The organism is Clostridium sp. KLE 1755 (assembly GCF_000466465.2).
Lineage (GTDB): Bacteria > Bacillota > Clostridia > Lachnospirales > Lachnospiraceae > Eisenbergiella > Eisenbergiella porci.
Window position 1 is genome coordinate 1 of record NZ_KE992738.1, and the last position, 57,671, is coordinate 57,671.

General features: G+C 49.6%; 45 protein-coding genes, 1 pseudogene and 1 riboswitch (1 of these 47 running past the window's edge). Of the genes and pseudogenes, 38 read left to right on the plus strand and 8 right to left on the minus strand.

Going from position 1 to position 57,671, the window contains the following annotated elements; genetic code table 11:
- The 11 genes and pseudogenes from HMPREF1548_RS30090 to HMPREF1548_RS19250 form a co-directional block, all read left to right on the plus strand.
- Window positions 1-535: pseudogene (locus HMPREF1548_RS30090) on the plus strand (hypothetical protein); the annotation flags it as partial.
- Between the two features lie 244 nt (window positions 536-779).
- Complete coding sequence (glnA, locus tag HMPREF1548_RS19205) at window positions 780-2,123, plus strand: type I glutamate--ammonia ligase (protein WP_035322982.1); 1,344 nt, start codon at window positions 780-782, stop codon at window positions 2,121-2,123.
- 147 nt (window positions 2,124-2,270) lie between these two features.
- Window positions 2,271-2,816 carry an ANTAR domain-containing response regulator gene (locus HMPREF1548_RS19210; RefSeq protein ID WP_035322985.1) on the plus strand — a complete coding sequence of 182 codons (546 nt, stop codon included), beginning with the start codon at window positions 2,271-2,273 and terminating at the stop codon, window positions 2,814-2,816.
- A 63-nt stretch (window positions 2,817-2,879) separates the two neighbouring features.
- Window positions 2,880-3,719: a diaminopimelate epimerase gene (gene dapF / locus HMPREF1548_RS19215; protein WP_353612057.1), complete on the plus strand. Its 840-nt coding sequence runs from the start codon at window positions 2,880-2,882 to the stop codon at window positions 3,717-3,719.
- Between the two features lie 16 nt (window positions 3,720-3,735).
- On the plus strand, window positions 3,736-4,950 hold the full coding sequence (locus HMPREF1548_RS19220) for an LL-diaminopimelate aminotransferase (RefSeq protein ID WP_021638144.1): 1,215 nt from the start codon (window positions 3,736-3,738) through the stop codon (window positions 4,948-4,950).
- A 517-nt stretch (window positions 4,951-5,467) separates the two neighbouring features.
- Complete coding sequence (gene aspS / locus HMPREF1548_RS19225; protein WP_035322986.1) at window positions 5,468-6,799, plus strand: aspartate--tRNA(Asn) ligase; 1,332 nt, start codon at window positions 5,468-5,470, stop codon at window positions 6,797-6,799.
- Between the two features lie 185 nt (window positions 6,800-6,984).
- Entirely contained in the window at window positions 6,985-7,278 is a 294-nt protein-coding gene (gene gatC, locus HMPREF1548_RS19230; protein WP_021638147.1) for an Asp-tRNA(Asn)/Glu-tRNA(Gln) amidotransferase subunit GatC, read from the plus strand.
- 100 nt (window positions 7,279-7,378) lie between these two features.
- Complete coding sequence (gene gatA / locus HMPREF1548_RS19235; protein WP_021638148.1) at window positions 7,379-8,947, plus strand: Asp-tRNA(Asn)/Glu-tRNA(Gln) amidotransferase subunit GatA; 1,569 nt, start codon at window positions 7,379-7,381, stop codon at window positions 8,945-8,947.
- A complete protein-coding gene (gene gatB / locus HMPREF1548_RS19240; protein WP_021638149.1) occupies window positions 8,948-10,384 on the plus strand; it encodes an Asp-tRNA(Asn)/Glu-tRNA(Gln) amidotransferase subunit GatB in 1,437 nt (478 codons plus the stop codon).
- A gap of 314 nt (window positions 10,385-10,698) precedes the next feature.
- Window positions 10,699-11,781, plus strand: coding sequence for a GGDEF domain-containing protein (locus tag HMPREF1548_RS19245; protein ID WP_021638150.1), 1,083 nt, complete (start codon window positions 10,699-10,701; stop codon window positions 11,779-11,781).
- Window positions 11,782-11,799: 18 nt separating this feature from the next.
- Window positions 11,800-13,062 carry an AfsR/SARP family transcriptional regulator gene (locus tag HMPREF1548_RS19250; protein ID WP_021638151.1) on the plus strand — a complete coding sequence of 421 codons (1,263 nt, stop codon included), beginning with the start codon at window positions 11,800-11,802 and terminating at the stop codon, window positions 13,060-13,062.
- A gap of 36 nt (window positions 13,063-13,098) precedes the next feature.
- On the opposite strand, the gene HMPREF1548_RS19255 is transcribed toward HMPREF1548_RS19250, so the two are convergent.
- The 3 genes from HMPREF1548_RS19255 to HMPREF1548_RS19265 are packed head-to-tail and all read right to left on the minus strand — an operon-like array spanning window position 13,099 to window position 17,919.
- Window positions 13,099-15,024: an ATP-binding protein gene (locus HMPREF1548_RS19255; RefSeq protein WP_021638152.1), complete on the minus strand. Its 1,926-nt coding sequence runs from the start codon at window positions 15,022-15,024 to the stop codon at window positions 13,099-13,101.
- Entirely contained in the window at window positions 15,017-17,155 is a 2,139-nt protein-coding gene (locus tag HMPREF1548_RS19260; RefSeq protein WP_021638153.1) for a hypothetical protein, read from the minus strand. The genes HMPREF1548_RS19255 and HMPREF1548_RS19260 overlap by 8 nt, the downstream gene beginning before the upstream one ends.
- Window positions 17,156-17,202: 47 nt before the next feature.
- Window positions 17,203-17,919: a LytR/AlgR family response regulator transcription factor gene (locus HMPREF1548_RS19265; protein WP_021638154.1), complete on the minus strand. Its 717-nt coding sequence runs from the start codon at window positions 17,917-17,919 to the stop codon at window positions 17,203-17,205.
- Window positions 17,920-18,214: 295 nt separating this feature from the next.
- On the opposite strand from HMPREF1548_RS19265, the gene HMPREF1548_RS19270 reads away from it, so the two are divergent.
- Window positions 18,215-18,667 (plus strand): response regulator, encoded by a 453-nt coding sequence (locus HMPREF1548_RS19270; RefSeq protein ID WP_035322989.1) that lies wholly within the window; start codon window positions 18,215-18,217, stop codon window positions 18,665-18,667.
- A complete protein-coding gene (locus HMPREF1548_RS19275) occupies window positions 18,645-19,016 on the plus strand; it encodes a hypothetical protein (RefSeq protein WP_021638156.1) in 372 nt (123 codons plus the stop codon). Before HMPREF1548_RS19270 ends, HMPREF1548_RS19275 begins: the two co-directional genes overlap by 23 nt.
- Window positions 19,017-19,043: 27 nt before the next feature.
- On the opposite strand, the gene HMPREF1548_RS19280 is transcribed toward HMPREF1548_RS19275, so the two are convergent.
- A complete protein-coding gene (locus HMPREF1548_RS19280; RefSeq protein ID WP_146045283.1) occupies window positions 19,044-19,730 on the minus strand; it encodes a hypothetical protein in 687 nt (228 codons plus the stop codon).
- Window positions 19,731-20,119: 389 nt separating this feature from the next.
- Between HMPREF1548_RS19280 and HMPREF1548_RS19285 the strand changes: the two genes are divergently transcribed.
- The 9 genes from HMPREF1548_RS19285 (at window position 20,120) to HMPREF1548_RS19325 (ending at window position 30,586) form a co-directional block, all read left to right on the plus strand.
- The gene (locus tag HMPREF1548_RS19285; protein WP_021638158.1) at window positions 20,120-20,614 is read left to right on the plus strand and encodes a DUF6106 family protein; all 495 of its coding nucleotides are present in this window, start codon (window positions 20,120-20,122) and stop codon (window positions 20,612-20,614) included.
- A gap of 280 nt (window positions 20,615-20,894) precedes the next feature.
- Window positions 20,895-22,349: an IMP dehydrogenase gene (guaB, locus tag HMPREF1548_RS19290; protein ID WP_025488777.1), complete on the plus strand. Its 1,455-nt coding sequence runs from the start codon at window positions 20,895-20,897 to the stop codon at window positions 22,347-22,349.
- Window positions 22,350-22,921: 572 nt separating this feature from the next.
- Window positions 22,922-23,533 carry a sugar O-acetyltransferase gene (locus HMPREF1548_RS19295; RefSeq protein ID WP_035323032.1) on the plus strand — a complete coding sequence of 204 codons (612 nt, stop codon included), beginning with the start codon at window positions 22,922-22,924 and terminating at the stop codon, window positions 23,531-23,533.
- A gap of 290 nt (window positions 23,534-23,823) precedes the next feature.
- Window positions 23,824-24,426, plus strand: a complete 603-nt coding sequence (locus tag HMPREF1548_RS19300) for a TetR/AcrR family transcriptional regulator (protein WP_021638163.1) — start codon at window positions 23,824-23,826, stop codon at window positions 24,424-24,426.
- Between the two features lie 129 nt (window positions 24,427-24,555).
- Complete coding sequence (locus tag HMPREF1548_RS19305) at window positions 24,556-25,305, plus strand: biosynthetic peptidoglycan transglycosylase (RefSeq protein WP_102288583.1); 750 nt, start codon at window positions 24,556-24,558, stop codon at window positions 25,303-25,305.
- A gap of 31 nt (window positions 25,306-25,336) precedes the next feature.
- Window positions 25,337-26,032, plus strand: coding sequence for a response regulator transcription factor (locus HMPREF1548_RS19310; protein WP_035323035.1), 696 nt, complete (start codon window positions 25,337-25,339; stop codon window positions 26,030-26,032).
- A gap of 213 nt (window positions 26,033-26,245) precedes the next feature.
- Complete coding sequence (locus tag HMPREF1548_RS19315) at window positions 26,246-27,343, plus strand: sensor histidine kinase (RefSeq protein WP_035323038.1); 1,098 nt, start codon at window positions 26,246-26,248, stop codon at window positions 27,341-27,343.
- A gap of 130 nt (window positions 27,344-27,473) precedes the next feature.
- Window positions 27,474-28,157, plus strand: coding sequence for an ABC transporter ATP-binding protein (locus tag HMPREF1548_RS19320; RefSeq protein WP_025488782.1), 684 nt, complete (start codon window positions 27,474-27,476; stop codon window positions 28,155-28,157).
- Window positions 28,157-30,586, plus strand: a complete 2,430-nt coding sequence (locus HMPREF1548_RS19325; protein WP_021638168.1) for an ABC transporter permease — start codon at window positions 28,157-28,159, stop codon at window positions 30,584-30,586. The genes HMPREF1548_RS19320 and HMPREF1548_RS19325 overlap by 1 nt, the downstream gene beginning before the upstream one ends.
- A gap of 103 nt (window positions 30,587-30,689) precedes the next feature.
- Here HMPREF1548_RS19325 and HMPREF1548_RS19330 read toward each other — a convergent pair whose 3' ends face one another.
- Window positions 30,690-32,120, minus strand: a complete 1,431-nt coding sequence (locus HMPREF1548_RS19330; RefSeq protein ID WP_021638169.1) for a glycosyltransferase family protein — start codon at window positions 32,118-32,120, stop codon at window positions 30,690-30,692.
- A gap of 167 nt (window positions 32,121-32,287) precedes the next feature.
- A riboswitch (ZMP/ZTP riboswitch) is annotated at window positions 32,288-32,366 on the plus strand.
- A 125-nt stretch (window positions 32,367-32,491) separates the two neighbouring features.
- On the opposite strand from HMPREF1548_RS19330, the gene HMPREF1548_RS19335 reads away from it, so the two are divergent.
- A complete protein-coding gene (locus HMPREF1548_RS19335; RefSeq protein ID WP_025488787.1) occupies window positions 32,492-33,205 on the plus strand; it encodes an IMP cyclohydrolase in 714 nt (237 codons plus the stop codon).
- 15 nt (window positions 33,206-33,220) lie between these two features.
- Complete coding sequence (locus HMPREF1548_RS19340; RefSeq protein WP_021638171.1) at window positions 33,221-34,399, plus strand: phosphoribosylaminoimidazolecarboxamide formyltransferase; 1,179 nt, start codon at window positions 33,221-33,223, stop codon at window positions 34,397-34,399.
- Between the two features lie 153 nt (window positions 34,400-34,552).
- Here the strand turns inward: HMPREF1548_RS19340 and HMPREF1548_RS19345 are convergent, their stop codons facing one another.
- The 3 genes from HMPREF1548_RS19345 to HMPREF1548_RS19355 all read right to left on the minus strand — a co-directional run bounded on the left by HMPREF1548_RS19345 (window position 34,553) and on the right by HMPREF1548_RS19355 (window position 37,388).
- The gene (locus HMPREF1548_RS19345) at window positions 34,553-35,374 is read right to left on the minus strand and encodes an Rpn family recombination-promoting nuclease/putative transposase (RefSeq protein WP_021638172.1); all 822 of its coding nucleotides are present in this window, start codon (window positions 35,372-35,374) and stop codon (window positions 34,553-34,555) included.
- Window positions 35,375-35,682: 308 nt separating this feature from the next.
- On the minus strand, window positions 35,683-36,255 hold the full coding sequence (locus HMPREF1548_RS19350; protein ID WP_147332344.1) for a hypothetical protein: 573 nt from the start codon (window positions 36,253-36,255) through the stop codon (window positions 35,683-35,685).
- 128 nt (window positions 36,256-36,383) lie between these two features.
- Entirely contained in the window at window positions 36,384-37,388 is a 1,005-nt protein-coding gene (locus tag HMPREF1548_RS19355; RefSeq protein ID WP_021638175.1) for a DUF975 family protein, read from the minus strand.
- A 501-nt stretch (window positions 37,389-37,889) separates the two neighbouring features.
- Here HMPREF1548_RS19355 and HMPREF1548_RS19360 point away from each other — a divergent pair.
- The 14 genes from HMPREF1548_RS19360 to HMPREF1548_RS19430 all read left to right on the plus strand — a co-directional run.
- The gene (locus HMPREF1548_RS19360; RefSeq protein ID WP_502690640.1) at window positions 37,890-39,572 is read left to right on the plus strand and encodes a glutamine--tRNA ligase/YqeY domain fusion protein; all 1,683 of its coding nucleotides are present in this window, start codon (window positions 37,890-37,892) and stop codon (window positions 39,570-39,572) included.
- Between the two features lie 74 nt (window positions 39,573-39,646).
- Window positions 39,647-41,062 (plus strand): MocR-like pyridoxine biosynthesis transcription factor PdxR, encoded by a 1,416-nt coding sequence (gene pdxR / locus HMPREF1548_RS19365; protein ID WP_021638179.1) that lies wholly within the window; start codon window positions 39,647-39,649, stop codon window positions 41,060-41,062.
- A gap of 24 nt (window positions 41,063-41,086) precedes the next feature.
- Window positions 41,087-42,499 (plus strand): aldehyde dehydrogenase, encoded by a 1,413-nt coding sequence (locus tag HMPREF1548_RS19370; protein WP_276946249.1) that lies wholly within the window; start codon window positions 41,087-41,089, stop codon window positions 42,497-42,499.
- A gap of 94 nt (window positions 42,500-42,593) precedes the next feature.
- Complete coding sequence (locus HMPREF1548_RS19375) at window positions 42,594-42,971, plus strand: DUF3783 domain-containing protein (protein ID WP_025488793.1); 378 nt, start codon at window positions 42,594-42,596, stop codon at window positions 42,969-42,971.
- Between the two features lie 148 nt (window positions 42,972-43,119).
- Window positions 43,120-44,895: a sensor histidine kinase gene (locus HMPREF1548_RS19380; RefSeq protein WP_021638182.1), complete on the plus strand. Its 1,776-nt coding sequence runs from the start codon at window positions 43,120-43,122 to the stop codon at window positions 44,893-44,895.
- Complete coding sequence (locus HMPREF1548_RS19385; RefSeq protein ID WP_021638183.1) at window positions 44,873-46,495, plus strand: response regulator transcription factor; 1,623 nt, start codon at window positions 44,873-44,875, stop codon at window positions 46,493-46,495. The genes HMPREF1548_RS19380 and HMPREF1548_RS19385 overlap by 23 nt, the downstream gene beginning before the upstream one ends.
- Before the next feature lie 277 nt (window positions 46,496-46,772).
- The gene (locus HMPREF1548_RS19390; protein ID WP_025488796.1) at window positions 46,773-47,702 is read left to right on the plus strand and encodes an ABC transporter permease; all 930 of its coding nucleotides are present in this window, start codon (window positions 46,773-46,775) and stop codon (window positions 47,700-47,702) included.
- A 15-nt stretch (window positions 47,703-47,717) separates the two neighbouring features.
- Window positions 47,718-48,614, plus strand: a complete 897-nt coding sequence (locus HMPREF1548_RS19395) for a carbohydrate ABC transporter permease (protein ID WP_021638186.1) — start codon at window positions 47,718-47,720, stop codon at window positions 48,612-48,614.
- A gap of 163 nt (window positions 48,615-48,777) precedes the next feature.
- Entirely contained in the window at window positions 48,778-50,325 is a 1,548-nt protein-coding gene (locus HMPREF1548_RS19400) for an ABC transporter substrate-binding protein (protein ID WP_021638187.1), read from the plus strand.
- A 127-nt stretch (window positions 50,326-50,452) separates the two neighbouring features.
- Window positions 50,453-51,937: a sulfatase gene (locus HMPREF1548_RS19405; protein WP_021638189.1), complete on the plus strand. Its 1,485-nt coding sequence runs from the start codon at window positions 50,453-50,455 to the stop codon at window positions 51,935-51,937.
- Window positions 51,938-52,797: 860 nt separating this feature from the next.
- A complete protein-coding gene (locus tag HMPREF1548_RS19415) occupies window positions 52,798-53,781 on the plus strand; it encodes a LacI family DNA-binding transcriptional regulator (RefSeq protein WP_021638192.1) in 984 nt (327 codons plus the stop codon).
- A 664-nt stretch (window positions 53,782-54,445) separates the two neighbouring features.
- The gene (locus HMPREF1548_RS19420; protein ID WP_021638195.1) at window positions 54,446-55,798 is read left to right on the plus strand and encodes an ABC transporter substrate-binding protein; all 1,353 of its coding nucleotides are present in this window, start codon (window positions 54,446-54,448) and stop codon (window positions 55,796-55,798) included.
- Between the two features lie 180 nt (window positions 55,799-55,978).
- Window positions 55,979-56,863, plus strand: a complete 885-nt coding sequence (locus tag HMPREF1548_RS19425) for a carbohydrate ABC transporter permease (protein WP_021638196.1) — start codon at window positions 55,979-55,981, stop codon at window positions 56,861-56,863.
- On the plus strand, window positions 56,863-57,671 hold the 5' portion of the coding sequence (locus HMPREF1548_RS19430; protein WP_021638197.1) for a carbohydrate ABC transporter permease. The gene runs 52 nt beyond the window's last position; only the first 809 of its 861 coding nucleotides appear in the window; its start codon is at window positions 56,863-56,865; the stop codon falls past the right edge of the window. Before HMPREF1548_RS19425 ends, HMPREF1548_RS19430 begins: the two co-directional genes overlap by 1 nt.

Below are 57,671 nucleotides of genomic sequence, written 5' to 3' on the forward strand. Positions count from 1 at the left end.
GCTTCTTTTGCAGACGTTGTTGGGGGCTTTGACGGAATATGGTGTTTTTGGGCTGGGGATTACGATTGTGTGTGCGGTGCGCAGGGAGAGTTTTCGCAGCTTTGGGCTGAAATGGGAGAAGCTGGGGGTGACGGTTTTGCTGTCGGCGTTGGCTTGTGCGCCGGCTTTTGTAAGTATGTTGTTCCGGAATGAGGTTCACAGTTATCTGCCTTTTCAGACGGTAAATTTTACGAAGCAGGTGCTGGAAGCGGGGTTTCCGGTCAGTTTGGTTGGAATGGTTATTATTGCGGCGAGCTGGGGCTTTTTTGAAGGGTTTTCTTATGTGGTGATCGCGGAACGGGTGAACCGGCTGTTTCCGGTCAGGCGTGTTTGGCTGAATGCGGGGCGGCGGCCGGCGGGGCGATATGTCTTGTGGTACATACGGTTTTGGGGCTGGCGCCGGAAACGTTTGTTGTGGGGCTGTGCGATTTCATTATTATTTATGGGATGCTGGCGGTCCGGGATTATACAGGGAATGCCTGGGGCTGTGTGCTGATTTATTTTTTCTTCTGGAATGCGTTAGCTTAGCGGTGAAACACGGCTGCGGAGAGTAAAAAAATGTTGACAAATCCGGGGATCTGCTGTTAGTATATGGAAGTAGGGCAACGGCGTTCTTACCAGTGGGGTAGGAGCGCCTTTTTTCGTTTGATGGGATATATGCAATAGTTCAAAAGGCTGAACTGTTACGAAGTGTTATCAATAAGCAAGGGGATTATTTTGCAGGGAAAGGAATGGTAGCTATGCAGTTAGCGGGAAAGAAGTATACGAAAGAAGATATCCTGAGGCTGGTGGAGGAGGAAGATGTGGAGTTTATCCGTTTGCAGTTTACGGATATGTTCGGCTGTCTGAAAAATATGGCCATTACCTCCAGCCAGCTGGAAAAGGCGCTGGATAACCGGTGTATGTTTGACGGTTCGGCGATAGATGGTTTTGTGAAAATAGAGGAATCGGATTTATTTCTGCATCCGGATTTGGATACGTTTGAGATTTTTCCGTGGAGGCCGCAGCAGGGGAAGGTGGCGCGGCTGATTTGTGATGTGTACCGGCCGGGAGATAAGCCTTTTGAGGGGGATCCCAGATATATTCTGAAGACAGCGCTGAAGGAAGCGGAGGAAATGGGATATACGTTTTATGTGGGGCCGGAATGTGAATTTTTTCTGTTCCATATGGATGAAAACGCCATGCCTACGACGATTACCCATGAACAGGCGGGGTATTTTGATCTGGGGCCGGTGGATCGGGGGGAAAATGCGAGAAGGGATATGGTGCTGACGCTTGAGGATATGGGGTTTGTTGTGGAAACCTCCCATCATGAGGCGGCCCCGGCACAGCATGAAATTGATTTTGAATATGATGAAGCGCTGGCGACTGCCGATAATATTATGACCTTTAAGCTTACGGTGAAAACCATTGCAAAAAGGCATGGGCTGCATGCTACCTTTATGCCGAAGCCGAAAGCGGAGGTGAACGGTTCCGGTATGCATATCAATATGTCTCTGTCCAGGGACGGAAGGAATATTTTTCAGGACGCCGGGGATGAAAACGGACTGAGCAGGGAAGCCTATTATTTTATCGGAGGAATCCTGAAGCATATCAGGGCAATTACGGCGATTACGAATCCGCTTGTGAATTCTTATAAAAGGCTGGTTCCGGGATTTGAGGCGCCGGTTTACATCGCGTGGAGCACGGCTAACAGAAGCCCTCTGCTGCGGATTCCGGCGGCGGGAAGCGAGAAAACCAGGATTGAACTGAGAAGTCCTGATCCGGCGGCCAATCCCTATCTGGCGCTGGCGGTATGTCTGCGGGCCGGATTGGAAGGTATCCGGGAAAAAACGGAGCCGCCAAAGAGCGTGAACTGCAATATTTTTGCCATGACAGAGGATGAGAAAAAACTGATGGGGATAGAGCGTCTTCCGGGTACCTTGATAGAGGCGGTTGAAGAGCTGGAGAAGGACGAATTTATCAGGGAAACATTGGGCGAGCATGTGGCGAACAAATATATTGAGGCCAAAAAGGAAGAGTGGAACAGGTACCGTGCGCAGGTAACGGACTGGGAGATTAATGAGTATTTGAACCGATTCTGAGTGAAGCTGCTTCATGGCCATACGGGCCATGTGCCGTAACGGGCGCTGCTTTATGGCCGTACGGGCCGTGTGCTGTAACGGGCGCTGCTTTATGGCCGTATGGGTCGTGTGCCGTATCGGGAGCTGCTTACAGATGGAGGTACTCATGTGACAAATATCATTGTGGTTTTACCGAAAATAGAGGATGCCAAAAGCATAAAGAATGTTCTTGTGCGCAGCGGCTTTTCAGTGATGGCGGCCTGCAGTACCGGCGCCCAGGCGCTGGGGGCTGCGGATGCTTTATCCGGCGGTATTGTTATCTGCAGCTATAAGCTGATAGATATGGCGTATTCGGAGCTATATGATTATCTTCCCCCGGGAATGGATATGCTCCTCCTGGCCTCCCCGGGATATTTAAGCGAGGTCAGCGTGAAGGATATTGTATGTCTTTCCATGCCCTTGAAGGTGCAGGAGCTGGTCAGCACGGTGGATATGATGTGTCAGTCCAGGGAAAGGCGGAGGAGAAGGCAGCGGCTTGCGCCCAGGGAACGGAGCAAGGAGGAGGAGGCGATTATCAAAGAGGCCAAGGCTTTGCTGATGGAGCGGAACCGGATGACGGAAGAGGAAGCGCACAGGTACATACAAAAGTGCAGTATGGACAGCGGCACCAACATGGTGGAGATGGCGAAAATGGTGCTGGTAACAAGGAATTGACAGGAGTGGCTGCAAAGGGACAGGGCAGTTATTTTTCAGGAAAGAAGGAAAAGATACATGAAGATAAATTTTACAAAAATGCAGGGCTGCGGAAATGATTATGTGTATATTAATGGTTTTACGGAAAAAATCCCGTTGGAAAAGAAGCCTGATTTTGTCAGGCGGATGAGCGACCGGCATTTCGGGATCGGAGGAGACGGCGTGATTTTTGTGAATCCGTCCAGTCTGGCGGATTTTGAAATGGAGATGTACAATTCGGACGGGACGCGGGCGGAGATGTGCGGGAACGGCATCCGGTGCGTGGCGAAGTTTGTGTATGACAAAGGGCTGACGGATAAGACGGAAATTACTGTTGAGAGCTTCGGACAGGTGAAGTATCTGCGGCTTTTTACGGAGAATGGCAGGGTGAAGCAGGTGCGTGTGGATATGGGGGAGCCTGTGCTAAGGGCAGAGGAGATCCCTGTTGTATGCGACGGTGAGCAGGCGGTGGCTGAAGCGATTGAGGTGGAGGGCAGGAGTTATGAAATGACCTGTGTTTCCATGGGAAATCCTCATGCGGTGGTGTACATGGAGGATGTGGCAGGTCTGGAAATTGAAAAGACAGGGCCTTTTTTTGAAAATCATCCCAGGTTCCCCAGAAGGGTGAATACGGAATTCGTGAAGGTTTTGGACAGGAATACGGTGGAAATGCGTGTCTGGGAGCGCGGCTCCGGGGAGACGCTGGCCTGCGGGACGGGCTGTTGCGCTGTGGCTGTGGCCTGCGTGTTAAATGGGCTGACGGAGAGACGGGTGACGGTTAAGGTCCTGGGAGGGAAACTGGAAATCGAGTGGGATGAAAAGAACAACCGGGTTTATATGACAGGGCCTGCGGAGACGGTGTTTGACGGCTGTGTGGAGGATTGAGAGGAGAAATTTTGATATGTACAGGATAAATGAAAATTATCTGAAGCTTCCGGGAAGTTATCTTTTTTCAACAATTGGAAAAAAGGTGAGTGCGTTTTCTGCGGCAAATCCGGACAAGAGGATCATCCGCTTAGGGATCGGGGATGTGACGCAGCCGCTGCCGGGCGCAGTGGTGGAGGCTTTGCACAGGGCTGTGGATGAGATGGCGGATGCGGATACGTTTCATGGGTATGCCCCGGATTTGGGGTATGAGTTTCTGCGGAAGGCCATTGCGGAAAATGATTTTCAGGCAAGGGGCTGCGCGGTTGAACCGGATGAGATTTTTGTTTCTGACGGGGCGAAGTCGGATTCTGCCAATATTCAGGAAATTTTTGCGGCGGACAGTAAAATTGCGGTGTGTGATCCGGTGTATCCTGTGTATGTGGATTCTAATGTGATGGCGGGCAGGACAGGGAGCTATGATAAGGAGTCGGAGGTCTGGAGCGATGTGATTTATATGCCGTGTACGGCGGAGAACGGGTTTGTCCCTGAGCTGCCGGAAAAGACGCCGGATTTGATTTATTTATGTTTCCCGAATAATCCTACGGGCTGTACGGTGACGAAGGATCAGCTGCAGGTATGGGTGGATTATGCGAACCGGGTGGGGGCGGTGATTATTTTTGACGCCGCTTATGAAGCGTATATTTCCCAGGAGGATGTGCCTCACAGTATTTATGAGTGTGAGGGGGCGAGGGGCTGTGCCATTGAGCTGCGTTCTTTTTCCAAGAATGCGGGCTTTACCGGCCTGCGCCTGGCTTATACGGTAGTGCCTAAGGATATGGTGTGCGGCGGGGTGTCTTTGCATTCGCTCTGGGCCAGGAGGCATGGGACGAAGTACAACGGCGCGCCTTATATCGTGCAGAGGGCCGGGGAGGCTGTTTATTCGGAGGAAGGGAAGGCGCAGATCCGCAGCATGGTGGACAGGTATATGAAAAATGCGCGTTATATTCTGGAGGGGCTGAAGAGCGCCGGGTATGAGGTGTACGGCGGGGTGAATTCTCCTTATGTGTGGATGAAGACGCCGGGGCAGATGGGGAGCTGGGAGTTTTTTGATTATTTGCTGGAACGGGCGAATGTGGTCGGGACGCCGGGAGCGGGGTTCGGGCCGAGCGGGGAAGGGTATTTCAGGCTGACGGCGTTTGGGTCGTATGAGAATACGGTGGAGGCTGTGGAGAGGATTAAAGAGATATAAAGAGGGATTAAGGAAAGTATTGATTTTGGGGATGGGTTGTGGTATGATGTGAAACAATTTATAGTAATGGCATTGAACGGGACTCTTGTCAGGGGAAGCGACAGGAATGCGGCGTCACCGACTGAGAGCGCTGCTTGTGTAAGCTGACAAAGGGAACACCCGGGAGCCGGTTATTTGAAATTTCGTGAGAAACGTAGGGTAATCCGTGTAACACGCGTTAAGTGTAAGAGTGGGTAAGGCGGTAAAACACTTTGTTGGAAGTGGCGTCTTATCAATGCGGGTGGTACCGCGGATCCGTTTGGAGTCCGTCCCGGAATGCAGATTGTATGCATTCCGGGATTTTTTTATTCCCGCGAGCAACGAGCCAAGTAGCCATGCTTGCATGGATATTTAGCGACTGCCAGGAGGGAGTTGAAGGCAGAGAGACTCAGGAAATAAAAGGTTACGGGTTTCTTTAAAATGGTTCCGCCCCGCAGTGGAACTTGCAGACCAGCCACAGAAAAAGGAGACCAAAGTTATGGAATTTTTGACAGGAGTGAAGCAGAAAGAGGTATTGGAAATCGGAGATCTTCTCTTACCGGAGATGGTGGGAAGGGAGGTAAAGGTGAATGGGGCTGTCCATGCCATACGTGATATGGGGACGATAGCCTTTGTCGTCCTTCGGAAAAGGGAAGGGCTGGTGCAGTGTGTGTATGAACCGGGTAAGGCGGATTTTTCCTTAAAGGAGCTGAGAGAGGGCGGCGCGGTGGAGGTTTCAGGCGTCCTGGCGGCTTCGGAAAAGGCTCCGGGCGGTGTGGAAATCAGGATGAGGGCGGTGGTTATCCTTTCGGAGCCTGTGCAGGCGATGCCGATTCCCATTTCCAAGTGGAAAATGAATATTTCCCTGGAAACCAGCCTGGATCTGCGTCCTGTCTCTTTGAGGAATATCCGGGAACGGGCGAAATTCCGTATTCAGGATGGGATTGTGAGGGGCTTTCGTGATTTCCTTGTCACACAGGGATTTACGGAAATCCACACTCCTAAAATCGGAGCCAGGGGCGCTGAGGGAGGAGCAAATATTTTCCGCCTGGATTATTTCCACAGGCCGGCGGTGCTCGCCCAGAGCCCTCAGTTTTATAAACAGATGATGGTGGGCGTATTTGACAGGGTTTTTGAGACCGCTCCGGTGTTCCGGGCAGAGAAGCATAACACAAAGCGTCATTTGAATGAATACACCTCCCTGGATTTTGAAATGGGCTACATTGACGGTTTTGAAGATATTATGGCTATGGAAACCGGGGTCCTGCAGAACATTATGGGGCTTTTGAAAAAGGAATACGGCAGGGAGCTGGCCATTTTGGATATCGAACTCCCGGACACTGAGAAAATCCCCTGCGTCCGGTTTGACGAAGCAAAAAGGCTTGCGAGTGAAAAATACGGCAGGCCCATCCGCAACCCGTACGATCTGGAGCCGGAGGAGGAATCGCTTATCGGCAGGTATTTTAAAGAGGAGTATGGAAGCGATTTCGTATTTGTCACCCATTATCCCAGCAAAAAGCGTCCCTTTTACGCGATGGATGATCCCGGGGATCCTGCTTTTACGCTGAGCTTTGACTGCCTGTTTAAAGGGATGGAGATTACCACCGGAGGGCAGCGGATCCATGATTACCATATGCTGCTTGAAAAAATGGCGAAACGGGGCATGACGGAGGAGGGAATGGAGCACTATCTGATGGCCTTCAAATATGGAATGCCGCCCCACGGCGGCCTGGGAATCGGCCTGGAAAGGCTCACCATGAAGCTCGTGGGAGAAGACAACGTCCGCGAAACCACACTGTTTCCCCGTGATTTGAGCCGTTTGGAACCTTAGGGCAGTGAAGAAGTAAAATCGGCTCAAATCACGTGGGATTCTGAGCCGCTTGGAACCGTGAGGCAGTGAAGAAGTAAAATCGACCCAAATCACGTGGGATTCTGAGCCGCTTGGAACCATAAGAAACTGTCCGGCAGGCCTGCACATTTACTGCGCAGGCCATACAAAAAAAGGAGGAGAACAACATGGCAAACGTAATAACAGATGCCACCATCGACTACGTAGGCATTCTGGCAAAGCTGGAGCTTACAGGGGAAGAGAAGGAACAGGCCAAGGCCGACATGGGCCGGATGCTGGATTATATAGATAAACTGAATGAACTGGACACGGAAGGCGTGGAGCCCATGAGCCATATATCTGCCGCTGCCAATGTATTCCGGGAGGATGTGGTAACAAACGGCGACGACAGGGAACAGATACTGAAAAATGCGCCGGGATGCAAAGACGGGATGTTTAAGGTCCCCCGTACGGTGGATTAGTTCATAAACGAAACCATGCGTCATGCAGGAAGCCCTGAGTCAGGCGGAAAGAGGTAACCGTTTGGCCGAAGGCTGAACTGTTGCGGAAAGAGAGGCAATTATGAGTCTTATGGAATTTTCGGCCGTACAGCTGGCCGGTAAAATAAAGAAAAAAGAATGTACCTGCCGGGAAGCCGTGAAAGAAGCATTCCGGCAGATAGAAGAAAAGGAGGCAAAGTTTCATTGCTATATCAGCCTGGATAAGGAACGTGCCCTGAAGCGGGCGGAACAGGTGCAGGCAGCAATTGATGCCGGGGAGCTGGCCGGGCCGCTGGCAGGCGTGCCGATAGCCGTCAAGGATAACATCTGCACAAAGGATGTTAAAACAACCTGTGCATCCCGCATCCTTTCCAATTTTGTCCCGTCCTACAGCGCAGAAGCTGTGGTGAGGCTGGAGCGGGCAGGGGCTATTATCCTGGGAAAAACCAACATGGATGAATTCGCCATGGGCTCCACAACGGAAACCTCCGCCTTCGGAGTGACCGGGAATCCGTGGAACCCGGGGCATGTGCCAGGAGGCTCCTCAGGCGGTTCCGCGGCTGCGGTAGCGGCGGGAGAATGCTTTGCCGCACTGGGCAGCGACACCGGAGGCTCCATCCGCCAGCCGGCCGGTTTCTGCGGCGTGGTGGGAATGAAGCCCACCTACGGAACTGTTTCCCGTTACGGACTGGTTGCCTATGGCTCTTCGCTTGATCAGATAGGGCCGCTGTGCAGGGATGTGGCGGACTGCGCGGCAATACTGGAGGTGATCGCAGGACATGACAGCAAGGATTCCACCTCCGTGGATTTTGCTGCCGCAGGGGAAAAAACGGATTTTACCTCCGCGCTGAAGGACAACGTGAGTGGAATGCGAATCGGCATTCCCCGGGATTATTTCGGAGAAGGGCTGCATCCGGAGGTACGGAAGGCCGTCCTGGAGGCAGCGGAGCTTTTGAAGGATAAAGGGGCCGAAGTGGAGGAATTTGATCTTCCTTTGGTGGAATACGCAATTCCCGCTTATTATACTATCGCTTCCGCGGAGGCCAGCTCTAACCTGGAACGTTTTGACGGTATTAAATACGGATACCGCGCCAGTGAATACGAAGGACTGCATCAGATGTATAAAAGAACCCGCTCTGAAGGCTTCGGCCCGGAGGTGAAGCGCCGTATCATGCTTGGCTCCTTTGTATTAAGCTCCGGCTATTATGATGCTTATTATCTGAAAGCCCTCCGTGTCAAAGCGCTGATAAAAAAAGCCTTTGACGAAGCCTTTGCCCGTTATGACTGCCTGTTGGGACCGGTGGCTCCCACGACAGCGCCGGGGTTGGGAGAGAGCCTGACGGATCCGATACGGATGTATCTGGGAGATATCTATACGATTTCCGCCAATCTGGCGGGACTTCCCGGAATCTGCCTGCCCTGCGGCCTGGACAGCCGGGGGCTTCCCATCGGCCTGCAGCTGGTTGGTGACTGCTTCCAGGAGAAAAAACTGATTCAGGCGGCCTTTTCCTATGAGCAGGCCAGAGGCCGTTTCCCGGACTGTCCGTGCCGGGCAGAAGAGACGGCAGTACCAGAACCAGCAGTGCCAGAACCAGCGGCAGCTGGCAGCAAAGCCGGCGGAACGGATTCTGATGAAAGGAGGCGCGGATAAATGGCAAAGCAATACGAAACAGTAATCGGCCTTGAGGTTCATGTAGAACTGGCAACCCGGACCAAAATCTTCTGCGGCTGCTCCACTGCTTTCGGCGGAGCGCCCAATACCCATACCTGTCCCGTCTGTACCGGAATGCCGGGCTCCCTTCCCGTACTGAATAAGCAGGTGGTGGAATATGCCATGGCTGTTGGCCTTGCTACCGGCTGTTCCATTACCAGGTTCTGCAGATTTGACCGGAAGAACTATTTTTACCCCGACAATCCGCAGAACTATCAGATTTCCCAGCTCTACCTCCCCATCTGCCAGAACGGCTGCGTGGAAATCGAAACGCCTGCCGGGAGGAAGAAAATAGGAATTCATGAAATCCACATGGAGGAGGATGCGGGAAAGCTGATACATGATGAATGGGAGGATATTTCCCTGGTGGATTATAACAGATCCGGCGTCCCACTGATTGAAATCGTATCCGAGCCGGATATGCGAAGCGCCGATGAGGTGATTGCTTATCTGGAAAAGCTGAGGCTCATTATTCAGTACCTTGGTGCCTCAGACTGCAAGCTGCAGGAGGGCAGTATGCGCGCCGATGTCAACCTTTCCGTGAGGGAAGCGGGCGTACGGCAGCTGGGGATCCGGACGGAGATGAAGAACCTGAACTCCTTCAAAGCCATTTCCCGCGCAATAGAAGGGGAACGGCAGCGCCAGATCGAACTGCTGGAGGAGGGAAAAAAGGTAATCCAGGAAACCAGACGGTGGGATGACAACAAGGAAGCTTCCCATGCCATGCGTTCCAAAGAGGATGCCCGGGATTACCGCTATTTTCCGGATCCGGATCTCCCGCCCATATATATCGGGGAGGATTGGCTGGAGGCTGTCCGCCGGAAGCTGCCAGAATTCCGGACGGAAAAAATGAGCCGCTACAGGCAGGAATATGAGCTGCCTGATTATGATATCGAAATTATCACAGGATCCAAACCGCTGGCGGATCTTTTTGAAGAAACCACGAAGCTGTGCGGACAGCCCAAAAAGGTGAGCAACTGGATTATGGGGGAAACACTGCGGCTGCTTAAGGAAAAAGGTGAGGAGCCGGAGGATATCCGTTTTTCCCCGGCTAATCTGGCGAAGCTGATAGAGCTGACGGAAAGGAAGGAAATCAACGGCAGCGTGGCGAAGAAGATTTTTTCTGTGATGTTTGAAGAGGACGTGGAGCCGGAAGCTTATGCCCTGCGTCACGGATTAAAAACGGTGAATGACGAAGGCCTGCTGCGCAGCACAATTGAAAGCGTCATTGCAGACAACCCGCAGTCGGCTGCGGACTTCCGAAACGGCAGGAAAAAGGCGGCCGGCTTCCTGGTAGGACAGACGATGAAAGCCATGAAGGGCAAAGCTGACCCGGCTTTGGTAAATGAAATGGTAAGGGAAATTCTGCAGGGTTAAAAACCATTTTTTTCAGAATGAACCAATATTTTATCAGATAAAAATATGACCGGATGGAACCTGAGTTCTATCCGGTCATACAGATCTTTCCCCGTATTTTGCAGGGAAAGCCAGGCGGTCCGGAAGTTTTAAACGTTACAAACAGAGAAAAAATGTTTTAAAAAGCGTGCAAGCGTTATATTGTTTTTGCCATTTAGACACAAAAATTGCCGTTCGCGCACCAAAACTTGATTTATTGCAACTACTGTGATATTTTTAAATTAACCAGTTTTTGATGGCCGGGATATGTCTTTTCGGCATGAAGGAGGAACCTTATGGGTATTGGCCTGATGGAAAAGGAAATACTGGAGCTTCAGGAAGAAAACTCCCGGCTGAAAATGTTGAGTGAGGCCGACGGCCTGACCGGACTGTACAATCGAACAACTGCTGAAAATATCATTATTGAACGGCTGAAAAAAAATGAGGGCGGCAATTTGATGGTGGTGGATGTAGACGGTTTTAAAAGGATCAATGACAGGTACGGTCATCTGTTCGGAGACGAAGTATTGAAGGGCCTGACGGCTTTGATGAAGGAGATATTTCCGCCGGAGAATGTGGTGGGAAGGTTCGGCGGAGACGAGTTCATTATTTTTACGGCAAGGGAATGCACGCTGCAGGAGGCAATGCAAAAGGGCAAAGAATTAATCCGGCGAATGCAGCTGATGGGTGATAAAATGGGAGTGGAGGGGCGGCTTTCCGCCACCATTGGCGTTGTCGGCTGCAGGCAGAAGGATAACTACACCTCTGCTTTTGACCATGCAGATTATGCCTTGTTCCAGGGAAAGAAGAAGGGTAAGGCAGCGGTATGCAGTTATGATGAGGAGCATGGAAAACCGGAAATCATTTCCGCAGCGGTAAAGAACCATACGGAGGATACCGGAATTGATCTTGATATGGAGTTGATCTGGATGGAACTGAGAGAAAAGACGTCGCCGCAGGGCGCGTATTGCCAGGATTTTGCAACCTTTAAGCAGCTGTACCGTTTTGTGGAAAGAGGTTTGATGCGTCTGCCCATCAGTGCCTATACAGTTCTGCTGACGCTGGTGGATGACAGGAAGCAGTTCGTTACACTGCAGGATCGGGAATACCTGATGGAAAAGCTGGGGGGGACAATCTGCGCCTCACTGCGCAGCGGAGATGTCTACACCCGGTACAGCAGCTGCCAGTACCTGCTCATGGTAATAGGGGCCAGCCTGGAAAACGCCTGGAAGGTGGTGGAGCGCATCAGGAGTAACTATGACTGCATTACAGAAAAGTACTCCGTGTATATTGGAGCCAATGTCAGGCCCCTGCTGTGTGCGGGCAGAGGAATTACGGAAATGCAGCGGAAAAGAAATGAAAAGCAAACAGGAGAATGAATGGGGTAAAACAGAGAAATGAACAGAAAATCGGTTGATAAGACAATTTTACAGGTAAATATGCTGGGCGGCTTCTCTCTGGTTTACGGGAAAAAGCCGTTGCCTAATAATTATTCCGGAACATCCAAAATGATGCAGCTGTTTCAGATTCTTTTGTATGCTGGCAGAGAAGGAATTCCCCGGGCGGAGCTGATTGAAAGGCTGTACGGCAGGGAGGAGCTGGAGGATGCCGGAGCTACGCTGCGTGTGAATATTTACCGTCTGCGTAAATATATCCAGAAGCTGAACTGCTTTGAGAATACGGATTGTATCTGGTTCCAGGAAGGGTTATACCGCTGGAATTACTGCGCGGTTCCGCTGGAACGGGATACGGACAGGTTCCGCCTTACAGCTGAAGAAGCGCTTCAGGAGACGGATCCTGACAAGAAAGCGGAGCTGCTTAAGGAAGCCTGCAGAATGTACCGGGGGGAATTCCTTCCGGAGCTGGCCGGCGAGGAGTGGGTTGCCATCGAAAGCTGCAAGTACCAGAAGCTGTACGTGGACTGCATCAATGAGGCTTCCGCTCTGCTGCGGGAAAGACAGGAGTACGAAGAACTTCTGGAACTTAGTGCTCAGGCCTGCGGAATTTACTTTTTCGAGGAATATTATCTGATGCAGATAGACTGTCTGATGGCTCTGGGAAGATATAAGGAGGCCATGGAAATCTATGAGACGGCGGCGGCCTTCTACTTTGAGGAGCTGGGGCTGGAGCCTTCGGAGGAAATGCTGGAAAGATTCCGGCAGATGCGGGAGAAGATTCATTACAATGCTTCGGTAATTACCGATATCAAGCAGGGACTTCAGGAAAGTGAAGAGAAAAACGGCGCTTACTTCTGCAGCTATCCTGGTTTTGTGGACTGCTACCATATTGTTTGCCGTATGGCGGAAAGAAGCGGGCAGCCGGCTTTCCTGATGCTCTGTACCCTGGTGGACGGGGAAGGCATGCCGCTGACAGAGGATGCCAGGCTGGACAGATATATGGATAAGCTGAAAAGCGCGATCCGCTCTGCACTGCGCAGGGGAGATTCCTTTACCCGCTACGGAAACAACCAGTTTCTCGTTCTTCTTGTGGGAATCAGGCAGGAGAACTGCGAGATTACCCAGAGCCGTGTTTCCAACTGCTTTTTAAGCTATGGGTTTAGAGGAAAAATATCCATCCGCTATGAGGTGTACCCGGCGGCAGAGGAGAATGAAACGGCCGGAGAGCTGCTGTTTGGCCAGTCTCCGGACTGGCAGCAATGATTCCTGCCGGGGCGGATAAGGGCCGCAGCGGCCGTTTCAGGTAGACTGTGCGTTTCCGGCGGGCAGAGGCAGGATGACGGATACACGGAAGCTCTGATCTGTTTGGTCGAATTCCACCAGCCCGTCATACTGGCTGACAACATTCCGCACGGACTGTGTTCCAAGACCGTATTTTCCGTTTTTTGAAGAAATAAATTTTCCTTTTTTAATCAGAGGAGGGCTGGTGCAGCTGTTTTCCAGTTGCACATACAGCTTTCCTTTTTTATATTTTCCACGTACAGTGATGTACTGATTTGTTTTTTCCCGGCAGCAGGCCTCCCAGGCATTTTCCAGCAGATTGCCGAAGAGGATGGAAAGCTCGGTGTCTGAAACCGGCAGATCCGGAGGAAGCTCCATCTTAGCCTCAAAAGCGATTCCCTGGCGGTCGCAAAGGTTTTTATAGTACTGCAGAATAGCGTCAATGACCAGGTTGGAGCAGAGGATGGCGCGTTCCTGCCCCATGGTGGTAAGGATATAAGTCTCCAGATAGTCCATGGCTTTCCGGGTTTCGCCCGCACTTAAAAAAGAATACAGCGTGCGGAGATGGTGACGTTGATCATGACGCTGCTTGGCGGATTCCTCGATTTTTTCAGTCAGCTCCAGATAGTGCGCCTTCTGTATGGCAACCTGTTTTGTGAGCTGGCGCTTTTCTTCCGCAAAGGTGAGGCGGAACTGATAGGAGAGCGTGAAATCCTTCCACAGCGTATAGCCTATGGCGCCTACCAGAATCAGGCCTCCGTATTCGGGAAACCATTTTCCCAGGATTGGTTCATAATAGGGCATCAGCAGGTCAGAGAGCAGGGAAGCGGCGAAAATGGTGGTACAGGTCAGAAGCAGCCAGGAATCTGTTTCTCCGTAATATACTGTGGAGGCCGCATGCCACAGCAGATACAGTGCGGTCAGGATTTTGACGGCAAAGGACACCCGGGAAAAAATTATATGAAGTATTTCCTGATGGGGCGGAAACAGGCAGTAAAGAATGACCGCAGCGCAGAACAGGGAAAGCAGTAGCAGCATGGCGGAGTAAAGGCGGGGCTTTTTCCCCGGCAGATATCGCTGCAGGATGATAATCAGCAGATACATGCCGTAGATGCACAGAAGCTCCAGCATATACCAGGGCTGGAGGCTTATGGTGAAATAGGTATAAAGCAGGGGATAGCTGGTATACCCGGCCAGACACAGGCACAGAAGCGCGAAAATAACCGTGATGGACTGCTTTGCCATCAGGCTGAAGTACAGGGAAAGCAGCCCGCACAAAACCGTGCAGATCAGGGCGGACAGAGCGATGAGCAGCCGGATATTCAACAGCCGGCTCACCGCATAGGGCTCTCCCAACAACGGAGGATAGGTCAGTCCGCTGTAAAAATGGGAGTAGTTGGTAACCTGCAGCAGCAGCTCCGTAACTCCTGATGCAGTGAAGGAAACAGTACGGTTTCCGATACGGGCAAGATAATTATCCGGATCCGGATCCCCAAGCTGGAGTATTTTTTCTCCCCCAATATAAAGGGAATAAGAAGAAAAAATTTCAGGAAGCGCCAGCGTATAGGAACGGGGCGTACCGGGCAGCGACAGGAGCAGGCGGTAGGTAGCGCTGCCTCTGGTGCTGCGTGCAGGGTTATCCATGCTGAAGTTATTGTATTCGCCGATGGTTATGTAGCGCATATAAATATCCGGCGTTTTTCCTTTAAAATCCTCGGGGGTCAGCAGCACATCAGGATAAAACTGCCACTGCCTGGTAAGAAAATATAGCTGTCTTCCGGCCAGATCCTCTTCGGAAAGACAGAGCATCCCGCTGACAGGCTGCAGCCCTTTGGCCGTATATTTATTATCATACCAGTAAAGGAAGTGAAGGCAGACAAAAAAGCAGGCCAGTGTAATCATAATCAGAGAAGCTATTTTCAGAAGTTTTCCGGAATTACTCATATCTGCCGCCCCCCTTTTTACGTACTATAAAAGTGACCGCGGCTAACAGGAACAGGACTGCGGCAGCGATGAAAAGAAGTCGGATAAATACAGCCCGGCGTGACGGTTCCTCTGATTCTTCGCGGACAGGAACGTCTTCTTTTTCAAGTCTGTAATCACCTGTTTTGGTGACAGTGAAGGAGAGAAATCCGTCCTTTGCGGCAAGCCCTTCGCTGACGCAGCCGGTTTCATGCATAAGCCTGTAGGAAGAAACCGTGTCTTCTATCGGCAGCATGATATGGGAAGCGGGAAGCTCTGTCAGCTCTTTCCCGTCCACGGACAGAACAATACGGAAGGTTTCCTCCGAAGGCCGGAGTAAGGTTACCGAAAACAGGGAATCATCTTCAGGGATTTGTTCTTCCAGCCAGCTGGAAGGGAGCCGCAGAAGTATGCCGTTATGTTCAAAGGGAATGAAGTCGGGATAGGATCCGGACAGGATTTTCAGCCTGGCTGCGGAGAGGACAGTGGTATCCCTGGTAACGGTTTCCCGGATTTCCTGGCGGGAGTTATTTTCCGATGGAGACTCCGTTTCCTGTTGGAAGGCGGAATCATGAGGGGAGACGGAGGGTTCATTTTTATCTGAAGACGGTTGTCCGGAGGAAATAGAAGCATTCGCTGGCCGTCCCTCAGGGCTTTCCGTCTCTACAGGCAGTTCTGTGGCAGGCTCCTGTATATCCTGAGGGGCCATGAAGAAAGGCTCTGTCTCAGGAACAGCGGCGGAACCGGAGGCGGTATCCTGAGCGGGCGGAGTGTCCGGTATATCTGGAGCCGGCTGGGTAATAGGCGGCTTTGTCTGCTGTTCGCTGTCTCCGCCGTCACGGTTCCCGTCCACATAGGTGACAGTAGGAGATTCGCCGTCATCAAGGATATGCAGGATATTGGATTCCCGGCCTTTGTAGTATATCTTAAAGTAATAATGAGTGTATGGATCCAAAGCATCCCGGTACACACAGAAATGAGAGGGGAAAAAGTCAAACAGGCTGTTGTCCGTACAGGGAATAAAGTGGGAATTTTCCAGCTCCGTATCCGTCAGCTCTTTTTCACTTGTCAGATAATAGGGAATGATGGAGGCCTCTTCCAGCGGCTCAAGCCAGTCTCCGGCAAAGCGGATATCAATGTATTGGACATACAGGCACAAAGTCCCCGGGGCCCTTACATAAATGGTTTTGCTGCAGGTCTCCAGGGAGGGATCCAGGCTGTACTCCTGTTGATATGTTTCCGGAAGGGTGAGCTGGACATGCGCCGTATAGGTTCCGGGCCGGCTGATATCTACCGCGCTGTAGTCCCAATGGGTATCCAGCATGACAGCAGAAGAATAATCTTCGGTAAATGTCAGCGCATATTCCGGAAGGCTTTCCAGGTCATACGAATAATAAGAGGAATTCACTTCATAAAGGGCGGGCTGCAGATAATAGGAAAAATCAGCATCGTTAAGCCTAGTGAGCAGCTTCTTTTCCCCATTTTCCAGGATAGATATGGGAATGACGGGGACAGGCGGAATAAAGCCGTCTTTCCATTGGCAGCCATTTGGGAGGATCAAAGTTCCCTTTACCTGATAAGTACCCGGTACGGTGCTGTCAAGGCTTTCCGGTGAAAGCGGCATTCCGCCATCGCCATCCTGTGCTGTGCCGGTATATACGGTCCACTCTGCATAGAGGGAAAACGATTTATAGATATTAAACGGCTCGGTCCATCCGATATAGAACGTAAAATTCTTAATGGTATCAATCAGTTCGGAGGTATCCTCCCCATAGTTCAGGGTGTAGGCGGCAAAGGAATCATAATTTCCGCCGGAATCATAGGAGCATAAAATTTTCCCGTCCAGGCCATCCAGTCCATCCAGGCCGCAGGCAGTTTCGGTTTCCGGCGGTTGTGTATCGGGTTCCTGGAAAATTGCCATATTTTTCGGAGGCGGAACTGTTTCGGCAGTTTCCGGCTCAGATTCGGACTCATCCTCCTGCATTACTGAATTTTCGGAAATCTGTTTGCTGTATCCGTCAGCAGGAGCAGACGGTTCCGAAGCATGGATATGCAGTGAAAAAAGAAGAATGAAAATAAATGCCGCCATAGCAGGCATGAAATATTTTTTCATAAATAAAGTCTCCCTGATTTGAGCAGTTCCGCCCTCGCGCTGGCCTGTTACAATTCCTGAAAGGAAAATTCAAGATATCTTCTGCGGGCCTGTGTATATTCTCTGCGGCTGATGGGAACCTTTTCGTCATTGTCCATAAGGAAACCATCCTCCAGCAGCCTGTCAACATGCTCCATATTTACGATCAGCCCGCGGCTGCAGCTTAAAAAACGCCTGTCCGAAAGGAGAGGCTCCATTGTCTGGGAAAAGGAAACATGGGAGGAAAGCGTCAGTGTTGTACCTGTCAGATGAAGTATGGTATTTCGGCCCGACGTCATGGCATATATAATCTGGGAAAAAGGAAGCTCCAGGTCATTCCTGTCAATACGGACACAAAGACGTTTGTGGGATTGCTCCGCCTTTTGCACACATTCGGGAAGGACTGAAAACAGGGTCGCCCTGTTCAGCGGCTTCAGCAGGTACTGATATGCATGTACTTCATAGCCTTTTATAGCAAAGTCAGGGCTGGTAGTGAGAAAAATCACCATACAGTCAGGGGCTGTCCGGTACAGTATCCGGGCGGCATCCATTCCGTTCATGCCTTCCATAAAAATATCCAGAAACACCAGATCATAGGCATCCGGCTTCAATGTCTTCAAAAAGTCCCCGGCACAGCAGAATTCGTCATATTCAGTCTTAAAATCATACCTGTCGAAAAACTGCCGGAGCAGGTCAAGAAGTAAATTCCGATCCTCTTTCAAATCGTCCACAACCGCAATTTTCATCAAAGCCTCCTGATTGAAATATTGTCGATGATAACAGACCGTCCCCCGGTAAATTTCCCGGAATTCAGATAGAGTATCCGGACGCGGGATTCCTTCAGCAACGACGGGGGGATTGTTATGGTAATATTATAACATGCCGGAATAAGGGGAGGGAATACCGATTGCGCACATTATTAACCGTTTATGCACCAATAATTGTTTTTTACAGGGGTATATGTTACCCTTGTTTCATAAAATGTGTTACTGCTCAGCTATACAGAAATCGAGGTTCGGGCCGGCCGGCAACGGAAATGGAATGTCATGGGTTGCGCCGGACACAGCTGTTTTTATCGGAATCCGGGATAAGGAGGTGTACGAATTGCGTATTGTGCTGTGTGTGCCTTTAACGGAAAAGGAAGAGCTGGAAGCAGCTCTCAGGGATGCCTATGGGGCGGGGGATGAGCAGGGAGTTCTGGTAGTTTTTACGGACAAGGATGCATTTATCAGGGATATCAGGGAGCATGCCTGCGATACGGTAATCGTTTCATGGAATGGAGCGGAAGGGATGGAAATGATAAGAAGCATACGGGAATATAACGATGAGGTTCCGGTGGTATGGATGTCGGAGGATAAGGATTTTGCCTGCACAGGCTACCGGTTCCATATTGCGTCATTTGTGAAGAAGCCCGCATCGGCAGAGGAGATCCGGGCTATTCCCCAATGGTGCCTGGAATGGAGAAGGCAAAATGGAAGTGGTAATATTTTATGATAAGGAAGCTGAGTGGTATAAGCAATGCATGAGTGAGCCGGAAACGGACTGCCGGCTTTATTTCCGGCCGTGGGAAAAGGTATATGAAAATGAATGGCTGGAGGAAGGCGGTCCGTCCCTTGCCGCGGTGGTGGTAAACGGCGCTGCCGGAATGAACTGCTGCCATGAAATACGAAAAAGAAGCAGAGGGCTTCCGGTATTATGGGTCAGTGATCAGGAAGGGTTCCTTGCGGAAAGCAGAAGGATCCCCGTGCAGGAATTCTGGACACAGCCGGTTTCCTGCCGCCTGCTGAAACGGATTATACAATGTATGCTTGCGGAATATAGAAAAAGCAGGCCGTCCGGGTGATGATCGGACAGTCTGCCTTTTTTCATTTTATTCCATATCCAGATATTCCAGGAATTTCACCGCATTATCAACATGCTCCGAATTGACAACGATTCCGAACAGCGCGTCATTGGTAACGGCATATGCCTGTGTCCTGACAACTCCCGGCGCATCAGCAAGCTGGATGCCGATGGGGATTTCCCCCTGCTCATCATCGGGCACATCATAATAGAAGAAACGGTCCTGGTATTTATCAACCAGCTCCTTTGGAAGAACCTCGTTCAGATTGGAGAAATATCCCGGATCCGCATAATTGGTAAAGGTCTTGGTATCCGCCATAATGACATCAATTTCCTTGGCGGCGACAAGCGCCATAAGCTTCTGTACATTGGCCATGGTATACTGATCCATAGCCTCCTCCTGGATGGTGAAATTCATCTCCAGGGAAGTGGTGTATTCCTTGGTGTCAATTCCCGCATATTCATTAAAGCCGTTCATAAAGGCCTCGGTATCCATCTCCGAATATCCGTTGATGAACAGAGCGGATAATACGCTGTCTTTAGCTGTTGCAATGGTGTAAATCAGGTTCCCGGCAAAAGCGATGACAAGTATAGTCACCAGTGCGGGTATCCTGTAATATTCCCAGAAATAGAGAAGCTTTTCTTTCGGTGTTTTTCCCGCAAGCTTTTTGCGCTGGGCTTTGATTTCATCTGAAACGGAATTTCCTTCTGCCATAATCATCCTCACTTCCGCTGCCGCGGCAGCTCTTTTGTCGTACAGCTCAGCCAGGCGAACTGTTGTAGGCATCCGGCTGTAAAAAATACTGCGTGATGGGCCGGACGCCAGCTGCCACCGCGTATTCGCACAGACAGCGCAGTTAATGCGCAGGCCTGTCGGAACTGTTGCTTTTTGTTTCCTTATATATGATAGTCGGTTGTTCAAATGATGTCAATGAAGCGTTTTGCCTAACCTCTAAAATTTTTCTAAAATCCCTGTGAATTTTTAGCGAAACCAGGCGGAAAAAGGGATTCTTGCTTGCATGTTACAGCATTTTGTAATATCATATTACCTGAAGATAAAAATGCCGGAAGGGCATTGCAGAATAATAAAGGGTGGTATGTGTAATGGAGACTTACGTAGAATGCATGGTGAAGAAAAAGGCGAACGGATTAATGTCGGCATTGAAGGTTCTGCTGATCGGGATCGCCGTAATCACAGGGCTTCTTGGCTTTATGGGACTGATTGTTTTCCTTATTATAGCGGTAGTGGCCGGAGTGGGGGCTTATTTTGTCAGCCTGAATGCGAATCTTGAATATGAGTATCTGTACGTGGACAAGCAGCTCACCGTGGACAAGATCATGGCGAGAACCAGAAGGAAAAAAGTGGAGACCTTTGACCTGGAAAGAATGGAAATTCTGGCGCCTATCAAGTCCTGGCATCTGGATGATTACAAGAACAGGCAGCTGAAGGTCGTGGATTACAGCAGCGGCGTGGAGCAGCAGCCCGACATCCGCTACAGTATGATATATAATGGAGAAAAGAGGGTAATTTTCGAGCCCAACGCCGAAATGGTAGCGGCTATTAAATCAATTGCACCGAGAAAAGTTTTTACCGATTGACAATCGTCCGCAAGTTTGGTACACTTTTCAAAACACAAAACTGTCAGTAATTTACTGGCAGTTTTATATTCACAATTTTTAAGGTTTTATCCGTTCCGCAGTTCCCATTGCGCTTCGGGTAAGGCGGTTCTGCGTCCCCTTTTTTCAGGCAGCCCCCTGCGGCCAGGCAGTGCTTTCTGAAAAAGGGGATGCAGAACCGCCTTACCCGAAGCGCAATGGGAACCGCGGAACGGATAAAACCGTCAAATCCAATTCAAATGAAAAAACAGGAGGAGAAGAAATGGGTCAGATTATAGGTGACGGCATTACCTTTGACGATGTGCTGCTTGTCCCGGCATATTCCCAGGTAATTCCGAATCAGGTTGATTTGACAACCTGGCTGACAAAGAAGATCAAACTGAACATTCCGATGATGAGTGCAGGAATGGATACCGTTACTGAACACAGAATGGCAATTGCCATGGCAAGGCAGGGCGGCATTGGTATTATCCACAAAAACATGTCTATTGAAGCGCAGGCAGAGGAAGTTGATAAAGTAAAACGTTCAGAAAATGGAGTCATCACCGACCCGTTCTCGCTTTCCCCGGAGCATACACTGGAGGATGCGGACAACCTGATGGCAAAATTCCGCATTTCCGGCGTGCCTATCACCGAGGGACGCAGGCTCGTTGGTATCATTACCAACCGTGATCTTAAATTCGAAACCGATTTTTCAAAGAAAATCAAAGAATCCATGACCTCCGAAGGCCTGATTACAGCCAAAGAAGGAATCACCCTGGATGAGGCTAAGAAAATTCTTGCCAAAGCCAGAAAAGAAAAACTCCCTATTGTAGATGACAATTTTAACCTGGTGGGTCTTATTACCATTAAGGATATTGAGAAAACCATCAAGTATCCCCTTTCAGCAAAGGATGCCCAGGGCCGCCTTCTCTGCGGTGCAGGCGTAGGCATTACTGCCAATGTTCTGGACCGTGTGGGCGCTCTTGTGGATGCAAAGGTGGATGTGGTTGTTCTTGATTCCGCCCACGGACATTCTGAAAACGTGCTCAGATGTCTGCGCATGATTAAGGAAAAATATCCGGACCTGCAGGTTATCGCAGGCAACGTGGCAACAGGCGAGGGCACCAGGGATCTGATTGAAGCCGGCGCAGATGCGGTTAAGGTAGGTATCGGGCCCGGTTCTATCTGTACCACCCGTGTAGTTGCAGGTATCGGCGTACCTCAGGTAACGGCAATCATGGACTGCTATGCGGTTGCCAAGGAATATGGGATTCCGATTATTGCGGACGGCGGCATCAAGTATTCCGGAGATATGACAAAGGCCATTGCAGCAGGCGGCAATGTCTGCATGATGGGAAGTATCTTCGCAGGCTGCGACGAAAGCCCGGGAACCTTTGAACTGTATCAGGGACGTAAATATAAAGTATACCGCGGCATGGGCTCCATCGCCGCCATGGAAAACGGAAGCAAAGACCGTTATTTCCAGAATGATGCCAAGAAACTCGTACCCGAAGGCGTGGAAGGCCGCGTAGCCTATAAAGGCACTGTGGAAGACACCGTATTCCAGCTGATGGGAGGCCTCCGTTCCGGTATGGGCTACTGCGGAACCCAGACTATCGAGGAACTGAAGGAAAACGGCAGATTCATCAAGATTTCCGCCGCATCCCTGAAGGAAAGCCACCCTCACGACATCCATATCACCAAGGAAGCTCCTAACTACAGTGTGGATGAATAAAGAAGTAAATGGAGCTTCCTTTGGAGGCTCCTAATTACAGCGTGGATGAATAAAGAAGTGAATGGAGCTTCCTTTGGAGGCTCCTAACTATATGCAGGTGGAATATTTCTGACCCGCCGAATCAGGGAAAGCTGTCCCGAAAACTGCAGAAATGCGGTACGGGGCAGCTTTTTTATACCGCAGGCAGGCATCCGGCCATTAATAAGCGCTGCGCAATAGGCCGGTACGGTTGCCTGCTTCTGCTGTGTATTCGTACGCTCCGTGCAGTAAATGCGCAGACCTGTCCGAACGTTTACAATTTACAAATATATTTGTTGACAAACCGCCGCGTTCATCGCAATATGATATTACGTAATTGTGCTGTCTGAGTTTCGGGAGGAAGCCGGCAGAAAGGCAGAAAGAGAATATGTGGCAGAGCCTGCTATGCTGAAAAAAGCCCCGGAGGCTGAAAAGTCCGTTCCGTCCACTGCACATCGCCGGACGGCGGTGCAGGAACATATACCCAACCAGCAGGAAAAATAAACAGAAAGGGCATAATCGTCTGCCGGATTATGCGGATAAACATAAAAGCTATGGATTTAAAAGAAGTTAAAGAACGTATGCGAAGCGGAAGGCTTTACTATCCCACAGGGGAGGACTTATTGCAGGAACAGGCGAAATACATGGAAATACTGTATGATTTCAACCAGACACGCCCCCGCGAGGGAGAAAAAAGAGCGCAGCTTCTGGAAAAGCTGCTGGGCGGCGTGGGGAAAAACTGCTACGTGGAGCCGCCTCTCCATGCCAATTGGGGCTGCAATACCTACATGGGAGATGAGGTATACGCCAACTTCAATCTGACCCTGGTGGATGATGCAAGAATCAATATAGGAAGCCATGTAATGTTCGGCCCGAATGTGACGGTTGCCACAGCGGGCCACCCGGTGGAGCCTCTCCTGCGTTCCCGCCAGGCCCAGTATAATCTTGAGGTCAACATCGGTGATAACGTATGGATTGGAGCCGGTGCAGTCATCCTTCCCGGAGTCACCATCGGTGAAAATACAGTAATCGGCGCGGGAAGTATTGTGACAAAGGATATTCCCGCCAATGTTGTGGCTTATGGAAATCCCTGCAAAGTGGTAAGGGAAATCGGGGAAAAAGACAGAAAATATTATTACAGAGACAGGGAAATCGACCTGGACTGAAAAAAACGGCAGCCAGGAAAATATTTAAAAAGAGGCGGGACTGAAATAATAAAAATTCAGTCCTGCCAAATTTTTGCGTCTTAAATGCCTCCAGTCCCGCCCATCCGGCCGCATCAGCCCGTTTTCATTTAAACAGCGCTGCCCTGAATCCGCTTTCGGAGGTTCCAGTCGGTATCCCCTTTGCCCTTTTGCAGGAATATGGTATCATAAAAGCAGATAATATAACATCAGGTATGCACGCTTGCTGCGCATAAACAGCAGCAGATACAGCTTGAAAAGGAGGCGGCGATATGGGAAACGATCACAGGACCAGAGTAACTAAAATACTGATCCGTAAGGCTTTTACGGATTTGCTGAAAAAAAAGCCCATCCAGAGCATCTCCATTAAGGAGCTGTGCGAAGCGGCCCAGATTAACAGAGGAACCTTCTACACCCACTATGCAGACATTTATGATCTGCTGGAAAAAATGGAAGAGGAAATGATGGAGGATTTTCAGAAAGCGCTGGAGCCTCTTTTGTCCATGGAGCCGGAAGGGCTTACGCCTGTAAAAATAACCACCGGGATTTTCCAGTGCCTGAAGGAAAATGCGGATATCTGTACGGTGACTCTGGGGGATTTCGGCGATAAGGAGTTTGCGCTGCGCCTCATTAACCTTGGACGGGAAAAATGTGTGGAGACCTATTCCCGTTACTTTGAAACGGCCACGCCGAAGCAGATTGAATTTTTCTACGCCTTTGTCAGCGCTGGCTGTATCGGCCTTCTCCAGAAATGGCTGGCGGAGGGCATGGTAACAAGCGCCGAGGAAATCGCGGAAATGGCTGAAAATATCATGATGTTTGGTATGGGGGCGTTGAAATCCGGGAATATACAAAAAAACTTTAAAGAATTTTAAGAACTCTTTCCGGTGATAAAATAAAAAAATATGCTATACTCGTAACTATCCGGTGTTTTACAGGTGCAGCTTGCCCTGCATCGGGAAATTCCTGCGGATGGTTCCGGAAAGATGAAGGAGTTTTTGTTCATGAAATTTATTAAGAAGCTTATTTTGTCATTATTTTTTCTTCTGCTGTTGGCGGCCTGCGCCGTAGGCGGGCATTTTGTGTGGCAGGGCTACCAGATATACCAGCAGGTAATTCAGGAGACGCCGCTTGCCGATAAGGTGGAGGAAATTCGTTCCAAGCCTCACTACACAACCATTTCCCAGCTGCCTGACATCTACAAAAATGCGGTGGTGGCAGTGGAGGACAAACGTTTTTACAGACATGGGGGAATCGATCTCCTCTCTACGGGAAGGGCGGTTGTCACGAATATCAGGGAAAAAAAGCTGGCGGAGGGCGGAAGCTCCATCACCCAGCAGCTTGCCAAGAATCTTTATTTTTCCCAGGAAAAGAAATTCCTGCGGAAGGTGGCGGAGCTGTTCGTTGCCTTCGACCTGGAGAAAAACTACAGTAAGGACGAGATATTGGAGCTGTACCTGAACACTATTTATTTCGGGAGCGGATATTACTGCGTCTACGATGCTGCCGAAGGTTATTTCGGAAAAGAACCGGGACAGATGAATGATTTCGAAAGCACGCTTCTGGCGGGAATTCCCAATGCGCCCTCCGTTTATGCGCTTACCAACAAACCCGAGCTGGCGGCTCAGAGACAGCGCACCGTCCTGGAGTGCATGGTGGACCAGAAATATCTGACAAGTGACGATGCAAAAGAAATCCTCAAATGGGGAGAACAGGCGAAGCAGGCTATGGCCGGTGAGACGGAAATCCAATAAACCGGTACAGGAAGGCATGATGGGATCGGCTATGAAGAAAATATTAATCGTGGAAGATGATACGCTGTTAAATACCACGCTTGTCTATAATCTGCAGGAGGAAAAGCTCTCTGCAGCATCCGCATTCAGTTGTGCACAGGCCAGAAAGCTGCTGGAGACGGAGCGGTATGATATGACAATTCTGGATGTGAACCTGCCGGATGGTGACGGTTTTTCCCTCTGCCGGGAATTTAAAAAAAACTTCCCTGCAATGGCAGTGCTTTTCCTTACGGCCAATGATCTGGAACGGGATATGCTGAAGGGCTTTGAACTGGGTGCCGCAGATTATGTATCCAAGCCCTTTCCTGTAAAGGTCCTGGTAAAAAAGGTAAAGACCCTCCTGCAGCTGTGCTCAACCAGGCAGGAGCAGCCGGACGGCATTTATGAGGACGGAGAGCTGCGGATCGATTTGCGGAGCCTGCGCACGGTTTATCATGGAAAGGAAATCCAGTTCACGCCGCTGGAATACAGGCTGCTGGAGATTTTTACCAGTAATCCCGGCATTGTGCTCACCAGGCAGAAGCTGCTGGAGAAGCTCTGGGATGAGCAGGAAAATTATGTGGATGAGCACACGCTGACTACGGTAATCAGCCGGGTAAGGGGCAAGCTGGAGGGAGAGTACCCCTATATTAAGACCGTATACGGCATGGGCTATCTGTGGAACGGCCGGCAGGAACGGCGTCTGTAAAATCAGGGACAGCCCCGGCGTCTGTAACGGGACGGCCCCGGCGGCGTGTCAGGGATGCCTGCTAAAAGGCAGCAGATGAAGGAACGCCCGGGCTGCCGCAGGGAAAAGCCGGAGAGACAGAAAGTAAGAGAGACAGAAAGACAACAGAAAGATAACAGAAATACAACAGAAAGACAGGTAGAAAAAAGCAGGAAAGACAGGGAGAAAATGCATATGGCGGAAGAAAAATACAGGGACGGCGCAGAATGGCGGCTTTATACAGGAGCTGTCAGCGCCGCGGCATTTTTAATGGTAACGGCTCTGACAGGGGCCTTTTTTATATACACCCATTCTTTAGCAGTATTGTATATGGGCCTGGCAGCAATTTCCATTGCAGTTGGCTGGGGCTGCCTGATTCTCACCGGCCTGCGCAGACACCTGGATCAATTTATGACCGCAACAGGGGAACTGATGGATGCGGTGATGGCATCCGGGAATACTCTGTATGAAGACACAGCCGGCCCTGCATTGCAGCAAATGGGACACCTCCTGCGGAATATTACAGATTTGGAGGAGGACACACTGTTATCCAGGCTTGGGAACAGGATCCTGCGCCTTTATGAGGTGGTGCAGAACAGCCGCAGCCGTGTGGAAGAAGAAAAACAGCGTCTCCAGGAACTGGTTTCCGATATCTCCCACCAGGTAAAAACCCCGGCGGCTAATCTGAAAATGCTGGGGAACACCCTCCTGACCCATACCATGCCGCCCCAAAAGCAAAAAGAATTCCTGGAGGCCATGAACGGCCAGGTGGAGAAGCTGGACTTCCTCATGCAGGCGCTAGTCAGGACCTCCCGGCTGGAATCAGGAATCCTCGCCATACGCAAGCAACAGGAATCCCTCTACGAAACGCTGGCCTCTGCCCTGGGCGGCATCCTGTTTACAGCGGAAGCAAAGGACATACATGTAGAAGTGGAATGCCCGGAACACCTTATTGTGCCCCACGACCACCAATGGACAGCGGAAGCAATCTTTAACCTGCTTGACAACGCGGTAAAATACACGCCTTCAGGCGGAAAAATCCATATAAAAGCAGAAAAACAGGAAATGTACACACGCCTGGAAATTACCGACACAGGCAAAGGCATCCCGGAAACAAATCACGCCGCTATATTCCAAAGATTCTACAGAGAAGAAAACACCGCCGATACGCAGGGCCTTGGCTTGGGCCTGTACCTGACCCGGGAAATCATAACCCGCCAGGGAGGCTATGTAAAAGTAACGTCCGCCCCCAACCAGGGCTCCACATTTTCCATCTACCTCCTCAACCGCTGACCTCATCCCGCGCATCCAATAGTCCTTACTTAGGAAATCTTTTCGGTTTCTGTGACTTTTACGCAACATTTCCCTTCTATAATCTGTATATAGAAAATGACGCAGGGAAGCAATGCGGAAGGGAGCAATTATGACGATTTTACAGACAGAGGATTTAAAAAAATATTATGGACAGGAACCCAATATTACGAAAGCGCTGGACGGAGTGAACCTGTCCGTGGAGCAGGGGGAATTTCTGGCGGTGGTAGGCACCAGCGGCAGCGGAAAGTCCACGCTGCTGCATATGATGGGAGGGCTGGATACGCCTACCTCAGGCAGCGTGAAAGTACGGGGAAAGGAGCTGGCGGAAATGAATGACGAGCAGCTCACAATTTTCCGGAGGAGGAACATCGGTTTCATTTTCCAGAACTATAATCTGGTTCCGATTCTGAATGTATATGAAAACATTGTACTGCCTGTGGAGCTGGACGGAGAATCGGTGGATATGCCTTTGTTTGACAGGATTGTGGATATGCTTTCCCTGAGGGAAAAGCTGAACAGCATGCCGAATAATCTTTCCGGAGGGCAGCAACAGAGAGTGGCGATTGCCAGGGCGCTGATAACCAAACCTGCCATCGTGCTTGCAGACGAGCCTACCGGGAACCTGGACAGCCGTACCAGTGCCGATGTGCTGGGACTTTTAAAAATGACGAGCGAACAGTTCAATCAGACGGTGGTCATGATTACCCATAACAACGAAATTGCCCAGCTTTCCCATCGGATAGTGCGGATTGAAGACGGCAGAATCGTTGAAAAGCAGCAGGGGGTGGTGTGATGTTCCGGAATCTGAATACTGGCATTATCAAAAGGCTGGCGGTAAACAGCCTGAAGTCGGATAAGAAAAGAAACCTGTTTTTAATTCTCACCATCGCTTTCAGTGCCTGCCTTATGCTGACGCTGTCCTTAAAAATACTGGGCCAGAACACGAAGTTGAACCGTTACCTGAAGGGAAGATATCAGACCGTGTTCACGGATTTATCTGCAGAAAAGGTTGAGGAACTGAAGAACCGTCCCGAAGTGGAGCGCTCCGGCGTCAAAGTCAGCCTGGGCACGCCCCGGATCAGGGATTATGTGCTGACGATTGAATATGTGGATGCTGAGACGGCAAGCCTCCTGACCTATGGGGAGCTGGAAGGCAGCTGGCCTGAAACGGAGAATGAAATTATTGTGGAAAGCGGATGCCTGGAGCATCTGGGGCTTCCGATACAGACCGGACAGACGCTGAATATGGATATGGGCGACGGTGTGAAACGGGATTATACGGTGAGCGGCGTGATGTATACGGAGAATGAAGCCAGGATTTACCGGGTCATTGTGTCCGAGGCATATCTGAATGCCGTTACTGATGGAAATCCCCGATATACGCTGAATATTCGGCTCCGCGGCACAGAGGGCGACGATATGGAAACCCTGAAGGGGAAGACGCTGGCGCTGGCAGAGGCCTGCGGGCTGAAGGAACAGCAGGTTTTTTACAGTTCCACATATTTTACCATGGGAGAGGATCTGCCTATTGAAAAGGTGATGGCAATAGCCTTTTGCTGCCTTCTGATTGTAGTCGCCACATCGCTGGTGATATACAGCCTGTTTTATATTTCCGTGGTGGCCAAAACGCAGGAATACGGCAGGCTCCGGGTCATTGGGACAACAAGAAGACAGATAAAAAAGCTGGTGCGCAGGGAAGGCCTGTTTGTTTCAGGTATTGCCATTCCGGTGGGAATTCTGTTGGGAAGCCTTCTGGGATTCCTGCTGGAACCGGAGGGATGGAAATGGAGTATTTCCATTCCCTGCATGGCAGTGATTGCCGTACTGACAGAGACCGCTGTAATGATTTCTATCCGTACCCCGTTAAAAATCGCTTCTTCGGTATCTCCGGTGGAAGCCGTCAGAATCAATGAGGTATCTACAGGCGGGGCGGTCCGGAATAAGGAAAGAAAACAAAGAAGGATCACGCCTGTCAGCCTGGCGTTTCTCAATTTTGGCAGAAACAGAAGAAAGGCGGCGCTCACGCTCTGCTCTCTGGGATTTACCGGGATTCTGCTGATGTGCGCGGCCTCCTACCTGAATTCCGTGGATGCGGATGCCATGGCAAGAGCAGGCTTTGGTGTGGGCTGCGTCCACATAGAACTGGAACAGGGGGACAATGGGGCACAGGAGATTGATGCGGATAGCGCTACGGAATATTATACAAAAATGGAACAGGACAATCCGCTGGATGATGAAATGTTTAGGGAACTGTCACAAATTGACGGAGTAACGGATGTGGCTGTTTTCCGCGGCTGTAAATCGAATTTTATTTTTCCCAGGATGAACGATTACGCCAGGGAGAATCCGGATACACTTTCCTTCCGGAATATCGGCCTGAGCAGGGCGCAGATGGAGAAGTATTCCGACATGCTTCTGGAAGGGACGATAGACTATGATATCCTGGTGAAGGAGCATGGGGTTCTGGCAGGTGATTCGGAGAAGCTGATGTACCGTTTTTACGGCTATCAGCCTCAGCTGGGGGATGTGATACAGGTGAAAACGGATCAGGGAACGACGGTGGAATTAAAGGTTATGGGGCTGGTTGAATCACCCCATGTGGGAATAGACGTCCCTTTCTTTTATGTGCCGGATGCCCTGCTTCCTTTGCTGAAGGAATCGGTGGATAATTTCAATACGCATTATATGGTGGAAGGCGAACCGGATAAGGAAGTGCAGATCGAAGAAGCGGTTATTGATATGATGGAGGATTGGGACCATGTGGAAATAAATTTCCTGAGTGATATCAGGCATCAGATGGTAAAAAGCATGGAACAGATCAAACTTCCGCTGTACGGGCTGGTTGTATTCATTGCCCTGTTCGGTATCCTGAATCTGGTGAATACACTGCTTACCAATGTGGTGACGCGCAGGCAGGAGTTTGGTATCCTGCAGTCCGTGGGAATGAGCGGCGGGCAGCTTTCCGCCATGCTGAAGGCGGAGTGCTTTTTCTATGTGGCGGGAACGATCCTGATTACCCTGACACTGGGAACGGCGGCCGGCTGGACGCTGTGCAGGATCTTTGACCAGCTGGGCACCTTCGGGAAGCTGGTATTCCATTTCCCTTTTGTGCCGGTGTTTGTGTTTGCGGCGCTGCTGCTGGTAATTCAGATGGTGTTTTCTGTGTGGGCGGTCAGATACTGTGGGAAGGAGCCATTGATTCAGCGTATTAAATCAGAGTAGGGGGAAATAAATCCTCCCTCTGTGAAACCTGCCCCTTCTGCCACTAAAGCCCGCGCTGCACATCCTTCCGGCCTTCGGCGGCGGCCGTGTCTGTTCCGGACGGTCAGCCTGCGAGGTAGTGAGGGACTACGACGCGCAGGACGGAGTAGAGGAGGGAGGCTGCGGTAAAGAAGATGATGCAGGCGGTGAGGATGGCAGGGAGTTTTTCGGCAAGGGTGCGCAGCTTAAGCCTGTCTGCCAGCTCCTGGAGGAGGAAGGCAAGCTTGCGGATGCCCAGGGTTACGAAAAACATGAAGGCGGGAAGCATGGGCATGAGGTATCTTCCCTGGGGCTGGAAATCCCAGGTGTAGGAGTAGTAAATGCAGAGGAATATGGGGATAATGCAGGCGAGGAGCATACAGCCGTTGAAGAACCAGCGGCGTTTCTGTTCCTGCCAGGTAAGGTAAAACGAGTGGCCGATGGGAAGCATACATGAGATCAGGCCCAGGATGAAAATGCGGTAGTAGGTTTCATAAATGTAGTAGTGAGTAGGCAGGTTCATGGGACCAAACATGGCCACAAAGCTTCTGACCAACAGGGTAAAATAGTCGGTTCCGAATATCATGGTGAAGACGCCGATGCCCTGATTTTGGTAAGTCTGGCGCAGCGCCGGGTGGAATTCAGGAGTGCAGGAGGCCGCCACGCAGAGATTTCTGGCCTCCATGCCGAGAAAATCGCCATGATAGAGAATTGCATTGCGGATAAACCACCAGCCGGCTCCCACGAGGAAAACAGCGGTGATAAACAGGCCCGCCTGCAGCAAAGGCCTCCATTCCAGATGGTAGCTGTCTACGGGAGAAGCGGTTCCGTCGGAGGTGATGGTCCGGGCGGATACCTTGCTGATAAAGCAGCTGATAAATAAAACCACGGTAACAAGAACGGCGCCGTAGGCGTTGTAGTAGGAAAGCGCGCACAGTATGACTCCTACGGCAGTCTGGATGCAGGTGGAACGTGTAAAGCCGTTTTTCATTCCCTCCAGCACAGCGGCGAACATAAGGATAACGGAGAACAGGGCGCAGGAATCCGTGTTGATATAGGTATGCAGAAAAATGCTCTGGGGGAGAAAAACCACCAGGCAGGAAAACAGCCACTGCGTCATTTTTTCAGGAAAGAGCAGCCTGGACAGGCGGCGGGTAAAAAAGGCCGCGGCCATGCCGAAAGCTACGTTTATCAAACGGGCTGTAACAAGCAGCACGTCAAAGCGTTCCGTAAATACACGGACAGCGCGCAGCAGGTATCCATCCAATATGTAGGTAAGCATTGGCTGAAAGGCATATGAACCGCCGTAGCCCGGAATGAGCACCGCCGGATCATCGCCTTTGGGGAGCCTGCCATTCTCATAGATGAAACGGACAACCCGGAAGCGGTTGATTTCATCCGGCCCTTCCCCGAAGGGCTGGATAAAGGCAAAGATCAGCATACAGATCAGCGCAAGTGAAAAAAAGAGAAATTCATGAAAAAGTTCATTGGTATAGAAACGGCGCATTTTTGTCATAGAGTGCTCCTGTAATCTTCTTATAATCGATGTATGGTTATTGCCGGAACTGTCCGGTTAAAATCATTATAATCGAAATCGGCCTTAATTTCCACAAAAATACTTGTCACGGGAAAAAGGATGGGATATACTGTCGATATAGGGCGTTTTCGCCCGATTAAATTTAAGGTAGTACGTACGACTGGCGGATTGGTGGAGCACCACAGGGAGTATGTATGAAGAAAGCCGGCCGCCTGGGTACCCTTATAGGAGTAACCAGGCGGTTTTTTATTTCCGTGTGAGGCTATGGAAATAAAAACCGTCCGACAGGCCTGGGCCGGCGGAAAGAATTCTGTAAAAAGCAGCCGTAAAGCGGCGGAATGGAGGAAGCGATGAATTTATTGTCTCTGGAAGAAGAACTGAGGAGCAACGCCTATCCCGGAAGAGGTATTGTTCTGGGAAGGACGCCTGACGGCAGAAAAGCGGTAGCGGCTTATTTTATTATGGGCAGAAGCTCCAACAGCAGAAACCGTATTTTTGCAGAGGACGGAGAGGGGATACGTACCCAGGCATTTGACCCTTCCAAGCTGGAGGATCCCAGCCTGATCATTTATGCGCCTGTCCGCGTGCTGGGGAATAAGACGATTGTGACCAACGGGGATCAGACAGATACGATTTATGAAGGCATGGATAAGCAGATGACCTTTGAGCAGTCCTTAAGAAGCAGGGAATTCGAACCGGACGGCCCCAATTATACCCCCCGTATTTCAGGCATTATGCATATCGGAGAAGGCAATTATAATTTTGCCATGTCCATTTTAAAGAGTGATGACGGATGTGCTGACAGCTGCAACCGTTTCACCTATGCTTACGAGAATCCTGCGCCGGGGAAGGGACGTTTCATCCATACTTATATGCATGACGGCAATCCGCTTCCCAGCTTCGAAGGCGAGCCAAAGCTTGTGGAAATCAAAGGGGATATCGATGAATTTACGGATATGCTCTGGAACAGCCTGAATGAAGAAAACAAGGTTTCCCTTTTTGTCCGCTATATTGATATCGAAAACGGAAGCTATGAAACAAGAATCGTGAATAAGAATAAATAACAGGAGAATGATGAGATGAACGAAATTCAGTTAAAATATGGCTGCAACCCGAACCAGAAGCCTTCCCGCATTTATATGGAGGATGGAAGCGAGCTTCCGGTCACTGTCCTTAATGGAAAACCCGGTTATATTAATTTCCTGGATGCCCTGAACGGCTGGCAGCTGGTAAAGGAATTAAAGGAGGCCACCGGGCTTCCCGCTGCAACCTCTTTCAAGCATGTGTCTCCGGCAGGCGCGGCAGTAGGCCTTCCTCTTTCCGAGACTCTGGCCAGGATTTACTGGGTTGATGATCTGGGTGAGCTTTCTCCGTTGGCCTGTGCTTATGCCAGGGCAAGAGGAGCGGACAGGATGTCTTCCTTCGGTGATTTTATTTCCCTTTCCGATGTATGTGATGCGGATACGGCGAAGCTTATCAAAAGAGAGGTTTCCGACGGCGTTATCGCTCCCGGTTATACGGATGAGGCGCTTGAAATCCTGAAGCAGAAGAAAAAAGGAAATTATAATGTGATTTCGATCGATCCTTCCTACCAGCCGGCTGCATTGGAAAGAAAGCAGGTATATGGGATTACCTTCGAACAGGGAAGAAACGAACTGAATATCAATGAGGAGCTGCTTTCCCATATTGTGACCGAAAACAAAGAAATTCCTGCGGAAGCGCTGATCGATATGAAGATTGCGCTCATTACTCTGAAATATACCCAGTCCAATTCCGTATGCTACGTAAAAGACGGACAGGCTATCGGCATCGGCGCAGGCCAGCAGTCCAGAATCCACTGCACCCGCCTGGCAGGGAACAAGGCTGATAACTGGTTCCTCCGTCAGTCTCCCCAGGTGCTTTCCCTGCAGTTTGCAGACGGCCTGGGACGCGCGGACAGGGATAATGCCATTGACGTTTATATGAGCGATGATTATATGGATGTACTGGCAGACGGCATCTGGGAAAAGACCTTTAAGGTAAAGCCTCCCGTATTTACCAGGGAAGAAAGAAAGGAATGGCTGGAGAAGCTGGAAAATGTAACACTGGGCTCCGATGCCTTCTTCCCCTTCTTTGATAACATCGACCGCGCGCGCAGAAGCGGCGTAAAATATATCGTTCAGCCCGGCGGTTCCGTTCGTGACGATGCGGTAATCGATGCCTGCAACAGATATGGCATGGCTATGGTATTTACAGGAATCAGGCTGTTCCATCATTGATAAAATAAAGCCGTACAGGAGGCTGTGCGGTTGTATAGCTGTGCGGCTATAGTTAGTGGTAATAGTTGGTTTCTGAACTGTTATGGTAAAAGAGGTGTTCTCCCGGCGGGCAGCCGGAAGAACACCTCTTTTTGCCATTTTTTACAGCAGGAATTATGCGTCCAGAATTCTGCGCACCTGTTCAGGAGAGATGTCGCAGAGTTCGGAAATTTCCGATTCGCTGCGGCCCTCCGCGGAAAGCTTCAGGACTTTTTTTGTAAGCTGAATTCCTTTTTCAAGGCCTTCCTCCAGTACCTGCAATTTTTCTTCCCATGCCTGCATATACTTCACTCCCATCTCTTCGCTGGATTTGAGCATGCGGATGTGTTCATGAATTCTGAGGATTTTCTCACTGTTTGAATTCAGAGCGGAAATGTCGTCCGTTTTCTCCGCATATTCCAGGAACTGTGCCAGCTCCTCGCCGGCTTCCTCCCTGTTGGTTCCTTTGGTGTTAAGGAAAATCCGCGTTGCGCCGTCAGGAAGAATACAGGAAGTATTCTCGTCGCATCTGGCGCGGAAGGTATAGCGGTATTTTCCCAGTCCGAAAACATCGTAGGGCGTTATGATGATAATGAAGGAATCATTCAGTAAATTGAAATGTACGGAACCGGGTTCCAGCAGCGAGGAATCCAGTAGACCCTGGTAGTAACGGCTTCTTTTGGGCAAGTCAGGCCTGGGCTGCTTCTGAGCTTCCGTATTGTAGATGAATCCTTCTTCGTCCATGGAAAAGACATCCATGCGGATGGAACGCAGAAGCGGGCTTGTACGCAGTTCCTTTTCCGTTTCGGCCCTGGTCAGGAGGGCGATATCCTTTCCTAATATAATTTCAAGAATGAGCTGGTGTATCTGTTCATTTTCCATAACTTCATCGAAAAGAAACCGATCCAGCAGCGTCAGTTCGCTGAGCGGAACCATTTTGCTTTTTTTGTCTGTCATTTGTTATCTCCTTTATTTTATCACAGGTATGGGAAACATAGCAATATATAAACGAAAATCAGATAAATCAGTACAAAGGCATCCCTCCCTTTCCAATAAAATAAATGAGTGAGAACTGTCGGCAGAACTGCCGGAATAAAAATAGAATTATAGACGAAAAAATAATAACACGGGCAGCGAAAAAAAACAAGAGACAGTAAAATAAAAATTTCATAAATAAAGTTAGATAAAAAAGGCCTTCGGGACACAGCAGTTCAGTTTATCTGAACTGGTGGTTTCCGGGGCCTTTATATTGGTTGCTTTTAATTTTATTTCGTTTCAGTTACTAGGGGAGGTTCCTCCTGACGGATGAGTTCAGCGGGAATATAGGAAATAGCCAGCTGTTCCTCCTTAGACAGGCTGTAGTAGTTATCCAGCCATGTGAGGGTATCCGGTGACAATTCCTCCTTGCTGAAATATTGTCCCTGATATTCTGTCCATCCCGGCGTCAGGAAAAGAATGTAGATTCCATCGATTTCCACAGCCATTGCATGTTCGGCTGCGGAAACGTAGTCCGCGCCGACGCTGCCGAAATTGGCCTGTCCGTTTTCGGAGGGCTCCTGGTTTGGCGCTGTGACGGAAGTGATATTGCCGTCTGCAGTACCGCAGGTTAATATGGCTTTTCTGCCGGTGGAGACAAAAAGCTTATCCCGGGCATACAGCATGTTGGGCAGCTGCTGGTCTGTTTCGGATTCCACAGGGCTTTCCCAAGAGAAGGAGGCCTCCGTTGATTCAGCAGCAGAAACGGCAGGCTCCGTCTGTTCTAAAGGCTTTCCGGAACAGGCGGCAAAAAGCATACCGATGCACAGGGAGATCATTGCGTGATATAATTTATGTTTCAAACTTGCCTCCTTTCAGTAAAAAGCAGTGAATTGTGGATTATTTAAGTAATCCGGAACCGGATTGTGGAAAAAAACTAATAAAGAAAAGGAATCCCCATGACGGCGGATTCCTTTTAAGCAGCTGTTTATCAGACAGGCTGATTTGTATCAGTACCGACTTCCGCATTATAATCCTGCGGAGTACTGTTTTGCTGGTAATTAGGGTCAAAACCCTGCGGGTTACCATTCTGCTGGTAATTGGGGTCAAAGCCCTGCGGATTGGCATTCTGCTGATAGTTAGGATTAAAACCCTGCGGGTTGGCATTCTGCTGGTAATTAGGATCATAGCCCTGCTGATAAGGATTGCCGAAGCCCTGCTGGCCATATCCCTGCTGGTAGCCGCCCTGACCCTGCTGATAACCGTTTTGCTGGAATCCGCCCTGCTGGTAAGCTCCATAATTGGGGCCATAGCCGTTTTGCTGATAGCTTCCGCCGTATTTCAGGCTGTTGTAGAAGCCCGCGTTGGTAATTCCGACATAAGGAGTGACGTAGATTCCGGCGATTCCACAGGTGACGCCTGCCAGAAGATACCAGAGGATAAAGGACAGATCCAATACGAATTTATCCATTTTATGTCCGTACATCATGGCCTTGCTTTCGTTGATGCAGTCCATGATTCCCTTTTCAGGATTTTCCGCAAGTATGTAAAAGGCCTGGGAATAGCGGTAATAGGCGATGATGCCGGGGAACCAGAAGAGCAGGGACCAGAGCATTACAAAAATGCCCATTACGATGGTCAGTCCCCAGATTTTCAGGCAGTAGCGGGCATAGGCAAATAAATCATTAATGCCTGCAGGCTGCCGGTTCACCACGCGAAGCGTATAGGCGGTGTAGCCCATCTGTATAAAGCCGATAACCAGGGTCGCGGCCAGAGACAGCAGCAGGGAAGGAACGAGCATTCCCAGGGAAATAGCGGCTGCGGCATCCGGGTCCGTTACCAGGACCGTAAACAGCGAGGAAAAGCCGGACATCATGGAAACCACAAAGTTGACTGCTGTAAGGATTACCAGATATACCAGAGTTACAAGGACAGGATGAGGATTGGCCTGCTGCATGGCAGCTTTGGCATCCATTTTGAGTTGTACACGATCCATTTTTAGTTCCTCCTCAAAAGATATGTATTTTGATTTTCAAAATATGAAATCATTATAGCACTGTGCCGGAGGATGCGCTACAGAGGATATGAAAATTTTACAATAATTAAGTTATTAACTGCGAAACGGAAAAGAATATACGTTGAACAATACTATGGTAATATTTCCGGAAACCCGCTCTCTGGCCCGGATGCTGAAGTGTTACTGGAAACCTGATAAAAACGGGGCTTTCCCGTATTTTTTCTTTGCGTATTCCGAATACTTGTGATAAGATAATTTTTAACAGCTATTCAGCAGGTCTGCGCATCGGCTGCGCAGATCATGAAAAAGTGCAGCGCCGGAAGGTAAAAATCCGCCTCTGTAGGCGATGGGACATGGATTTTTACATTTTTACCCGCCGCTGAGATAATGCAGTTACAGATTATAATAAAGTATGGTTCAAGGAGGGAGTACCCGCCGGAAAGACAGGCAGCGCAGGCTTACAGGAGCTGTGAAGGCCGTATGGGCGGGAAAAAGAGCATGAGCAGTGAGATAAGCAAGAATTTTATTGAGCAGATGATTGACAAGGACCTGGCAGAGGGTGTCTATGATACGGTGCATACCCGTTTCCCGCCGGAGCCCAATGGCTACCTGCATATCGGACATGCCAAGAGCATCCTTTTAAACTCCGGTCTGGCAAAGGAATACGGCGGAAAATTCAATCTCCGTTTTGATGATACGAATCCCACCAAGGAAAAGCAGGAATTCGTGGAATCTATTAAGGAAGATGTGAAGTGGCTGGGCGCAGACTGGGAGGACAGGCTTTTCTTTGCCTCCAATTATTTTGACCAGATGTATGAGGCTGCTGTTAAGCTGATCAAAAAGGGAAAGGCTTATGTATCCGATCTTTCCGCAGAGCAGATCAGGGAATACAGAGGTACGCTGACAGAGCCCGGCAAGGAGGATCCTGCCAGCGCAAGAAGCGTGGAAGAAAATCTTACGCTGTTTGAAGATATGAAAAACGGCAGGTATGCCGACGGGGAAAAGGTGCTGCGCGCCAGAATCGACATGACCTCCCCGAATATGAACATGCGTGATCCGGTAATTTACCGTGTGGCGCATATGAGCCACCATAATACGGGAGATAAATGGTGCATTTATCCCATGTATGATTTTGCCCATCCCATTGAGGACGCGATTGAAGGGATTACGCATTCCATTTGTACGCTGGAATTTGAGGATCACAGGCTGTTGTATGACTGGGTTGTGAGGGAACTGGAATATCCGCAGCCCCCCAGGCAGATCGAATTTGCAAAAATGTACCTTACCAACGTGGTAACGGGAAAACGTTATATCAAGAGGCTGGTAGAGGAAGGCATCGTGGACGGCTGGGATGATCCCAGGCTTGTTTCCGTGGCTGCCCTTAGAAGAAGAGGCTTCACGCCGGAGTCCATCCAGATGTTTGTGGATCTTTGTGGTGTATCCAAGAGCAACTCCTCCGTGGATTACGCTATGCTGGAGTACTGCATCAGGGAGGATTTGAAGCTGAAGAAGCCCAGAGTCATGGCGGTTCTGGATCCTGTTAAGCTGGTGATTGACAATTATCCGGAAGGACAGATTGAGATGCTGGAGGCTCCCAACAACCTGGAAAATGAGGAACTGGGAAGCCGTGAGATTCCTTTCGGGAGAGAGCTGTATATCGAAAGAGACGATTTTATGGAAGAACCGCCAAAGAAGTATTTCCGTCTGTTCCCCGGCAATGAGGTGCGCCTGATGAACGCATATTTTGTGACCTGCACGGGCTTTGAAAAGGACGAAGACGGCAATGTGACGGTGGTGCACTGTACCTACGATCCGGAAACCAAATCCGGCAGCGGCTTCAATGCCCGTAAGGTGAAGGGAACCATTCACTGGGTATGCGCAGATAAGGCCTTCAAGGCTGAGGTGAGGCTGTATGAGAATATCATTGATGAGGAGAAGGGCGTTTATAATGAAGACGGCAGCCTGAATTTGAATCCCAATTCTCTGATCGTGAAGGAATGCTATCTGGAGCCTTCCCTGAAGGAGGCGGCTCCTTATGAGAGCTTCCAGTTTGTAAGGCAGGGCTTTTTCTGTGCGGACTATAAGGATTCCAAACCGGGCGCGCCGGTGTTCAACCGTATCGTATCCCTGAAGAGCTCTTTCAAGCTGCCCAAACAGGGCTAAGCCGGGAAGGCGCTTTCCAATTACTGGGTGATGCAGTATCACAGGAGGACCTGTGATATGCAGCAGGTAAAAATATGAATGATTTGGCAATACAGCTGACGGAGGACGGCAGCAGACATCTGTATGAACAGATTTACGAATACATCAGAGATGAAATTAAGGAGGGGAAGCTTCTTGCAGGAGAGAAGCTTCCCTCCACGCGTTCCCTGGCGGAATATCTGCAGGTGGCGCGCAGCACGGTGGAGCTTGCCTATGGGCAGCTGCTATCGGAGGGGTATATAGAAGCCTCCGCTTACCGGGGCTATTATGTGTGCCGGGTGGAGGAGCTTTACCAGATGATGTCGGAGCTTTCCCGGGAGAAGGGGGATGGCGCTGACAAACCCGACCTGCAGCAAAAGCAGCAGAAGGCTTTTGATTACGATTTTTCTCCCAACGCCATTGACATGAGCGCCTTTCCCTTCGGAACATGGAGGAAAATAACAAAAGAGATTCTAAGCGGTGACAGGAAGGAACTGTTTGCGCTGGGAGAACCGAGGGGGGACAAGGATTTCCGCCTGACTATCTGCCGTTATCTTCATTCCTCAAGAGGGGTGAATGCATCCCCGGAGCAGATTATCGTGGGTGCGGGAAACGATTATCTTCTGCTTCTTCTGCAATACATTCTGGGCAGGGATATCTGTGTGGCCTTTGAAAATCCCTCCTACCGGAGAGCCTATCGTATTTTCTCGTCCTTTGCATCCGGGGTGGTGACTGTCCCTGTGGATGAAAACGGGATTTCCGTGAAGCAGCTGGCGCTTTCCGGAGCAAATGTAGCCTACTGTATGCCCTCCCATCAATATCCCACCGGCGTGGTGATGCCTATCGGCAGGCGGATGGAGCTTTTGAAATGGGCTGCGGGGGCGTCGGACAGGTATCTGATTGAGGATGATTACGACAGTGAATTCCGTTACCGGGGCAAGCCGGTGCCGTCCCTGCAGGCTTCGGATACGGCGGGAAAGGTGATTTATATCGGTACATTTTCCAAGTCCATAGCGCCGGCGATCCGCGTAAGCTTTATGGTGCTGCCGCCTGCGCTGCTGAAGCGGTATGAAAAGGAGTGCGGCTTTTTTTCCTCCACGGTGTCCCGGATCGATCAGACCATACTGAACGAATTTATACGAAGCGGCGCGTTCGAACGTCATTTGAACAAAATGCGTAAGCTGTATAAGGAAAAGCATGATATCCTCCTGGAGGAGCTGAAGCCTTTGCTGAAAAAATACCGTCTGTCCGGGGAATATGCGGGTCTGCATGTGCTGCTCACCTCCAGGGAGCATGTGGAGGAGGAAGCACTTTTACGGCGGGCGGAAGAGAAAAGAGTCAGGCTTTACGGGCTGCATGAAGCGTCGCTGGGCCCCGCCCTGGAGCAGGAGGCTACGTTATTAATCGGTTATGCCGGATTGGGGAAAGAAGAGATCAGGGAAGGGATTGGCAGGCTTAGGGAAGTGCTGTAGGAACGGGAAACACAGTTGACGGAACTGTTACGGGAGCCGGGCGCAGTTGCTGAAAGGAGCAAGGGTATGGAAATAGAAGAACTGGTGCAAAGACAAAGGGATTTTTTCCGGACAGGGCGTACGAAGGACGTGGCCTTCCGCATAGCAGCCCTGCAGAAGCTGGAGAATTCCATCGTGAAATACGAAAAGGAAATCAATGAGGCGCTGTATGCGGATCTGCACAAATCCGCCTTTGAGGGCTACATGACGGAAGTGGGGTTATCCCTGAGCGAGCTTCGTTTTCTCATAAAGAACACTGCCGTGTGGAGCAAAACCAGACGGGTGCGCACGCCGCTGGCGCAGTTTCATGCCAAAAGCTATGTGGTGCAGGAGCCTTACGGCGCGGCGCTTGTCATGTCTCCCTGGAATTATCCCTTTATGCTGTCCCTGGAGCCTGCGGCGGGAGCCATTGCGGCAGGTAACTGCTGTATTATTAAGCCCTCGGCCTATGCGCCGGCAACCTCTGCCATTCTCAAAAGGATTATCAGCGAGACCTTCCAGGAGGATTATGTGGCGGTGGTGGAGGGCGGCAGGCAGGAAAACGCCCGGCTCCTGGAACAGAAGTTTGACTATATTTTCTTTACCGGAAGCGTGGCGGTGGGACGCCTGGTGATGGAAAAGGCCGCAGCCCACCTGACTCCTGTCACGCTGGAGCTGGGAGGAAAAAGCCCCTGTATTGTGGATCGGGATGCAAAGCTTTCCCTGGCGGCAAAAAGGATTGTGTTCGGCAAGTTTTTAAACAGCGGACAGACCTGCGTAGCCCCGGATTACTGTTTTGTCCATGAATCGGTGAAGGAGGAGTTCATCGGTTATCTGGTGAAATGGATTGATAAAATGATCGGGAAACAGCCCTTCAGCAACCCTGATTATCCCAAAATGATCAATGAAAAGCATTATGATCGGGTATTGGGTCTTGTGCAGGGCGAGAAGATTGTCACCGGTGGCTGCGGAAAACGGGAAACTTTACAGATCGCGCCTACGGTTTTAAAGGATGTAAGCCCGGATGCGCCGGTGATGCAGGAGGAAATTTTCGGGCCTGTGCTGCCGGTAATGACGTTCCGGGATATCAGCGAGGTGGAGCGGTTCGTGACGGACAGGCCCAAACCGCTTGCGCTGTACCTGTTTACAAACAGCAGGGAGACGGCAGATCGGATTACGGGCAGTCTTTCCTTCGGCGGCGGCTGCATCAACGATACCATCATCCATCTTGCCACTTCCCGTATGGGCTTCGGCGGCGTGGGGGCGAGCGGCATGGGCTCCTATCATGGAAAAAAGAGCTTCGAAACCTTCAGCCATGCAAAGTCCGTTGTGAATAAATCCACCTGGATGGATTTGCCTATCCGCTATATGCCATATACGAAAACGAAGGATAAGCTGATGCGGAAATTTTTAAAATAAGCTGACGGTGCGGCAGCTGTGACGGGACAAAACGCTGCAGCTTCAGCCGCCGCAGCCAAGGAAGCGCGTGCCCGGCACGCAGATGGGAGCGAATATGGAGAAAATGGTCCTGCTGTATCATTTTGAAGGAATCCGGCTGGCACAGGCGCATAAAGCCCTGGAAAAGCTGCCGTTTCGGATTCGTGAAGTAAAAAAGGAAGAATACGGATATCCGTTGGGCTATCTTGCCGGACTACCGGGAATCCTTCCGCTGGGAAAAGTATATGAAGGCCCCCAGCTGGAGCAGGAAATGGTGGTTTTTGCGGGATTCATCGGAGACGATATCGATAAGGCACTGGACGCCTTCCGTCAGAACGGACTGGCTGGGGTAGGCCTGAAGGCTGTCCTTACGGAAACCAATCAGGTCTGGAGTTCCCTGCAGCTGTTCGAAGAACTGAAAAAGGAACATGCCCAGATGCATGGGAAGCGCTGAGCATTTGAATGAGATCGGAGTTTCCTCCAATATATGGAAGCCTTTATATAACAGCAGCCTGCCGGGCTGCTGTTATATTGTACGCCGGTATTTTTAAACGAACAACGAATTATCAGAAAGGCCATTACCGGAAGGAATTGATTACACCATGAAAAAAGAAAAGATATCCCGGGCTGCAGCGGGCAAAACTTCACTGAGCAGAATGATTTTCCGTATGGCAGCCGTTCTTATGGGCATTGTGGCGGTGGGAATTATTGTCAGCGCGTTTTTGTCAGGCTATATCAGAAAACAGGCGGAGGAATCCATCCGGTCAACGACGGAATTTTATGCGGCACAGATGGACGCCTCCTTCAGAGATATCAATGATTATTTGGGGGAACTTGTCTTTCAGGACAAAGATGTGGCGATGACCCGTTACACCTCGGATAAGCTGCTGTTTATCCAGGCGGTGCAGAAAATCAATGAAAAGCTGGAATTTTACCGCACCAAGCTGGGAGGGGACTTCCAGTTCTTCATTTATTACCCAGAGCTGGATTACTTTGCCTCCTCGGAGCGCGGTGAAATGGAAATTAAAGAATTTGCCGCGCTGAAGGAAAATATGGCTCAATATATCAGGACGGATTACGAAGCAGGCGGGCTGAATGCCAGAAAGAAATGGTGGCTTGCCGGCATTGACGGAAAACAGTATGCGCTCAATTATATCTTTTTTGACGAATGGTATGCCTGCTGTTTTATTGATGCGCAGAAGCTGGCGGATTCTGCCAACGTGATCCATCTGGGAAAGGATTCCTTCGTGACGCTGGTGACGGAGGATGGCCGTCCCAGCGGCTGCCTGGACAGGCTTAAGGAGAGTGGTTTTTATAATCCGGATACCGGGAAAAGCCGTCTGGATGAAAATGTTTTCGGCATGAAATATACCATGATCCATCAGCCGCTGGATTATGCCGGCTTCGGAATCAGTGTTGTGGTCCAGAACAACAGAAGCATGGTAAATGTGGTGATTTTCCAGCTGATCATCATTTTGTTTATTCTGGCGGGGATCTGTATTGCAGCCCTTCTTCTCTACCGGGTAAAAAAACGTATGATAGAGCCTATGAAGTACTTCAGCGACAACCTGACCAAAATCAGGGAGGACAGTCAGGATGTCTATTTCGATAATGTGGATATTGCAGAACTGGCGGAGGCAAATGAACTGTTCCAAAGCATCTGCGGGCAAATGAAGGAATTGAAAATACAGATGTATGAACAACAGCTGGCCCAGCAGAAGCTGCAGCTTGATTATATGCATCTGCAGATACAGCCTCATTTTTATATTAACTGCATGAGTCTCATTTATAATATGGCGGCGATGGGAGAGGACGATACCATACAGCAGCTTTCAGCTTGTGTATCCGACTACTTCCGCTATATCTTCCGTTCCGATTCCAACATGGTCTGCCTCACGGAGGAGATGAAGCATGTAGGCAACTACCTGGAAATCTGCCGTATTCGTTACAAGGACCGCCTGACCTTCCATCTGGAAAAAGGGGAGGGGCTGGAGGATATTAAGATTCCGCCTCTTCTCCTGCATACCTTTGTGGAAAACTCCGTTAAATACGCAGCCGGCAGTGGAAAAACCATACAGATCCTGGCAGCGGCGGCCAGGAAAAAGCAGCAGGGCGAAGAATTTGTGGAAATAAAAATTGAAGATAATGGCATTGGTTTTTCAGACAATGTTCTGGAAAGTCTCCGGCAGGACAAGGATATTGTAACCGAGAAAGGAACCCGCATCGGCATCCGGAACTGTATACAGAGGCTGTCCCGCATCTATGGCTCCAGTGCCCGTGTCCTTTTTGAAAACAGGGAAGAGGGCGGCGCGCGCGTGCTTATTACCATTGTGCTTAAAGGAGAAGAAAACAGCAATGAATATACTTCTGGTAGATGATGATTATTATATTGTAGAGGCTGTTAAAACAATGATTGACTGGGAAAAAACAGGCATAGACGGCATCTACACGGCGCTGGATGCCTCCTCTGCAAGACAGATTATGGAAAATATCCCCATACAGATCATACTCTGCGATATTGAAATGGGAAAGGAATCCGGGCTTGATCTGGTGGAATGGGCAAGGGGGCAGGGAAATGCGGCAAAGGTCATTTTCCTCACAAGCTATGCAGATTTTACCTATGCACAGAAGGCGGTTACCCTTCAGAGCTTTGACTATCTTCTGAAGCCTGTCTCGTTTCCCAGGCTGGAAAGCCTTCTTACCAGGGCAGCGGAAGAAATTTCCCGGGAAGAGGCCTATCATGCCGGCCTGGAAAAATGGCTCACCTCCCGGGAGGTCAGAAAAGAAAGCTTTTGGAAAAAACTGCTTCTGGAGGAGGCGGATGAAAAATCCATTACACGCTGGTCGGAAATATTCGGTATAAAATACGAAGAGACAGAACGTTTTCTCTATATCTGTATCTCCGTATATGACTACGAGACCATTTACGAAAAGCTGGAGCGGGGGATGTTCGATTTCCTTATGGGAAACATTACCCAGGAGCTTTTTTCCCGGGAGGGCTATGAGGTACAGGCGCTTTTCCGCACCGATACCGAGGATGCGTCCCAATGGAACATGGTTCTTTCCCACCCGGAATCCGGTGCCTGGGAAGACAGCCGTGGAATCCTGCAAAGGCTGGGAGAAGAGTATATCGGGCAGATAGAACGCGTCATGCACAGCAAGGTAAGCTGCTATATCGGCGGCGAAAAAAATCTGGCCGGAATTACGTTAGAAGCCCGCGCCGTCATCCATATGCAGGAGGACGATGTCCTTGGCATACAAAAGGTTAAATTTCTCGCGGACTACGAGGAAAAAGAGATACCTTATGTGGAGCCTGCGTTCCGTGCCTGGGAGGAGCTTCTTCTTCAGGGTGAAACCGACAGACTGCTTACGGAAATCAGCCTGTATGAAAAAAGTCTGGGCATCAGCGGAGACTGTAATGCTAACACGCTGAAGCTTTTCCTGGGGGATTTCCAGCAAATGCTTTACTCCGCCCTCCATAAAAAGAATATTTCCCTGAACCGTCTTATGAAGGAACCTGAGTTCGCCGACTACCGCGACGCCCTCCGTTCCCTCCACCACTGCAGGAAATACACGGAAAGCGCTGTCCGTAAGGTATCCCAGTATATCCGGTTCATCAACCAGGAAAAAACCGTGGTGGACACGATAAAGGACTACATTGAGGAACACCTTGACGAAGACCTGACCCGGGAAGACTTCGCCGCCCTGGTATTCCTCAATGCCGATTACCTGGCTAAACTTTTCAAGCAGGAAACCGGATTTTCCATCGGCAGCTATCTGACCGAACGAAAAATGGCCAAGGCCAGACAACTGCTGGCATCCACAGCCAGGCCCGTCAACCAGATTGCCATGGAGGCAGGCTATACCAATTTTTCCTACTTTACCAAACTCTTCCGGAAAAATACCGGAATGACTCCGAATGAGTACCGGAAAAGCCACAGAACTGCCCCGTCCAACGGAACCGAGGCAAGTCCATAACGGATTCATTTACAATAACCTCAGGAGCCGTGCAGTTCTATATACATTTCTCTGCTATCACAAAGCCTGGCCCCGAAGCAATCATGGAAACTCCGGCGGCAGGCTTTTCTTTTACCATCCCCATGTCTGGATTTTGCCATTTTTGTCCGGGATAGTGTTAGAAACACATTTCCTCCAGATGTATAGTAAGAATACACCTGATGGCAGACAACCCGGGAGGCCGCAGGTGGAATATGAAGCAGACAACGTTTCAGAAATGAAACTTGGGAGGTTTGTGATGCAGACTAAGGTTATAAAAAGAAAAGGGAGATGGAAGAAATTCCTGCCGGTCTATCTGATGATGCTGCCGGGCCTGCTGTATCTGTTCATCAACAACTATATGCCCATGGCAGGGCTTGTGGTAGCGTTCAAGCAGGTAAATTTTTCCACGGGCATTTGGAAAAGCCCGTGGGTGGGGCTGAAGAATTTTGAATTCCTCTTCACCACGGACGAAGCGGCGGTAATTACAAGAAATACGATCCTTTACAATCTGGCCTTTATTGTAATCGGTATTGTTCTGGGGATTTTTCTGGCAATCCTGATTACGGAGGTGGCGGACAAAACACTGAAAAAGCTGTATCAGAGCGCTATCCTGGTACCTTTTCTGATGTCGATTGTCATTGTCAGCTATATTGTATATGCTTTTCTTGGAGCGGAACACGGGCTGGTGAATAACTCCATTCTGCCACTGCTTGGAAAAGAGCCGGTGAGCTGGTACACACAGCCGAAATACTGGCCCTTCATTCTTGTGTTTGTTCATACGTGGAAAGGGATTGGCTATGGCTGCCTGATATATATTTCCACCATCAACGGCATTGACAAGTCGCTGTACGAGGCCGCAAGCCTGGACGGCGCAGGGCTTTGGAAGAAGATTCGTCATGTGACGCTGCCCTGCCTGAAGGGAACGGTGATCACACTGACACTGCTGAATATCGGAAAGATTTTTTATGCGGATTTCGGCCTTTTTTACCAGGTGCCCATGAATTCAGGACAGCTCTACGATACGACGAATGTCATCGACACCTACGTCTACCGGGCGCTGCTTCAGCTTGGCAATTCCGGCATGGCAGCAGCTGCGGGCTTTTATCAGTCGGTGGTTGGCTTTATCCTTGTAATGATATCCAATCTGATTGTGAGGAAGACGAGCGCAGAAAATGCGCTGTTCTAAGGAGGAACAGATAAAATGACACGACACAACCGCAAATTTCAGATATTTGCCAATAGCATACTTCTTCTGATGACAGCCTGCGTTATACTGCCCTTTCTTCTTCTGTTCATGTCATCCATTACGGAGGAAAATACGCTGATTCAGAATGGCTATGCCTTTCTGCCGGAAAAGTTCAGCCTTTCGGCTTATGCCTACATCTGGAATCAAAAAGGGCAGATTTTCAGGGCTTACGGTATTACCATACTAGTTACGGCTATCGGTACCTTTATCAACATCATGCTCTCTTCCCTGCTGGCCTATGGTTTGTCTTTGAAGGAGCTGCCGGGGAAAACGGCGCTGACATTTTACGTATTTTTCACTATGCTTTTTAACGGCGGCCTGGTTCCCACCTACCTGATGTATACGGGAACCTTTCATATCAAAAATACACTGTTTGCGCTGATAGTACCTAATTTTTTAATGAGTGCCATGAATGTTCTGCTTATCAGGACCTTTTACCAGACAAGCATACCGGAAGCGTTGTATGAAGCTGCCAAGATTGATGGGGCGGGACATATGAAAATTTTTTCTTCCATCGTGGTGCCGCTGGGGAAGCCAATCATGGTGACCATGGGCTTATTTTCGGCATTGAGCTACTGGAATGACTGGACGAACGGTCTGTACTATCTGTCGGGGGATAAGGGTTATGCGCTTTACAGCATCCAAAACCTGCTTAACGAAATGATATCAAAGATAGAATTTCTGTCTTCCAATTCGGTGGCAGGTTCCGTCAGCGCGGATCTTTCCCAGCTGCCTTCCACTTCGGTTCGGATGGCTATTGCCTTCGTGGCGATGCTGCCGATGCTTGTTATCTATCCTTTCCTGCAGAAGTATTTCCAGAAGGGGATTGCGCTGGGGGCCGTAAAGGGCTAAGTATGCCCGGAAAAGAGATTCCCGCCGTTTGTATGCCACTGTCGTGTCGGAGTGGTGGCTAAAATAGTCCGCACACGGTATTACAGTAAGAAATTCTGTCTGTATCAGCAGGCAGATAAATTAAAATGAAGAATATTACAGATAAGAAAAAGGAGACTGGGAAATGAAAAAGAAAAAATTTATCAAAAAAGCAATGGCTGTCCTGCTTTCGGCGGCTATGGTGCTCTCAGCGGCAGGCTGCGGCGGAAAAACGGCTGACAACGGCACCGCCTCACAGACAGCAGGTACGGAAAACCCGGAAAGTGCAGCGGCGCAGGGGAGCGGGGCAGATGCTTTGGAGCCATACACTATTACCTGGGCCTATATCGGGGCCACCTATCAGGATACAGATCTGGTGGAAGCGGAAATGAACAAAATCCTGCAGCCGAAATTCAATTGCACAATTGATATCATCGGATTTTCCTGGGGAGAGTACACGCAGAAGCTGAATCTGATGCTTTCCGGGGATGAGCCGTTAGACATGGTCCCTGTTATTTATGGCAATGGTGCCAGCTATTTGAATAACGGCCAGATCATTGATATGAAGGATTTGATTGATAAGTATGGTAAGAACATGAAAGAGGTGCTTGGAGAGGATACACTCAATGTCTGCAATGTGGGCGGCAGAATTTATGGCGTTCCCGTATTCAAGGAGTATTCCGTGGATGCTGCGGTTATGATGAGGAAGGATATGCTGGAGGAAGCCGGTTTTACCGTGGATGATATCCATTCCATCGACGATCTGGGTCCAGTTTATGAAAAGGTAAAGGCGGCGCATCCGGAAATGGTTATGCTGGCGGGCAGAAAAGGGGAAACGCCTGCTGTGGCGTCTATATGGTGTGACAATCTTTCCGACGGCTTCGGTGTGATTATGCCGGAGGATAAAGACGGCAAGGTGGTAAATTATTATGAAACAGAGCAGTTTAAGCACAATGCACAGGTCATCTATGAGTATGCGCAGAAGGGCTACATTTCCAAGGACTGTGCAACCATGAATGATGGTAAGAAGCCGCAGGTGAAAGCGGGAACCGCATTTTCCTATTTTACGCCCACCAAGCCCGGTGTGGATTTGCAGGACTCCCTGGATACCGGCTATGAAATGGTTTACGCACCTCTTACCGATACATTCCGCGCTACCTCTCAGATGGCCTGGATTGGATGGGGCATCGGTAAAAACTGTAAATACCCCGAACGCGTTATGCAGGTTTTGGATTATATGTATTCCAGCCCTGAGCTGATGAATCTGTTCAACTGGGGAATCGAAGGAAAGCATTATGTATTTGCTGACAAGGAAAAAGGCATTATTACCTATCCGGAAGGCGTCAATGTACAGAATAAAACCTATGGCCTTAATATGGGGTATGAAATGCCAAACCAGACCATTGCCTATGTGTGGGAGGGAAACGATCCTTCTATCTGGGATGAATATAGAGAGTTCAATTCTGCCGAACCGCTGATTTCCACAGGCTTTATCTTTGACAATTCCAAGGTGCTGACGGAGATTTCTGCGCTCACCAATGTGAGAGACAAATATATCGATGCCATTGGTTCAGGTGCTGTTGATCCCGAAACCGCCATTCCTGAAATGAACGAAGCTTTGAAGAAGGCTGGTCTTGACAAGGTAATTCAGGAAAAACAGGCACAGCTGGATGCATTTATTGCTTCCAAATAAATAAAAAAACCGGCCTTTCCGGTCAGTCCTTCAGATTAGCTTTGGAGGTATTTCCGGAAGGGCCATTAAGGTAAGCCTGCTGCAGCTTTTTTGAAAATGCAGCAGCGGGCGGAAGGGAAGACAGAATATGAAAGCAATTCTGATTATGATGGATACCTGCTGCAGGCATATGCTGAGACTGTACCGACCGGAAGCAAAGGCCTCAACGCCCAATATAGACAGACTGGCGGAAAGAAGCCTGGTTTTTGATAATCATTTTATTGCCTCGGCGCCCTGTATGCCGGCCAGGCGGGATATTCTCACTGGCAGAGTGAACTTCCTGGAGAGGGGATGGGGACCGGTGGAGCCTTACGATGTGACACTTCCGCGTATTCTGCGGGAAAACGGAATTTTTACCCATATAGTTACGGATCACAGCCATTACATGGAGATTGGCGGGGAAGGATACCTCCAGCAGTATCAGACCTGGGATTTCCAGAGGGGGCAGGAGACTGATGTATGGGTTTCCAGCATCCGCGATCCCGGCAGTCCGGAGCCTCATCTTGGTACGGTGTTCCGCCAGTATCAGTGTAACCGCACCCGTTTTCATACCGATGCAGACCGGCCGACGCCAAGAACCTTTGCCTCGGCTGTGGACTGGTTGCAGCAGAATGAAGGCGAAGATAATTTTTTCCTGACTGTGGAGGCTTTTGATCCCCATGAGCCTTTTGACGCATCGGAGGAATTCCGGGCTATGTATCCCGATGACTTTGATGGTTTTTACGAATGGCCGCGCTATAGCGCACTGAATGATCAGGAAACGCCGGAAGCGGTGGAACACCTGAGAAACCAGTACTGCGCTACGCTTTCCATGGCGGATAAATGGCTGGGCAAGCTGCTGGATGAGATTGACAGGCAGGGTATGTGGGAGGATACCTGTATTATTTTTACCTCAGATCACGGACATATGCTGGGAGAACATGGAGTGACTGGTAAAAACAGATATCATGCATGGGATGAGATGTGCAGAATACCGCTTCTGGTCCATATGCCTGGGGATTTCAGGGCGGGAGAACACATTGGAGCTCTTACCCAGAATACTGATCTGTTTCCCACCCTTCTGGAATGCTTTGGCGTGGATGCGCAGATATACCGCACTCCTATCCATGGTAAATCGTGGATGCCTCTGATAAAAGGGGAAGCGGAAAAAATCAGGGATTACGCAATTTATGGCTGGTTCGGCCAGCCTGTGAATATTACAGACGGAAGATATACCTATTTCCGGACAGCAGGGAAAGGAAATGCACCCCTGAATGCCTACATGGCTTCGCTTACCACCTATGAACGCTACCTTGGCTGCGATACGCCCCAGGTTGTTACTTGCGGGAGGTATTTGAAGCAGTGTCCTATTCCGGTTTACCGGCTGCAGCTGGTTCAGGAGCATGAGGAGCCGCCTTATCTGGATCTGGGTATCAGCCGCCTGTATGATACCCTGGAGGATCCAGGGCAGCTTGCGCCGATAGAAAATGAAGCCCTGGAGGAGCGGCTATGCAGGGAACTGGCTAAACAGATGGAAGCCCATGATGCGCCGACAGAGCAATATGAGCGGCTGGACCTGCAAAAATACAGATAAATTTTATGTAAATAAGGAATGTCAACCGCTTGTCATAAGAAACTGTCGGAGAAAAATCGGACAAATTCGGCGCTGATTCCAGAAAGAAACATGACAAAGTGCGGAAAACGGCACAAGTGGTGAAAAAAAGAGGGTTAAAAAATTAACAAAAACTGAATCTGAAAAAGGAAACACTTGTGGAAAACAACGATTCTTATGACAACCGATTGACATAGAAAAAAAACCATGTTATTATCTAAGCACAGTAAGACATACCCCAATAAAAACACCGCTGTCTCCCCAGAACAGCTCCATAGAACACTTTTTCCCCCTCCCTTTTCTTTGTGTTTGGACAGTTGTTTGACGGCGGTGAACCCCCCCTTTTTTATAAATAAATTGTCTTGCTGTAAACAGCCCCCTCCCGATATCTTTCAACCCGGAAGATATCGTTACCATAGAAATAAGGGGCGCTCCAAAGGATTCCCCCCGGAGGAACGTCCCTAACCCCCCCCTTCTTTTTCATAATCCGGATGGGCCAGCGATGACCCATACGGTTTTTTTTGTTATAGAAAACTATGTGAGGAAAAAGTGTGGTTTTTGGGAGATGCAGCCTGGGATTTGCGTTGCGGCAGCCTTTTATGGCAACGGTCTGCATTTGGAACAGAAGATTGCGCCTTTCCTTCTTTATGATATAATAATGCTGAGACGACATTATAACTGTAAGGAAGTGCTTCAGGAGCGCTGAAATCCATCGCCAAAGGTGATTTAGAATGGATTTTAGCAGTAACTGTGAGGGATACTGAACAATTACGTATAATAAATAAAAATTCAGGTAAAGGATTGAAAAAGCGGCATTTGAAAGCGGCTGACCGGAGGAGAGTATGGCAACACTGAAGGATGTGGCGAAGGAAACCGGGCTGACTGTAAGCACGGTTTCCAGAGTATTGAATAATCGCGGCTATATCAGCGCAGATGCGAGGGAAAGGGTTTATGAAGCGATGAAGAGGCTGAATTATCAGCCCAATGAGCTTGCAAGATCCCTTTCCAAACAGACGACAAATACAATCGGTGTGATTGTGCCTCACATTGATCATCCTTATTTTGCCAGACTTCTGAGCAGTCTGGAAACGGCGGCTTACAAAAGCGGCTATAAGCTTCTTCTTTTTAATTCCGGAGAGCGGGACGAAAAAGAGGACAGATACCTGGAAATGTGTAAGGGCAGCCGTGTGGCAGGAATTATTCTGTGCAGCGGCAGGGTGGAAACGCAGTGTTTTGAAGGACTGGGCGTGCCGCTGGTTACGGTGGAACGGTTTCTTGAAAGCGGGACGGCTGCGGTGGAATGTGATAACCGCCAGGGTGGCCGTCTGGCGGCTAAACACCTTTTAGAGCGCGGTTGCAGGAAAGTGGTATATCTGGGCGGAGAAAATGAGGAAAATATGCCCGCTGATGACAGAGCGCTGGGCTTCATGGAGGTTTGTCTGCGCGAGGGCCTGGAGTTTCTGGATCCGGGACGGGAAAAGGATGCCGGGTTATATGCTTCCCTGGATTATCACAGCTATATAGAAAAGATACTGGAGGCTCATCCGGAGATTGACGGTATTTTTGCAAGCAGCGACGTTATTGCCGCTCAGGTCATACAGATCTGCGGCAAAAAGGGGATCCGTATTCCGGAGCAGGTGAAGGTGGTGGGCTTTGACGACTGCGGCCTCGCTTCCATGACCACACCGAGCATTACCACGATCCGGCAGCCTGTGGACGAAATGGCACAGCTTGCGGTGGAGATGCTTATCCGGGCAAACCGTAATGAACTGGTGCCAAGCCGTACAACCCTTCCGGTTACTCTGATACGCAGGGAGACTACCTGATACATTGCCGGACTGATGTATGGCAAAGATGTATGGCAAAAATTCATGATGTAATCTGTTGCGGACTGTTATATGATAATATGATATAGCCGGTTATACTTTCGTGCCTGTTTTTACAGGAAGCAGTATAAGCCGGCGTATTTTTTATCGGGTAAAAATCTGTCACATCTGTGTCTGTTTCACTTGTATGTAAAGTTCACTTTTTTTCCACAATTGATTTCAAAAGTAAAAAAATTACTGCCGGATACTTATTTTATCCGGCAGATGACGAGCCTGACGAAGAGGAAATGCGGCTGCCGGGGAAGGAAGAAACGGTGATTCTACAGGCTTAATGCTTCCGTTGCAGGCGTATAAAATATCAACAATAAGTGAATCGATTCACAAAATGGTGCAAAAATGTAAAATAACAATTTATGAATCGTTTTATATTTTCAAAGTGCACAATTATAGATGTATTTTATGAGGCTGAATATATAAAAATATCATTTATATACAAAAAAATTAAAATAAGTTATTGACAATTATATTGCAGGGTGGTATTGTTAAAGCACGATATGAATCGATTCAAGTTCATGCAGACAATTATTACAGAGTAAATGTGACATAATTGTAATCAGTAAGCAGAAGAGATATCTGCTACCCAATTTTAAGGAGGAGTAAGAAGATGAAGAAGAAATTACTCAGTGCAATTCTTTCAGTTGCCATGGTGGCAACAGTGCTTGCAGGATGCGGCGGGAGCAGCTCATCCACAGGTGAGAGCACAGCAGCGGGAGACAGTGCAGCAGCTGTGGAGGAAGGAAGCGCGGCAGCTTCCACGAATACATCCACGGACGGTGTGAAGATTACCATTCTGAATACCAAGAGCGAGATTCAGACACAGTGGGAAGAGCTGGCACAGGAATATAAAGAGCTGACAGGCGTGGATGTAGAGGTTTCCGTAACCGTCGGCGATTCACCTTCCCAGGATATTACCAAGAGATATGCTTCCGGCGAAGTACCGACCATCTTCATGGGAGACATTCAGGATATCATTATGCTGGATGAATATGCGCTGGACCTGTCAGGCGAAGACTGGGCCAAGGACGGCGGCTCCGATTACGGATGCAATTACAACGGCAGGCTGATTGGCTTCCCCTTCTGTATTGAAGCCCGCGGCCTTATGTATAACAAGACAGCAATTGAAGCGGCTACGGGAGAGGCCTTTGACCCTACGGCTGTGAAATCCCTGGATGACTTTACCGCACTGCTTGACAAGCTGGTTGCCGGCGGCATGGAAACACCGGTTGCCCTGAATATGGAAGACTGGTCACTGGGCGGACATTATCTGACACAGGTATATGAGGAACAGGACGGCACCCTGGAAGGCGCAACAGCATTCCTTGACGGCCTGAAGGCAGGTACTGAAGATTTGAAGACCAATGCAAGATGGAACTCCCTCATGGATACCTTTGATGTATTAATGAAATACAATATGAACGGCGCGGATCCTCTGGCAGCTGATTACAACAACAACGCTGTTTCCCTGGCAGAAGGCGACATTGCATTCTGGTTCAACGGAAACTGGGCATGGGCTGAAATGTCAGACTTTGCGGTAGAAGGAAGCGAATACGGAATTATGCCCGTAGCACAGCCTGACAGCTCCAACGGTGCAGTTGACAAGCTGGCCGGCGGCGCAAGCAAGTACTGCATGATTGATACCAAGTACAACAGCGAAGCACAGCAGCAGGCAGCAAAAGATTTCCTGAACTGGCTTGTATATGATGAAAAAGGACAGGATTTCCTTGTAAACCAGTGCAGCCTTGTTCCCGCATTCTCCAATATCGCCATGGAAGTAACCAATCCCATGGGACGTTCCGTACAGAGCTATGCAAATGAAGGCAACCTGATTCCCGGATATCCGGAATATCCCGGAGACCACTGGAAAGAAATGGGCGCCGAGATGCAGAAATACCTGGGCGGCCAGGAAAGCAGGGACCAGCTTGCAGACAACATTGCGGCATACTGGAAGGCACAGTAAATAGGTATATTTTTTGAAATATGGCTGAAAACGAAGGGCCGGATCTGAAAGGGTCCGGCCCTTTTTTCCGGGGCGTGTCTGAAAATTATTAACAGCGGATTGTGGGCAGGGCATCACACCGGCTCCTGTAGTTTTCAGACGCGCTCCGGGTTCTCCCATAGAGAAGAGAGGAGCGATTCAATGCAGAATCAGAATAAGTTCCATTACAAAGCGATGATGTTTCTCAGCTTTGCGGGTCCTGCTGTAATATTGTTTTCAGCAGTAGTCATTGTCCCCTTCCTGTTTGGTCTTTATCTGACCTTCACGGGCTGGGACGGTATTTCCAGCAGCATTCCCTTCGTAGGGCTGGAAAATTATGTGGCGCTGTTCCAGGATGGAAGCTTTTGGGTTTCCCTGGGAAGGACCATCCTGTATGCCTTTGTTGCCGTAATCCTCGCCAATGTGGTGGCCTTTGGCCTGGCATATCTGGTGACGAGCAAAATAAAAGGAAGTAATTTTTTCCGGGCGGCATTTTTTACCCCTAACCTGATTGGCGGTATCGTACTTGGTTATATCTGGCAATTCGTATTCAAACAGGCGATTCTTGTAATCGGCGATGCCACAGGCTTCAGCCTGTTTTCCACCTCCTGGCTGTCCGACCCGATCAAGGCCTTCTGGGCATTGATTATCGTAACAGTGTGGCAGCTGTCCGGTTATCTGATGCTGATTTATATCGCAGGCCTTATGGGCGTATCCGATGACCTGAAGGAAGCGGCCAAGATCGACGGCTGTGATGAAAAGAAAACCACGCGTTATATCACCCTCCCCATGATGGCAGGAACCTTTACCATCTGTTTCTTCCTTGCAATCACGAGGGCATTTGTAACCTACGATGTGAACATATCCCTGACGGAAGGCGGCCCTTACGGTTCCACAACCCTGGCGGCCATGTACGTTTACAATATGGCATTCTCATCCAAGAAATACGGCCTTGGCCAGGCGGAAGCCCTAATCCTGTTCCTTGTAATTGCAATTATCGCAGTTACGCAGGCATTCATCGGTAAGAGTAAGGAGGTAGAAGCATAATGGATCTGAATACAAAAGGATTTATTAAGAAAAAAGTCTCTTTGGTATTAAAGATGATCGTATTGCTGGCATGCTTTATCATCTACATGTTCCCCTTTGTTATGGTGGTAATCAACTCCTTTAAGACAAAAAGAGATATTATCAAGGAACCTCTTGCCCTGATTGGAACCAACGGCGCATCCGTTACCAACTATCTGCAGGCCTTTACGAAAATGAATTTCCCCAGGACGTTTATGAACTCCCTGTGCATCACGGGCATCAGCGTTCTTTTGATAATCATTGTTTCTTCCATGTGCGCATACATTTTCGTGCGTACTGATTACAAGCTGAATAAAATTTTCTTTTCCCTGATGATTGCTTCCATGGTAATTCCGTTCCAGGTAATCATGATTCCGCTGGTTTCCATTTACGGCGGACAGCTGCACCTGCTGAACCACAGACTGACGCTGATTCTGATGCATGTGGGATTTTCCACGGCCATGTCTGTATTCATGTACCACGGCTTCATCAAGAGCAGTATCCCTTTGTCGCTGGAGGAAGCGGCGCGGCTTGACGGCTGCTCCAGGCATCAGACCTTTTTCCGGGTAGTGTTGCCGCTGCTTAAGCCTACCACGGCGACGCTGGTTATCCTGTATGCCATGGCCCTGTGGAATGACTTCCTTCTTCCTTCCCTGATTTTGACAAAGAAGGAGCTGTATACACTGCCCATCGCAACACAGATGTTCTATGGCACCTATTCTTCGGATTTGGGACTGATTATGGCGTCCCTGATTATGGTTGTCATTCCGGTAATCATCCTTTATCTGTT

Excerpts from the sequence above, each read along its gene's own strand:
- glnA (WP_035322982.1), top strand. The coding sequence starts at position 780 with ATGCAGTTAGCGGGAAAGAAGTATACGAAAGAAGATATCCTGAGGCTG.
- HMPREF1548_RS19220 (WP_021638144.1), top strand. The coding sequence starts at position 3,736 with ATGTACAGGATAAATGAAAATTATCTGAAGCTTCCGGGAAGTTATCTT.
- aspS (WP_035322986.1), top strand. The coding sequence starts at position 5,468 with ATGGAATTTTTGACAGGAGTGAAGCAGAAAGAGGTATTGGAAATCGGA.
- gatC (WP_021638147.1), top strand. The coding sequence starts at position 6,985 with ATGGCAAACGTAATAACAGATGCCACCATCGACTACGTAGGCATTCTG.
- gatA (WP_021638148.1), top strand. The coding sequence starts at position 7,379 with ATGAGTCTTATGGAATTTTCGGCCGTACAGCTGGCCGGTAAAATAAAG.
- gatB (WP_021638149.1), top strand. The coding sequence starts at position 8,948 with ATGGCAAAGCAATACGAAACAGTAATCGGCCTTGAGGTTCATGTAGAA.
- HMPREF1548_RS19245 (WP_021638150.1), top strand. The coding sequence starts at position 10,699 with ATGGGTATTGGCCTGATGGAAAAGGAAATACTGGAGCTTCAGGAAGAA.
- HMPREF1548_RS19250 (WP_021638151.1), top strand. The coding sequence starts at position 11,800 with ATGAACAGAAAATCGGTTGATAAGACAATTTTACAGGTAAATATGCTG.
- HMPREF1548_RS19255 (WP_021638152.1), bottom strand. The coding sequence starts at position 15,024 with ATGAGTAATTCCGGAAAACTTCTGAAAATAGCTTCTCTGATTATGATT.
- HMPREF1548_RS19260 (WP_021638153.1), bottom strand. The coding sequence starts at position 17,155 with ATGAAAAAATATTTCATGCCTGCTATGGCGGCATTTATTTTCATTCTT.
- HMPREF1548_RS19265 (WP_021638154.1), bottom strand. The coding sequence starts at position 17,919 with ATGAAAATTGCGGTTGTGGACGATTTGAAAGAGGATCGGAATTTACTT.
- HMPREF1548_RS19270 (WP_035322989.1), top strand. The coding sequence starts at position 18,215 with ATGTCATGGGTTGCGCCGGACACAGCTGTTTTTATCGGAATCCGGGAT.
- HMPREF1548_RS19275 (WP_021638156.1), top strand. The coding sequence starts at position 18,645 with ATGGAAGTGGTAATATTTTATGATAAGGAAGCTGAGTGGTATAAGCAA.
- HMPREF1548_RS19280 (WP_146045283.1), bottom strand. The coding sequence starts at position 19,730 with ATGGCAGAAGGAAATTCCGTTTCAGATGAAATCAAAGCCCAGCGCAAA.
- HMPREF1548_RS19285 (WP_021638158.1), top strand. The coding sequence starts at position 20,120 with ATGGAGACTTACGTAGAATGCATGGTGAAGAAAAAGGCGAACGGATTA.
- guaB (WP_025488777.1), top strand. The coding sequence starts at position 20,895 with ATGGGTCAGATTATAGGTGACGGCATTACCTTTGACGATGTGCTGCTT.
- HMPREF1548_RS19295 (WP_035323032.1), top strand. The coding sequence starts at position 22,922 with ATGGATTTAAAAGAAGTTAAAGAACGTATGCGAAGCGGAAGGCTTTAC.
- HMPREF1548_RS19300 (WP_021638163.1), top strand. The coding sequence starts at position 23,824 with ATGGGAAACGATCACAGGACCAGAGTAACTAAAATACTGATCCGTAAG.
- HMPREF1548_RS19305 (WP_102288583.1), top strand. The coding sequence starts at position 24,556 with ATGAAATTTATTAAGAAGCTTATTTTGTCATTATTTTTTCTTCTGCTG.
- HMPREF1548_RS19310 (WP_035323035.1), top strand. The coding sequence starts at position 25,337 with ATGAAGAAAATATTAATCGTGGAAGATGATACGCTGTTAAATACCACG.
- HMPREF1548_RS19315 (WP_035323038.1), top strand. The coding sequence starts at position 26,246 with ATGGCGGAAGAAAAATACAGGGACGGCGCAGAATGGCGGCTTTATACA.
- HMPREF1548_RS19320 (WP_025488782.1), top strand. The coding sequence starts at position 27,474 with ATGACGATTTTACAGACAGAGGATTTAAAAAAATATTATGGACAGGAA.
- HMPREF1548_RS19325 (WP_021638168.1), top strand. The coding sequence starts at position 28,157 with ATGTTCCGGAATCTGAATACTGGCATTATCAAAAGGCTGGCGGTAAAC.
- HMPREF1548_RS19330 (WP_021638169.1), bottom strand. The coding sequence starts at position 32,120 with ATGACAAAAATGCGCCGTTTCTATACCAATGAACTTTTTCATGAATTT.
- HMPREF1548_RS19335 (WP_025488787.1), top strand. The coding sequence starts at position 32,492 with ATGAATTTATTGTCTCTGGAAGAAGAACTGAGGAGCAACGCCTATCCC.
- HMPREF1548_RS19340 (WP_021638171.1), top strand. The coding sequence starts at position 33,221 with ATGAACGAAATTCAGTTAAAATATGGCTGCAACCCGAACCAGAAGCCT.
- HMPREF1548_RS19345 (WP_021638172.1), bottom strand. The coding sequence starts at position 35,374 with ATGACAGACAAAAAAAGCAAAATGGTTCCGCTCAGCGAACTGACGCTG.
- HMPREF1548_RS19355 (WP_021638175.1), bottom strand. The coding sequence starts at position 37,388 with ATGGATCGTGTACAACTCAAAATGGATGCCAAAGCTGCCATGCAGCAG.
- HMPREF1548_RS19360 (WP_502690640.1), top strand. The coding sequence starts at position 37,890 with ATGGGCGGGAAAAAGAGCATGAGCAGTGAGATAAGCAAGAATTTTATT.
- pdxR (WP_021638179.1), top strand. The coding sequence starts at position 39,647 with ATGAATGATTTGGCAATACAGCTGACGGAGGACGGCAGCAGACATCTG.
- HMPREF1548_RS19375 (WP_025488793.1), top strand. The coding sequence starts at position 42,594 with ATGGAGAAAATGGTCCTGCTGTATCATTTTGAAGGAATCCGGCTGGCA.
- HMPREF1548_RS19380 (WP_021638182.1), top strand. The coding sequence starts at position 43,120 with ATGAAAAAAGAAAAGATATCCCGGGCTGCAGCGGGCAAAACTTCACTG.
- HMPREF1548_RS19385 (WP_021638183.1), top strand. The coding sequence starts at position 44,873 with ATGAATATACTTCTGGTAGATGATGATTATTATATTGTAGAGGCTGTT.
- HMPREF1548_RS19390 (WP_025488796.1), top strand. The coding sequence starts at position 46,773 with ATGCAGACTAAGGTTATAAAAAGAAAAGGGAGATGGAAGAAATTCCTG.
- HMPREF1548_RS19395 (WP_021638186.1), top strand. The coding sequence starts at position 47,718 with ATGACACGACACAACCGCAAATTTCAGATATTTGCCAATAGCATACTT.
- HMPREF1548_RS19400 (WP_021638187.1), top strand. The coding sequence starts at position 48,778 with ATGAAAAAGAAAAAATTTATCAAAAAAGCAATGGCTGTCCTGCTTTCG.
- HMPREF1548_RS19405 (WP_021638189.1), top strand. The coding sequence starts at position 50,453 with ATGAAAGCAATTCTGATTATGATGGATACCTGCTGCAGGCATATGCTG.
- HMPREF1548_RS19415 (WP_021638192.1), top strand. The coding sequence starts at position 52,798 with ATGGCAACACTGAAGGATGTGGCGAAGGAAACCGGGCTGACTGTAAGC.
- HMPREF1548_RS19420 (WP_021638195.1), top strand. The coding sequence starts at position 54,446 with ATGAAGAAGAAATTACTCAGTGCAATTCTTTCAGTTGCCATGGTGGCA.
- HMPREF1548_RS19425 (WP_021638196.1), top strand. The coding sequence starts at position 55,979 with ATGCAGAATCAGAATAAGTTCCATTACAAAGCGATGATGTTTCTCAGC.